The 53872-nt window shown below is 63.5% G+C and carries 57 protein-coding genes and 4 pseudogenes (2 of these 61 only partly in view); 35 read left to right on the forward strand and 26 right to left on the reverse strand.

The window, feature by feature from the left end:
* Positions 1–1097 (forward strand): annotated as a pseudogene (locus CKW40_RS25815) (putative bifunctional diguanylate cyclase/phosphodiesterase) (it extends 980 nt beyond the left edge of the window).
* Between the two features lie 157 nt (positions 1098–1254).
* Positions 1255–1896: a LysE family translocator gene (locus tag CKW40_RS25820; protein WP_010912379.1), complete on the forward strand. Its 642-nt coding sequence runs from the start codon at positions 1255–1257 to the stop codon at positions 1894–1896.
* A gap of 54 nt (positions 1897–1950) precedes the next feature.
* Here CKW40_RS25820 and CKW40_RS25825 read toward each other — a convergent pair whose 3' ends face one another.
* From CKW40_RS25825 to rlmN, 3 genes are read right to left on the reverse strand one after another with little or no spacing between them, the layout of a single operon-like run.
* The gene (locus CKW40_RS25825; protein WP_095202658.1) at positions 1951–2409 is read right to left on the reverse strand and encodes a hypothetical protein; all 459 of its coding nucleotides are present in this window, start codon (positions 2407–2409) and stop codon (positions 1951–1953) included.
* On the reverse strand, positions 2406–2855 hold the full coding sequence (locus tag CKW40_RS25830) for a hypothetical protein (RefSeq protein WP_095202659.1): 450 nt from the start codon (positions 2853–2855) through the stop codon (positions 2406–2408). The genes CKW40_RS25825 and CKW40_RS25830 overlap by 4 nt, the downstream gene beginning before the upstream one ends.
* Positions 2852–4084, reverse strand: coding sequence for a dual-specificity RNA methyltransferase RlmN (rlmN, locus tag CKW40_RS25835; protein ID WP_095202660.1), 1233 nt, complete (start codon positions 4082–4084; stop codon positions 2852–2854). Before rlmN ends, CKW40_RS25830 begins: the two co-directional genes overlap by 4 nt.
* 362 nt (positions 4085–4446) lie before the next feature.
* Between rlmN and CKW40_RS25840 the strand changes: the two genes are divergently transcribed.
* Positions 4447–4746, forward strand: a complete 300-nt coding sequence (locus CKW40_RS25840; RefSeq protein ID WP_095202661.1) for a hypothetical protein — start codon at positions 4447–4449, stop codon at positions 4744–4746.
* Positions 4747–4833: 87 nt separating this feature from the next.
* Positions 4834–5067: pseudogene (locus CKW40_RS25845) on the forward strand (chloride channel protein); the annotation flags it as partial.
* A 69-nt stretch (positions 5068–5136) separates the two neighbouring features.
* On the opposite strand, the gene CKW40_RS25850 reads toward CKW40_RS25845, so the two are convergent.
* From CKW40_RS25850 to CKW40_RS25860, 3 genes are all read right to left on the reverse strand, one after another.
* The gene (locus tag CKW40_RS25850; protein WP_095202662.1) at positions 5137–5640 is read right to left on the reverse strand and encodes an invasion associated locus B family protein; all 504 of its coding nucleotides are present in this window, start codon (positions 5638–5640) and stop codon (positions 5137–5139) included.
* Between the two features lie 274 nt (positions 5641–5914).
* Positions 5915–6277, reverse strand: coding sequence for a YkvA family protein (locus CKW40_RS25855; RefSeq protein ID WP_095202663.1), 363 nt, complete (start codon positions 6275–6277; stop codon positions 5915–5917).
* A 121-nt stretch (positions 6278–6398) separates the two neighbouring features.
* The gene (locus CKW40_RS25860) at positions 6399–6695 is read right to left on the reverse strand and encodes a 4a-hydroxytetrahydrobiopterin dehydratase (RefSeq protein ID WP_095202803.1); all 297 of its coding nucleotides are present in this window, start codon (positions 6693–6695) and stop codon (positions 6399–6401) included.
* 104 nt (positions 6696–6799) lie between these two features.
* On the opposite strand from CKW40_RS25860, the gene CKW40_RS25865 reads away from it, so the two are divergent.
* Positions 6800–7306: a low molecular weight protein-tyrosine-phosphatase gene (locus CKW40_RS25865; protein WP_095202664.1), complete on the forward strand. Its 507-nt coding sequence runs from the start codon at positions 6800–6802 to the stop codon at positions 7304–7306.
* Here the strand turns inward: CKW40_RS25865 and thpR are convergent.
* Positions 7210–7806: an RNA 2',3'-cyclic phosphodiesterase gene (thpR, locus tag CKW40_RS25870; protein ID WP_095202665.1), complete on the reverse strand. Its 597-nt coding sequence runs from the start codon at positions 7804–7806 to the stop codon at positions 7210–7212. The genes CKW40_RS25865 and thpR overlap by 97 nt on opposite strands.
* A gap of 127 nt (positions 7807–7933) precedes the next feature.
* Positions 7934–8578, reverse strand: coding sequence for an arylesterase (locus CKW40_RS25875; RefSeq protein WP_095202666.1), 645 nt, complete (start codon positions 8576–8578; stop codon positions 7934–7936).
* Between the two features lie 88 nt (positions 8579–8666).
* Between CKW40_RS25875 and CKW40_RS25880 the strand changes: the two genes are divergently transcribed.
* The 4 genes from CKW40_RS25880 (at position 8667) to CKW40_RS25895 (ending at position 13717) form a co-directional block, all read left to right on the forward strand.
* The gene (locus CKW40_RS25880) at positions 8667–9362 is read left to right on the forward strand and encodes an ABC transporter ATP-binding protein (protein WP_095202667.1); all 696 of its coding nucleotides are present in this window, start codon (positions 8667–8669) and stop codon (positions 9360–9362) included.
* Entirely contained in the window at positions 9362–11911 is a 2550-nt protein-coding gene (locus tag CKW40_RS25885; RefSeq protein ID WP_095202668.1) for an ABC transporter permease, read from the forward strand. Before CKW40_RS25880 ends, CKW40_RS25885 begins: the two co-directional genes overlap by 1 nt.
* A 242-nt stretch (positions 11912–12153) precedes the next feature.
* Positions 12154–12927 (forward strand): Bax inhibitor-1/YccA family protein, encoded by a 774-nt coding sequence (locus CKW40_RS25890; RefSeq protein WP_095202669.1) that lies wholly within the window; start codon positions 12154–12156, stop codon positions 12925–12927.
* A gap of 220 nt (positions 12928–13147) precedes the next feature.
* Positions 13148–13717 (forward strand): GNAT family N-acetyltransferase, encoded by a 570-nt coding sequence (locus tag CKW40_RS25895; RefSeq protein WP_095202670.1) that lies wholly within the window; start codon positions 13148–13150, stop codon positions 13715–13717.
* A 199-nt stretch (positions 13718–13916) separates the two neighbouring features.
* On the opposite strand, the gene CKW40_RS25900 is transcribed toward CKW40_RS25895, so the two are convergent.
* The 3 genes from CKW40_RS25900 to CKW40_RS25910 form a co-directional block, all read right to left on the reverse strand.
* The gene (locus tag CKW40_RS25900; RefSeq protein WP_095202671.1) at positions 13917–14303 is read right to left on the reverse strand and encodes a DUF2794 domain-containing protein; all 387 of its coding nucleotides are present in this window, start codon (positions 14301–14303) and stop codon (positions 13917–13919) included.
* Between the two features lie 457 nt (positions 14304–14760).
* Positions 14761–15315, reverse strand: coding sequence for a GNAT family N-acetyltransferase (locus CKW40_RS25905; protein WP_095202672.1), 555 nt, complete (start codon positions 15313–15315; stop codon positions 14761–14763).
* Between the two features lie 75 nt (positions 15316–15390).
* A complete protein-coding gene (locus tag CKW40_RS25910) occupies positions 15391–16176 on the reverse strand; it encodes a DUF1223 domain-containing protein (protein WP_095202673.1) in 786 nt (261 codons plus the stop codon).
* 178 nt (positions 16177–16354) lie between these two features.
* On the opposite strand from CKW40_RS25910, the gene CKW40_RS25915 reads away from it, so the two are divergent.
* Positions 16355–17026, forward strand: a complete 672-nt coding sequence (locus tag CKW40_RS25915) for a ceramidase domain-containing protein (protein ID WP_095202674.1) — start codon at positions 16355–16357, stop codon at positions 17024–17026.
* Between the two features lie 59 nt (positions 17027–17085).
* Here CKW40_RS25915 and acnA read toward each other — a convergent pair whose 3' ends face one another.
* A complete protein-coding gene (acnA, locus tag CKW40_RS25920) occupies positions 17086–19776 on the reverse strand; it encodes an aconitate hydratase AcnA (RefSeq protein ID WP_095202675.1) in 2691 nt (896 codons plus the stop codon).
* Positions 19777–20061: 285 nt separating this feature from the next.
* Between acnA and ccmA the strand changes: the two genes are divergently transcribed.
* The 4 genes from ccmA to CKW40_RS25945 all read left to right on the forward strand — a co-directional run bounded on the left by ccmA (position 20062) and on the right by CKW40_RS25945 (position 22401).
* Positions 20062–20667: a heme ABC exporter ATP-binding protein CcmA gene (gene ccmA / locus CKW40_RS25925; protein ID WP_095202676.1), complete on the forward strand. Its 606-nt coding sequence runs from the start codon at positions 20062–20064 to the stop codon at positions 20665–20667.
* 208 nt (positions 20668–20875) lie between these two features.
* Entirely contained in the window at positions 20876–21541 is a 666-nt protein-coding gene (gene ccmB / locus CKW40_RS25935; protein WP_095202678.1) for a heme exporter protein CcmB, read from the forward strand.
* 117 nt (positions 21542–21658) lie between these two features.
* Positions 21659–21826, forward strand: a complete 168-nt coding sequence (ccmD, locus tag CKW40_RS25940; protein ID WP_095202679.1) for a heme exporter protein CcmD — start codon at positions 21659–21661, stop codon at positions 21824–21826.
* Positions 21823–22401, forward strand: a complete 579-nt coding sequence (locus CKW40_RS25945; RefSeq protein WP_095202680.1) for a DsbE family thiol:disulfide interchange protein — start codon at positions 21823–21825, stop codon at positions 22399–22401. The genes ccmD and CKW40_RS25945 overlap by 4 nt, the downstream gene beginning before the upstream one ends.
* 189 nt (positions 22402–22590) lie before the next feature.
* Here CKW40_RS25945 and CKW40_RS25950 read toward each other — a convergent pair whose 3' ends face one another.
* Positions 22591–22758: a hypothetical protein gene (locus tag CKW40_RS25950; RefSeq protein ID WP_095202681.1), complete on the reverse strand. Its 168-nt coding sequence runs from the start codon at positions 22756–22758 to the stop codon at positions 22591–22593.
* A 284-nt stretch (positions 22759–23042) separates the two neighbouring features.
* On the opposite strand from CKW40_RS25950, the gene CKW40_RS25955 reads away from it, so the two are divergent.
* Both CKW40_RS25955 and CKW40_RS25960 read left to right on the forward strand, forming a co-directional pair.
* Positions 23043–23963, forward strand: coding sequence for an SMP-30/gluconolactonase/LRE family protein (locus tag CKW40_RS25955; RefSeq protein WP_095202682.1), 921 nt, complete (start codon positions 23043–23045; stop codon positions 23961–23963).
* Positions 23964–24168: 205 nt separating this feature from the next.
* Positions 24169–24375 carry a tautomerase family protein gene (locus tag CKW40_RS25960; protein WP_013528835.1) on the forward strand — a complete coding sequence of 69 codons (207 nt, stop codon included), beginning with the start codon at positions 24169–24171 and terminating at the stop codon, positions 24373–24375.
* A gap of 239 nt (positions 24376–24614) precedes the next feature.
* Here the strand turns inward: CKW40_RS25960 and CKW40_RS25965 are convergent, their stop codons facing one another.
* The 9 genes from CKW40_RS25965 to CKW40_RS26005 form a co-directional block, all read right to left on the reverse strand.
* The gene (locus CKW40_RS25965; RefSeq protein ID WP_095202683.1) at positions 24615–25145 is read right to left on the reverse strand and encodes an NADPH-dependent FMN reductase; all 531 of its coding nucleotides are present in this window, start codon (positions 25143–25145) and stop codon (positions 24615–24617) included.
* 41 nt (positions 25146–25186) lie between these two features.
* On the reverse strand, positions 25187–25807 hold the full coding sequence (locus CKW40_RS25970; RefSeq protein WP_095202804.1) for a pyridoxamine 5'-phosphate oxidase family protein: 621 nt from the start codon (positions 25805–25807) through the stop codon (positions 25187–25189).
* A gap of 64 nt (positions 25808–25871) precedes the next feature.
* Complete coding sequence (locus tag CKW40_RS25975) at positions 25872–26528, reverse strand: septation protein A (protein WP_095202684.1); 657 nt, start codon at positions 26526–26528, stop codon at positions 25872–25874.
* 63 nt (positions 26529–26591) lie between these two features.
* On the reverse strand, positions 26592–28088 hold the full coding sequence (gene ftsY, locus CKW40_RS25980) for a signal recognition particle-docking protein FtsY (RefSeq protein WP_179298116.1): 1497 nt from the start codon (positions 28086–28088) through the stop codon (positions 26592–26594).
* A gap of 513 nt (positions 28089–28601) precedes the next feature.
* Positions 28602–29942 carry a tRNA (N(6)-L-threonylcarbamoyladenosine(37)-C(2))-methylthiotransferase MtaB gene (gene mtaB, locus CKW40_RS25985; protein ID WP_179298112.1) on the reverse strand — a complete coding sequence of 447 codons (1341 nt, stop codon included), beginning with the start codon at positions 29940–29942 and terminating at the stop codon, positions 28602–28604.
* Positions 29942–30826 carry a diaminopimelate epimerase gene (gene dapF, locus CKW40_RS25990; RefSeq protein ID WP_095202686.1) on the reverse strand — a complete coding sequence of 295 codons (885 nt, stop codon included), beginning with the start codon at positions 30824–30826 and terminating at the stop codon, positions 29942–29944. The genes mtaB and dapF overlap by 1 nt, the downstream gene beginning before the upstream one ends.
* A gap of 134 nt (positions 30827–30960) precedes the next feature.
* Positions 30961–31122 carry a DUF1328 family protein gene (locus tag CKW40_RS25995; protein WP_010912345.1) on the reverse strand — a complete coding sequence of 54 codons (162 nt, stop codon included), beginning with the start codon at positions 31120–31122 and terminating at the stop codon, positions 30961–30963.
* A 94-nt stretch (positions 31123–31216) separates the two neighbouring features.
* Entirely contained in the window at positions 31217–31783 is a 567-nt protein-coding gene (locus CKW40_RS26000; RefSeq protein ID WP_095202687.1) for a hypothetical protein, read from the reverse strand.
* Positions 31784–31853: 70 nt separating this feature from the next.
* Entirely contained in the window at positions 31854–32873 is a 1020-nt protein-coding gene (locus CKW40_RS26005; RefSeq protein ID WP_095202688.1) for an MBL fold metallo-hydrolase, read from the reverse strand.
* A gap of 166 nt (positions 32874–33039) precedes the next feature.
* On the opposite strand from CKW40_RS26005, the gene CKW40_RS26010 reads away from it, so the two are divergent.
* The 5 genes from CKW40_RS26010 (at position 33040) to zapE (ending at position 36474) form a co-directional block, all read left to right on the forward strand.
* On the forward strand, positions 33040–33237 hold the full coding sequence (locus CKW40_RS26010) for a hypothetical protein (protein ID WP_095202689.1): 198 nt from the start codon (positions 33040–33042) through the stop codon (positions 33235–33237).
* A 53-nt stretch (positions 33238–33290) separates the two neighbouring features.
* Entirely contained in the window at positions 33291–34451 is a 1161-nt protein-coding gene (locus CKW40_RS26015; protein WP_095202690.1) for a hypothetical protein, read from the forward strand.
* An 11-nt stretch (positions 34452–34462) separates the two neighbouring features.
* Complete coding sequence (locus CKW40_RS45390; RefSeq protein ID WP_280175396.1) at positions 34463–34585, forward strand: hypothetical protein; 123 nt, start codon at positions 34463–34465, stop codon at positions 34583–34585.
* Positions 34586–34631: 46 nt separating this feature from the next.
* On the forward strand, positions 34632–35171 hold the full coding sequence (locus CKW40_RS26020) for a protease inhibitor Inh/omp19 family protein (RefSeq protein ID WP_095202691.1): 540 nt from the start codon (positions 34632–34634) through the stop codon (positions 35169–35171).
* A gap of 79 nt (positions 35172–35250) precedes the next feature.
* Positions 35251–36474, forward strand: coding sequence for a cell division protein ZapE (gene zapE / locus CKW40_RS26025; protein WP_095202692.1), 1224 nt, complete (start codon positions 35251–35253; stop codon positions 36472–36474).
* A 5-nt stretch (positions 36475–36479) separates the two neighbouring features.
* Here zapE and CKW40_RS26030 read toward each other — a convergent pair whose 3' ends face one another.
* Both CKW40_RS26030 and CKW40_RS26035 read right to left on the reverse strand, forming a co-directional pair.
* Complete coding sequence (locus CKW40_RS26030) at positions 36480–36818, reverse strand: hypothetical protein (RefSeq protein WP_198421165.1); 339 nt, start codon at positions 36816–36818, stop codon at positions 36480–36482.
* 47 nt (positions 36819–36865) lie between these two features.
* Positions 36866–37213, reverse strand: coding sequence for a GNAT family N-acetyltransferase (locus CKW40_RS26035; protein WP_244571292.1), 348 nt, complete (start codon positions 37211–37213; stop codon positions 36866–36868).
* A gap of 298 nt (positions 37214–37511) precedes the next feature.
* Here CKW40_RS26035 and mdh point away from each other — a divergent pair, with 298 nt between their 5' ends.
* The 12 genes and pseudogenes from mdh to CKW40_RS26100 all read left to right on the forward strand — a co-directional run bounded on the left by mdh (position 37512) and on the right by CKW40_RS26100 (position 50784).
* Positions 37512–38480 carry a malate dehydrogenase gene (gene mdh, locus CKW40_RS26040; protein ID WP_095202693.1) on the forward strand — a complete coding sequence of 323 codons (969 nt, stop codon included), beginning with the start codon at positions 37512–37514 and terminating at the stop codon, positions 38478–38480.
* Positions 38481–38530: 50 nt separating this feature from the next.
* Positions 38531–39724: an ADP-forming succinate--CoA ligase subunit beta gene (gene sucC / locus CKW40_RS26045; RefSeq protein ID WP_095202694.1), complete on the forward strand. Its 1194-nt coding sequence runs from the start codon at positions 38531–38533 to the stop codon at positions 39722–39724.
* Positions 39725–39728: 4 nt separating this feature from the next.
* The gene (locus CKW40_RS26050) at positions 39729–40100 is read left to right on the forward strand and encodes a cupin domain-containing protein (RefSeq protein ID WP_064981484.1); all 372 of its coding nucleotides are present in this window, start codon (positions 39729–39731) and stop codon (positions 40098–40100) included.
* A gap of 3 nt (positions 40101–40103) precedes the next feature.
* Positions 40104–40601, forward strand: a complete 498-nt coding sequence (locus tag CKW40_RS26055; RefSeq protein WP_095202695.1) for a DUF1579 family protein — start codon at positions 40104–40106, stop codon at positions 40599–40601.
* Positions 40602–40613: 12 nt separating this feature from the next.
* A complete protein-coding gene (gene sucD, locus CKW40_RS26060; RefSeq protein ID WP_027042853.1) occupies positions 40614–41516 on the forward strand; it encodes a succinate--CoA ligase subunit alpha in 903 nt (300 codons plus the stop codon).
* 140 nt (positions 41517–41656) lie between these two features.
* Positions 41657–44644 (forward strand): 2-oxoglutarate dehydrogenase E1 component, encoded by a 2988-nt coding sequence (locus CKW40_RS26065; protein ID WP_095202696.1) that lies wholly within the window; start codon positions 41657–41659, stop codon positions 44642–44644.
* 31 nt (positions 44645–44675) lie between these two features.
* Positions 44676–45959, forward strand: a complete 1284-nt coding sequence (gene odhB, locus CKW40_RS26070) for a 2-oxoglutarate dehydrogenase complex dihydrolipoyllysine-residue succinyltransferase (protein WP_095202697.1) — start codon at positions 44676–44678, stop codon at positions 45957–45959.
* A gap of 16 nt (positions 45960–45975) precedes the next feature.
* Positions 45976–46704 (forward strand): DUF4241 domain-containing protein, encoded by a 729-nt coding sequence (locus tag CKW40_RS26075; protein ID WP_095202698.1) that lies wholly within the window; start codon positions 45976–45978, stop codon positions 46702–46704.
* Positions 46704–47204 (forward strand): hypothetical protein, encoded by a 501-nt coding sequence (locus CKW40_RS26080; protein WP_095202699.1) that lies wholly within the window; start codon positions 46704–46706, stop codon positions 47202–47204. Before CKW40_RS26075 ends, CKW40_RS26080 begins: the two co-directional genes overlap by 1 nt.
* Positions 47201–47956 (forward strand): SDR family oxidoreductase, encoded by a 756-nt coding sequence (locus CKW40_RS26085; RefSeq protein WP_095202700.1) that lies wholly within the window; start codon positions 47201–47203, stop codon positions 47954–47956. The genes CKW40_RS26080 and CKW40_RS26085 overlap by 4 nt, the downstream gene beginning before the upstream one ends.
* A gap of 76 nt (positions 47957–48032) precedes the next feature.
* Positions 48033–49448 (forward strand): annotated as a pseudogene (gene lpdA, locus CKW40_RS26090) (dihydrolipoyl dehydrogenase); the annotation flags it as partial.
* A gap of 858 nt (positions 49449–50306) precedes the next feature.
* Positions 50307–50784: pseudogene (locus CKW40_RS26100) on the forward strand (DUF2867 domain-containing protein).
* 3 nt (positions 50785–50787) lie between these two features.
* Here the strand turns inward: CKW40_RS26100 and CKW40_RS26105 are convergent.
* Together CKW40_RS26105 and CKW40_RS26110 are read right to left on the reverse strand one after the other, a co-directional pair.
* The gene (locus CKW40_RS26105; RefSeq protein WP_095202703.1) at positions 50788–51858 is read right to left on the reverse strand and encodes a TraB/GumN family protein; all 1071 of its coding nucleotides are present in this window, start codon (positions 51856–51858) and stop codon (positions 50788–50790) included.
* A gap of 62 nt (positions 51859–51920) precedes the next feature.
* Positions 51921–52859, reverse strand: a complete 939-nt coding sequence (locus CKW40_RS26110; RefSeq protein WP_095202704.1) for a tyrosine recombinase XerC — start codon at positions 52857–52859, stop codon at positions 51921–51923.
* Between the two features lie 119 nt (positions 52860–52978).
* Here CKW40_RS26110 and rimM point away from each other — a divergent pair, with 119 nt between their 5' ends.
* Entirely contained in the window at positions 52979–53578 is a 600-nt protein-coding gene (rimM, locus tag CKW40_RS26115) for a ribosome maturation factor RimM (protein WP_095202705.1), read from the forward strand.
* Positions 53575–53872 carry the 5' end (the start) of a tRNA (guanosine(37)-N1)-methyltransferase TrmD gene (gene trmD / locus CKW40_RS26120; protein ID WP_095202706.1) on the forward strand. Its footprint extends 401 nt past the window's final position, so 298 of the gene's 699 nt are visible here — the first part of the coding sequence; it begins with the start codon at positions 53575–53577; its stop codon lies beyond the right edge, outside the window. The genes rimM and trmD overlap by 4 nt, the downstream gene beginning before the upstream one ends.

Here is a 53872-nt window from a genome sequence, read left to right on the forward strand (position 1 = left end):
CGTCGCCCGGCTCGGCGGCGACGAATTTGCCGCCATCAAGCGCTTCAGGGACCAGAACGACCTGCTCGGCCTGGTGTCGCGGCTGGAAAAATCGTTGTTCGAGCCGCTGCAGATCGACGATTTCGAGACGATCACCGGCGCCAGCATCGGCGTCGCCGTCTATCCGCGCGACGGGGCCGACCAAGAGAGGCTGGTCAGCAATGCGGATCTGGCCATGTACCGCGCCAAGAATGACGTGACGCGGGCCGTCTGCTTCTACGAATCGGCCATGGACGAGACGGCGCGGGCGCGCCGGGCGCTCGCCACCGACCTTCGCCTGGCGATCGAGCGCGGCGAGCTCGCTGCACTATCAGGTGCAGACCTCGGTTCAGACCGGCGCCACCTGCGGCTATGAGGCGTTGCTGCGCTGGACCCATCCAGTGCACGGCATGGTCCCGCCCGCCGAATTCATTCCGATCGCCGAGGAGAATGGCTCCATCCTGGCGATCGGCGAATGGGTGCTGCGCACTGCATGCCGCCAGGCGGCCTCCTGGGACAATGGCCACAAGATCGCGGTCAATCTATCGCCGGTGCAGTTCGCCCATGCCGATCTCGCCAAGCTCGTCCATCAGATCCTGGTCGAGACCGGCCTGTCGCCGAAGCGTCTCGAGCTCGAGCTGACCGAATCGACGATCGTCGCCGACAAGGTGCGCACGCTGCACGTGCTGCGCCAGATCAAGGCGCTCGGCGTGACGATCGCGATCGACGATTTCGGCACCGGTTATTCCTCGCTCGACACGCTGCGCTCGTTCCCGTTCGACAAGATCAAGCTCGACCGCTCCTTCATGGCCGATGTCGAACGCAGCCCGCAGGCCAAGGCAATCATCCGCGCCGTGCTGACACTGGGGCGCAGCCTCGACATTCCCGTGCTCGCCGAAGGCGTCGAGACCCATGTCCAGCTCACCATCCTGCAGGTCGAAGGCTGCAACGAGGCGCAAGGCTATTTCCTTGGCCGCCCCAAGCCGATCGATCAGATCCTGCTCATCGGGGGTCCTGTTCCCCAGGACGCCCCGCCCACCTTCGAGGAACCTGTCAGGGTGCTGGCTGCCGCCGGCTGACGCTCTCGTCTCGCCCTTTCCGAACGCCTTCGACATTGTGGTCTCCGCAACAAGCTGGAAACTGTAGTGCCGAAGCGATTGCCATGCTGGACCACCGCTTCATCTGGCGCCGGCACAGCGCACCCTGTATAGGCTCGCGCGTTCCCCGGAGCCGCCCATGTCCTTTATTCCCGACACCGCCACGCTGATCCAATTCGCCATCGCCACGGTCATCCTGGCGATCACGCCTGGGCCGGACATGACCTTGTTCGTCTCGCGCACGCTGAGCCAGGGCCGCGCCACCGGGTTTGCCTCGATGGCCGGCGCGCTGTGCGGCACGCTGATCCACACCACGCTGGTGGTGGTCGGCGTCTCGGCGTTGATCGTCGCCTCGCCGATGGCCTTCTTCGTGCTGAAGATTTTTGGCGCCGGTTATCTCGTCTTCCTGGCCTGGCAGGCGATCGCCAAGGGCTCGGCGTTTTCGCCGGAGAAGAAGACAGGCCCGCAAATCTCGCTGTTGCGCAGCTGGGCGGCGGGGCTTGGCGTGAATTTGCTCAACCCGAAGATCATCCTGTTCTTCATGACCTTCCTACCGCAGTTCGTCTCCGCGCATGATCCGCACGCGCCGGGCAAGCTGTTCTTCCTCGGGCTTATGTTCATCGTGCTGTCGATCCCGGTGACGGCGCCGATGGTGCTGGCGGCGGAGAAATTTTCCGCGGCGATGAAGGCCAGCCCGCGCGTGACGCGGGTGGTCGACTATCTCTTCGCCGGCGTGTTCTCGGCCTTCGCGCTCAAGATCCTGACGGCCCAGGCGAAGTAGGGTCTTTTCGTTTGACCATGATCTTTTCCGAAAACCGGCTTCCACTTTTCGGGATCATGGTCTGGCCTCGTCTTTCCACCAGCTTCCGGCCCAGCGGCCGGCGCTCAGCCAGTAGAAGACGCCGCCGACCATGCCGCCGCCGATCACCGCCATGATGGCGCTGGTGTCGGTGACCGCGAAGGTGGACTCTTGGGCGTGGTCGACCAGGCCGAGGAAGACGGCTGCCACCACCGCGCCCGCCAGCGCATAGTACAGCCAGTCGCGCCGGCCGAGGATTTCGGCAAGCAGGATGACGATCACCGCCGGCAAGAAGGCGAAATAGGCGACGAACAAAGCGACGAAGGGTATCGAGAAATACAGCGAAGCCGTGGCCGTCGGGTGCGTGTGATCAGGCGTGTAGCCGAGCGAGGCCAGGAACAGGATGTTGAGGAAAGCGCTCGCCGCCAGCGAGGCGACGGCATAGCCGAACAGGATCATGGCAAAGCGGACGAGATAGGAAACGATGCGGGTCATCGGGGATTTCGCTTGGCAAGATGGCCTGACCTGCGCCCAGCCAGGAGCCAGTAGACCGAACCGGCGACGGTGCCGGCCGTGGCCAGGAATCCGAGAAAGCCCGGATTGAAAACAAAGCCTCCGGCCGAGCCCGGGACAAGAACGCCAAAGGCGATGGAGGTGACCGCCCCCATGACGGCGAAATAGAACCATCCCCGCAGCGCAAGCCATTCGGCGACCAGGATCGCCGGACCGACGATCAGCAGCGCGCAGACCGCCACGGTCAACACGGCGAGCGGGAAGGAACCCAGCCAGTCGAAGGTGTATACCATGGACCAGTTGCCGTATTCGATCCCTTCCAGAAGTGTGATCAGCAGCACAGGCACCAGGATAGAGGTCAGCACGCCGGCGATATAACCGACGGCTATGATGGCGATGCGTTTGAGCCCGGCGACGAGACGGCTCACGCCTCGCCGTGCCCCGCGATCATCATGGCTTCCAGCGCCAGCCGGTCGACTTTTCGCATGCGCTCGGATTCCGACTTCAGCTGGCCGCAGGCGGCGAGGATGTCGCGGCCGCGCGGCGTGCGGATCGGCGAGGCATAGCCGGCATTGTTGATGTAATCGGCGAATTTCTCGATCGTCTCCCAGTCCGAGCACTGGTAGTTGGTGCCGGGCCACGGGTTGAACGGGATCAGATTGATCTTGGCCGGAATGCCCTTGAGCAGCTTGATCAGGCCCTTGGCGTCCTCGATGGAATCGTTGACGTCCTTCAGCATCACATACTCGAAGGTGATGCGCTTGGCGTTCGACAGGCCGGGATAGGCGCGGCAGGCGGCGATCAGCTCTTTCAGCGGATACTTCTTGTTGATCGGCACCAGCAAGTCGCGCAGATCGTCATTGGTGGCATGCAGCGAGATCGCCAGCATGACGCCGATCTCCTCGCCGGTGCGGAAAATCTCGGGCACGACGCCGGAGGTCGACAGCGTGATGCGTCTTTTCGACAAGGAAAGCCCGTCGCCGTCGGAAGCGATCAGCAGCGCCTTCTTCACCGCCTCGAAATTGTAGAGCGGCTCGCCCATGCCCATCATGACGATGTTGGAGACCTTGCGGCCCTCGGCCGGCACGATGGCGCCGTCCGGCGTGTCGCGGTCGGGGAAGTCGCCAAGCCGGTCGCGAGCGGTGAGCAATTGCGCCAGGATTTCCTCGGCGGTGAGGTTGCGCACCAGCTTCTGCGTGCCGGTGTGGCAGAACGAGCAGGTCAGCGTGCAGCCAACCTGCGAGGAGATGCAGAGTGTGCCGCGGCCTTCCTCGGGAATGTAGACGGTCTCGATCTCGACGGGCCGGCCGGCGCCGCGCGGCGGAAAGCGGAACAGCCATTTGCGCGTGCCGTCGGAAGAAATCTGTTCCTCGACGATTTCGGGCCGGGCGACGGTAAAATGCTTGTCGAGCTCGGCGCGTAGATCCTTGGAGATGTTGAACATACCGGCAAAGTCGGAGACGCCGCGCACATACATCCAGTGCCAGAGCTGCTGGGCGCGCATCTTTGCCTGGCGCTCCGGAACGATGCCGGACGCGACCAGCGCCTCGCCGAGCTCGGCGCGGGTCAGGCCGATCAGCGACGGCTTCTCGGGCGTGGCGCGGGCGCGCAACGCGTCGCGGGCACCCTCAGTGGTGAGGTCGAAGGAAAGGGTCATGGTCGCACTGATATAAGCTGTTTGCGGCCGATTTCATCCATCGTGCCGGGAACTGAAGCGCGGCGCATAGCACAGGTTGAGGGCGGAGTCATGCGGTGGCGAACACAACCCCGAGTGGGCCGGCAGTGTTTCGATCGCGAATGTTCTGATCGACAGACGGTCTTTGCCGTTTAAACCGAGAGTTCATCGGACCAACCAGTTTGTCACACGATAACAGCCCGCTACGACCGGCTGGCAGCCTTGCACCCAATCTTCCCGCCACGCGCGAGCCGATCACATAGTCGTGTTGACGTAACGATTCCCTTGCCGCCTTCGAAGGCTGAAGGGGGCAACCACGCCCTTGCAAAATGGGAGTATGCAGAATGAACTCGATCAAGCTCGCTGTCATTGCCGGCCTCGTCGGCTTGTCCACCCCGCAGGCTTTTGCCGAAGACGCAATGGGCACAATGACCATGATGAAAGGCGGGGAGGTGATGGCAATCATGCCCGATGGACACATGGGAACCATGATGCCGGACGCAAAGATGGGCGCCGAGATGATGAAGATGGCAAAGCCGATCAAGCACTGCATGATGATGATCACCGACGCCAAGGGCAAAGCCTACATGATCGATACGTCGACCAAGAAAGCCCAGGCCGAATGTGAAAAAATGGCCATGTGAAACCTGAATCTGTAGAGGCCGCTCCCGCCTGCAGGAGCCGGCGGGAGCATCCTGCGCGCAGATCACTGCCGCGGGCGCCAGGCCGGCGCGCTGCTCGGCATGGCCGGCTATTTCGCCGGCGTCGTGCAGGCGCCGATGACGGCCTTCGTCATCATCCTGGAGATGACCGGCAATCACGACAATGTCATCGCGCTGATGCTGGCCTCGATGCTGGGCTACGGCACCGCACGCATGATCTCGCACGAGCCGCTCTATCACGCGCTGTCGCGGGTGTTCATCGCGGAGGCGATCCGGCGGCGGCGAGCGGAGGCAGCGCCGTAACCAGTCCAGACCTGACAACAAAAAGGCCGGGCTTGTGGCCCGGCCTTCGGGTTCAAATGCGGCTTGTGCCTACTTGCACTTGGCGATCGATGTCAGCGCAGCCGAAATGCCCTTCAGCGAGAAGACATAGGAGGTGGGATTGCCGCGGCCAGACTTCGCCGTCACCTTCATGTCGGTGCCGGTCTTCATGGCGGCGATCAGCACCGGTTCCTCGGCGGCGTTCTCGACCCAGGCCGACTTGCCTTTCGTGAACATCGAGAAGGACTTCTTGTCGATGGTGACGGTGGCCTTGGAGCCTTCCTGGAAATTGTAGCCGGCGATGAATTGCGGCTCGTAGGACACCTGCTGGCCGGGCCGCTGGCTGACGAAGAAGAACATGTCGCCATGGTCGAGCGTCGGCGGCTGCTTGTCGGTCGGCACGGTGAGCACGTAGCAGACCTTGCCGCCCGATGCCTGGTAGCTGTAGGTGCCCCAGGCATTGTGCTGGCCGATCTTGGTCGCCTGCTGCGCCAGTGCCGGCGCCGCCGAGGCCGCCAGGATCAGGCTCGAAACGAGTGCTATCAATCCGCGCATTGTCTTTCCCGTATTCCAAATGGTGCGGAGGCGGGCCGCATGGCGTCCTGCCGTCGCTTCATTTTGATTTAATCTGGGTTACCAAACGGTGAATTTCCCTCAACAAAAGGACGCTCACCCCAGGAAACCGCCGCCATTCCCGCGCCGCCGCCTTGTCAGCGGCCGGCGCGACGTCCCTTCGGCGACTTGGAGGCCACGAAAGCGGCAAGAGTTTGACTTTTCAGCCGGGCCTCCAAGCGCCTCTGTCCACAGGGCGCGCGCCACGTGAAGACGCTCAGCCCTTGTCGGCGATGGCGTCCTTGGCGGCCTGGCGATGCGCCGGCGTAATGTGGGCGCTGACGGCGGTGATCGCGGCGGTCAGCACGGCGATGTCGTCGGTGAAGCCGAGCCCGAAAATGAAGTCCGGGATGAGGTCAAAGGGCAGGACGAAATAGCCGAGCGCGGCCACCAATATGCCCTTAGCGCGCATCGGGGTGTTCTTGTCCATGGCGCAGTAGTAAGCGGCGACGACGTCTTCCATGAACGGGATCTGCCGTGCGGCCTTCTTGGCGGTGCGCCAGAATTTTTCGCGTACTTCGCTTTCGCCACCGAGCTTGTCGCCAAAGCCGAAGAAATCAAAACCGGGTTGTTGCGCCATCAATCACTCCTTGCATGCGCATCCTGGCGCATGCCTCGCGAGGCAAAATGTGGTGAAAGCCGAACCCGGCTGCAAGATGCCGATGCCGATTTGGGGGCGCCGCTCACGGCCAAGCGTACACTCAGCCGCCGAAATAGCGATTCATCTTCGTCGCCAGCGCGATGTCCAGCGCCGTGACGCCGCCGGCGTCATGGGTGTTCAGCGTCACGTCCACGGTCTTGTAGACGTTTGACCAGTCGGGGTGATGGTCCATCTTTTCGGCCGCCAGCGCGACGCGGGTCATGAAGGCGAAGGCTTCGGAAAAATTCTTGAAGACGAAGCTGCGCTTGATCGAGGTGCCGTCCGTGGCCAGCGACCAGCCGCCGAGTTCGGCAAGGGCAGCAGTTATGGCGTCCTTGCTGAGTTTTTCTCTCGTCATGATGATTTCCCGTGCTATTTCGAATTTGACCCTCACCATACTGCAAGTCGTCCAAAAGTGCTTTGCGGTTTTGGGGTTCCAAATGCACAAACGGCGCATATCGAATGAGCATAAAGCCGATAAATTCCATACTCTTCGTCTGCCTCGGCAACATCTGCCGCTCGCCATTGGCCGAAGGCGTGTTTCGCACCGCATTGGCGGAACGCGGGCGCGACATGCTGCTGGACTCTGCCGCCACCAGCGGCTGGGAGGTCGGCTCGGCCCCCGACCCTCGCTCGATCGCGATTGCCTTGCGTCACGGCATCGACATTTCCGGACAGAGGGCGCGCAAGGTCAGGCCGGAGGATTTTTCGCGTTTCGACCTGATCCTCGGCATGGACCGCTCGAACGTCGCCGATCTCAAGGCGCTGGCGCCCGCGCGGGACCGAGTGCACCTGTTTTTAGAATTTGCGCATGGACAGGCGCGCGACGTGCCCGATCCCTATTATGACGGGCCGGAGGCCTTTGCCGAAGTCTACCGCATGATCCGCGAAGCGTCGGAGGCGCTGGCGACACGGCTGGCGGCGCGAGCGTCGGTACCCGACAGCGGCCAGGCTTCCTCGACGATATAAGGGCCGCCGCCGACCGAATCGCGCGACGACATCAGGACGAATCGGCCGATGCGGAAGGGCAGCGTCGAGAAATTGCCGCGCGCCGACAGATACTGGGCGACGTCCAGCGGGGTCGAATTGCGCAGCCGCGCAAGGGTGACATGCGGCATGAACTTGCGCGGATCGGCGGGAATGCCGAGCCGCTGGCAGATGCGCTCGATCTCGCCCTGAAGCGCTGCCAGATCGGGCGAAGGGGCAGCGCCGGCCCAGACCGCGTGCGGCTTCTTCTGGCCGAAAGCGCCGACACCGGACAAGGTCAGCGAGAAGGAGGGGCGGTGGACGCGGTCGAGCGCGTTGGCGATCTCATCGGCTACGTGACCGGGGACATCGCCGATGAAGCGCAGCGTCAGATGGTAGTTTTCGACATCGATCCAACGGGCCCCGGGCAGGCCGCCCCGGAGCAGGGACAGCGAAAGGGCGGCGTCACGCGGAATTTCGAGGGCGGTGAAAAGACGCGGCATGAAGAGCCTCCCTTCCTCGAATCGAACTGTCATCCCTAGCGAATCATCGATAGTCGAATGGAGCAAGAGGTTTATTGGTCACACGCTTTGTTAAAAGTTTCCGCCAGGGAAGGCATTTTATCCGGCCTCACGAACCTCCAGGCACCGCCGCGATGGCCTTCTCGACCGTCGGCAGGATGCGCTCGACCATCTGGTCGACCCCCTTGGCGTTCGGATGCAGGCCATCCTCGAGCCGCAGGCCGGGCTGGCCGGCGACGCCGTCGAGGAAGAACGGATAGAGCGGAACGTCGTATGTCTTCGCCAGGTCGGGAAAGATGGCGTCGAAGGCGTTTTGATAGTCGGCCCCGAGATTGGGCGCGGCGCGCATGCCTGCGAGCAGCACGGCGATCTTGCGCTGTTTGAGCTTGCCCAGCATCTCGTCGAGGTTCTTCCTGGTGATATCGGGCGCGACGCCGCGCAGCATGTCGTTGGCGCCGAGTTCGAGGATGACCAGCTGGGTGCCGTCCGGCACCGACCAGTCGAGCCGCGCCAGGCCGCCGCTGGTGGTGTCGCCGGAAACGCCGGCATTGGCGACGGTCACGTCATGGCCCTTGGCCCGAAGCGCGGCCTGCAATTTGTCGGTGAAACCCTCGCCGGGCCCGAGGCCATAGCCCGCCATCAGGCTGTCACCGAACCCGACGATCTTGAAAGGCTCGGCCTGTGCCGACGAAATGGCGCCGCAAAGGGCGAGGAAAAGGATGAGCCCTGCGGCTATCTGGCGTTTGAAAGACATGCGGCAGGCCCCATATGACAAAAACATTCTTCCGGGCGACGGCTTCCGGCAAGCAGAGCCTTCATCCCTGATATAGGACGCTTTCATTTTGACAGAAGCCGTCATCGCGCTGAAAGACGTATCGCTGACGCTTGGCGAAGGCGCTTCGTCCGTCCACGTGCTGAAGGGCGTCAGCCTCGAGGTGGCGCGCGGCGAGGCCACCGGCATCGTCGGTCCCTCAGGGTCCGGCAAGTCGACCTTGCTGATGGTGCTGGCAGGCCTGGAACGGGTCGATTCGGGTACGGTACGAATCGCCGGCGAGTTGCTCAACGGCAAAAGCGAGGACCAGATTGCTTCGTTTCGTGGCCGAAACATTGGCATCGTGTTCCAGTCCTTCCACCTCATCCCCAACATGACGGCGCTCGAAAATGTCGCCGTGCCGCTGGAGCTGGCCGGCCATGCCGATCCGTTTTCGGTGGCGGCGCGGGAGCTGGCGGCGGTCGGCCTGTCCGACCGCGTCACCCACTACCCCGGCGAACTTTCCGGCGGTGAACAGCAGCGCGTGGCGATCGCCCGGGCGCTGGCGCCGTCGCCGCGCATTTTGATCGCCGACGAGCCGACCGGCAATCTCGATCAGGTGACGGGGCGGCAGGTCGCCGACCTTTTGTTCGCCAAGGCGGCCGAGCGCGGCATGACGCTGGTGCTGGTCACCCATGATCCGGCGCTCGCGGCGCGCTGCTCGCGCCAGGTGTCGATGCGCTCCGGCCGGATCGAGGCGCCGGCGCCCTTGAAGGTCACCGCCTGATGCCGCTGGCGCAGACGCTGAAGCTCGCGGTTCGCTTCTCGCTGCGCGAAATGCGCGGCGGCCTGTCCGGCTTCCTGATCTTCCTTGCCTGCATCGCGCTCGGCGTCGCGGCGATCGGCGGCGTCAATTCGGTTGCCCGTTCGATCAGTGCCGGCGTTGCCGACCAGGGCCAGACGCTGCTCGGCGGCGACCTCCGCTTCCAGATCAACCAGCGCGACGCCAGCCAGGCCGAGCGTGGCTTCCTCGACGGGCTGGGCACGGTTTCGCGCACCGCCAGCATGCGCTCGATGGCGCGCCTGGCCGACGGCTCGGACCAGGCGCTGGTCGAGGCCAAGGCGGTCGACGACGCCTATCCGCTCTACGGCGCGCTGGAAACCGAACCGAAGCTGTCGAAGCAGGAGCTGTTCGGCGAAGAGTTTGGCGTTTTCGGCGCGGCGGCGCCCGATCTGTTGTTCGAACGGCTGCATCTCACGCTCGGCGACCGGCTGAAGCTCGGCACCGCGACCTTCGAACTGCGCGCCAGGCTGGTCACCGAGCCGGATGCCGTGTCCGACGGTTTCGGCTTCGCGCCAAGGCTGATGATCTCGACCGAGGCACTGGCGGCGACCGGACTGGTGCAGCCGGGCAGCCTGGTCGAAAATGCCTACAAGATCCTGCTGCCCGCCAACGCCGACGAGGCGCGGCTCAAGGCCATCCAGGATCAGGCGGCGAAGGATTTTCCCGAGGCCGGCTGGTCGATCCGCACGCGCAGCAATGCCGCACCCGCGCTGTCGTCCAACATCGAACGCTTCTCGCAATTCCTGACGCTGGTCGGGCTGACGGCGCTGGTGGTCGGCGGCGTCGGCGTCGCCAATGCGGTGCGCGCCTATCTCGACGGCAAACGCGGCGTCATCGCCACCTTCAAGAGCCTGGGCGCTTCCGGCGGCTTCGTCTTTGCCGTCTATCTGGTGCAGATCATGATCATCGCCGCGCTTGGCATCGTTCTCGGTCTCTTGCTCGGCGCGCTGATGCCCTTTGTAGCGAGTGCTGCGCTCCAATCCGTCATTCCGGTGCCGGCGGAGGGCGGCTTCTATCCCGGCGCGCTCGCCATGGCGGCGCTGTTCGGCCTGCTGGTGACGCTGGCCTTCGCGCTGTTGCCGCTTGGCCGCGCCCGCGATGTGCCGGCGACGGCGCTGTTCCGCGAGATGGGGCTGGAAGGCCGTGGCCTGCCGCGCCCGGTCTATATTGCATCGGCCATCGGCATCGCGCTGCTCTTGGCGGCGCTGGCCATCCTGTTTTCCGGCGACCAGCGCATCGCCTCGATCTTCGTCGGTGCCACTATCTTCGCCTTCCTGGTGCTGCGCCTGGTCGGTGCGCTGGTGCAGTGGGCGGCAAGGAAAAGCCCGCGCGTGCGCTTCGTGGCACTCAGGCTCGCCGTCGGCAACATCCACCGGCCGGGCGCCCTGACGCCATCGGTGGTGCTGTCGCTCGGGCTCGGGCTGACGCTGCTGGTGACGCTGGCGCTGATCGACGGGAATCTCAGGCAGCAGATCTCCAGCAGTCTGCCGGAGCGGGCGCCGAACTTCTTCTTCGTCGACATCCAGGGCAGCGATGTCGATGCGTTCTCCGCACTGATCGGCAAGGAGGCGCCAAAGGGGACGCTGGCCAAGGTGCCGATGCTGCGCGGCCGGGTGATGGCGCTCAATGGCGTCGATGTCGACAAGGTCAAGGTGCCGGCCGAAGGCGCCTGGGTGCTGAAAGGCGATCGCGGCCTGACCTATGATGCCAGGCAGCCGGAAAACGCGACGCTGACCGAGGGCAAATGGTGGCCGGACAATTATACCGGCGAGCCGCTGGTCTCGTTCTCGGCGCAAGAAGGCAAGGAAATCGGGCTGAAGCTCGGCGACACCGTCACCGTCAATGTGCTCGGCCGCAACGTGACGGCCAGGATCGCCAATTTCCGCCAGGTCCAATGGGAAACGATGGGCATCAATTTCGTCATGGTGTTCTCGCCCACCACATTCACCGGGGCGCCGCATGGCTGGATGGCGACGCTGACCGAAAAGAATGCCACCACGGCCGACGACGCGCGCATCCTCAATGCCGTCACCCGCGCCTTTCCGGCGGTGACGACGGTGCGGGTCAAGGACGCGCTCGATGTCGTCAACCGGCTGGTCGGCCAGCTCGGCACGGCGATCCGGGCGGCGGCCGGCGTGGCGCTGATCGCTTCGGTGCTGGTGCTGGCCGGCGCGCTCGCCGCCGGCAACCGGGCGCGCATCCACGATGCCGTGGTGCTGAAGACGCTTGGTGCCACCAGGAGAACGCTGATCACGGCATTCTCTCTCGAATACATGCTGATCGGACTGGCCACCGCCATCTTTGCGCTGGCCGCCGGCGGCATCGCGGCCTGGTACATTGTCGCCCGCATCATGACCCTGCCGTCGCATTTCATGCCGCAGGTGGCGGTGGCGACCATCGTCTTTGCGCTGGTGATCACCGTCGGCATCGGCCTCGCCGGCACCTGGCGGGTGCTCGGCCACAAGGCCGCACCGGTGCTGCGCGAGCTGTAATTCCAGGGCCGAAGCCACCATCGCGGATTAAATCTTGGTAAGGATGCCGGTCGGAAAGCCCGGGAATCGGCCTTTCGGCCTCTCACGAACCGTTACATCCGGTTACGGTCTTGTTCTTGACGCGAATAACCATCATATTTCGCCACAGGCATGCTGGAGCCCCGCCAGCGGCGCCTGGGTCCAGTGGATTTGTACCCAACAGGGTCCGACACCGGACGGGGCAGAAGCAATAGAGGACTACAATGGCTGATCCCATTCGCAACTTCCAGACGCGCGCCGTGCCCGGCGCCGCCGTCGATATCGACCAGGGCCTGCGCGCCTATATGGTCAAGGTTTACAATCTGATGGGGCTTGGCCTCCTCATCACAGGCCTTGCCGCTGTCGGCACGATCATGCTGGCCACCACCACCGATCCGGCCTCGGCTGTCGCAACGCTGCCGAGCGGCGAAATGCTGACCTCCTTCGGCTACGCGATCTTCGGGTCGCCGTTGCGCTGGGTGGTGATGCTGGCGCCGCTGGCCGCCGTGATGTTCCTGTCGTTCCGCGTCCAGTCGATGAGCGTTTCGGCGGCGCAGACGACGTTCTGGGTCTATGCCGGCCTCGTCGGCCTGTCGCTGTCGTCGATCTTCCTGGTCTACACCACAGCCAGCATTTCGCAGACCTTCTTCGCCACCGCCGCCGGCTTCGGCGCGCTGTCGCTCTATGGCTACACGACCAAGCGCGACCTGACGGCGATGGGTTCGTTCCTGATCATGGGTCTGTTCGGCTTGATCATCGCAATGGTGATCAACATCTTCCTGCAGTCGTCGGCGCTGTCCTTCGCGGTATCGGCGATCGGCGTGCTGATCTTCGCCGGCCTCACCGCCTATGACACGCAGAAGATCAAGGAGATGTATTTCGAGGGAGACGCTTCGGATGTCGCAGGCCGCAAGGCCATCATGGGCGCGCTGAGGCTCTATCTCGACTTCATCAACCTGTTCATGTTCCTGCTGCAGTTCATGGGCGACCGCCGCTAGAGCGTTTCACCGTTTCATGGAAACGGCGAACCGCTCTAACTCTTTGTTTTGACGCAATTCCAGACGGAAAACCGCTCACACTTTTCCTGGAATTGCTCTAAGGCTTCGCATCATGGTCTGACTGGACCATCGGGTTTGGAAGGGGCGGCCCAACGGCCGCCCTTTTCTTTTGCGCCGGTCTTTGCTGTTATCGCAGGCACATGGAAGGCTTGCATAAAGAATGAGCAATATCGTGATTCGGGCGGCCAATGCCGCCGACCTCGACGCCATCACCGAAATCTACGCCGACGCGGTGACACATGGCACGGCGAGCTACGAGCTGGAACCGCCGAGTCGCGCCGAGATGGGCACGCGATTCGACACGCTCACGGCCGGGGGCTTTCCGTATCTGGTGGCGGAAAAGAATGGTGCCGTGCTCGGCTATGCCTATGCCGGCGCCTTCCGGCCGCGCCCGGCCTATCGCTTCATCGTCGAGGATTCGGTTTATGTCGCGCCTGAAGCCAAGGGCCAGGGCGTCGGCCTCATGCTGATGCAGAGCCTGATCGCGGCGGCCGAGGCGGCGGGTTTCCGCCAGATCATCGCGGTGATCGGCGACGGCCATCCCGACAGCGCATCGGTCAAGCTGCACGAAAAGCTCGGCTTTCGCCCTTCAGGCCGGCTCGAAGGCTCCGGCTACAAGCACGGGCGCTGGCTGGACACGGTGTTCATGCAGCTGTCGCTGAATGGCGGTGCGTCACTGCCGCCGGATGCGGCTTCTTTGCCGGAGCGGAAGTTTCGAGGGATGAAATAAAGAGGAATTGAAGAACTGAGGAATTGAAGAAGAGGAGAGGAACTGAGGAATTGAAGAACTGAAGAAAAATAAAAATGAACTAATATCAGCCGCTTAGCACCTCTTTCCTCAGTTCCTCAGTTCCTCAGTTCCTCAGTTCCTCAGTTCCTCAGTTCTCCAGTTCCTCAATTCTCCAGTTCCTCAATTCTCCAGTTCCCCTTCACGCCTCGACCACTTTCAGTTTGCTGTCGAAGATGCCAAGCACGCGGCCAAGTTCTTGCCCGCGCTTGAGGATGCGCCCGCCAGCGGCAATGACGGCGAAGGCGCCCTGCTTGCGCGCCAGTTTCGGATCCTTGACGATCTGGAACAGCGGCACTTCGCTGGCGCGGCGGAAGACGGAAAACACGGCCCTGTCGGTCAGATGATCGATGGCGTAGTCGCGCCATTCATTGGCGGCGACCATGCGTCCGTAGAGTCTGAGGATCTGGTCCAGTTCACGCCGGTCGAAGCGCACCGGCTGGTCGAGGCGTGCGTTGCGCGCCTCGTGCAGCGGGATCAATATTGCGGATGCGTCACCATCCCCCGTCCCGCCGCTGTCGTCAGTCATGCCTCGATCCTTCAAACTGAATCTTTGCCAACCAAAATTGGCCCCTTCGCGCGGCAATTGCAAGAGCCGGCGAAGCGGTGGCGGCGGCGCGCCATTTCTGTCACGTCCAGTCACTTTTGTAATGCGCACTGTTGGAATTGGTGATGCTTCGCCACATTTCTGCCTTTTTTTATCCGCGCTCATGCCCCAATGTCCGACGAATTTACCGGCGTTGCCTGAGACGGTTCGGTCCGGCACCGGCTCGTAAACCCCAAGCCCCCCGCCCACGGGTCTGCGTCGGATCGAACCAACCTCGGTTTTTCCTTGGAAAAATCGGGTGCGACGATCCCAAAACCTAAATGACCGGCGTCAGAAGCAAGCTGACGTCGGTTTTTTCATGCCTGTGGTTCTGGGGCGCCCGGATGCTGTCTCCGGAGTTGGGAGACAAAGCTCATCAGCTGGCGATGCAAAATCAGCTTCAGCTGGGGCGGTTAGCCCCGAGGAGCGCATACACAATTTCATCACGCCAAATGTCTCCGACACGCAGATGGTCACGCAGCAGGCCTTCGCGGCCAAATCCGAGTTTCTCGACCAGCTTGCGCGACGGGGTGTTGTCGGGATCGATGAAGGCCTGGACACGGTGCAGGCCGAGCTCGTCGAAGCAGAAGTCGAGCATCGCCGAGACGGCCTCGGTGGCCATGCCGCGTCGCTGGCATGAGGGATTGATGAAGTAGCCGATGGCCACGCGCTTGTTGCGGATATGGCCATCGTGATAGCTGACGAGGCCGAGGCAGCGGTCAGTCTCGATGTCGGCCACCGCCCAGTGCCGATAGTAGGATGGGGTGCAGTCGACATATCTGAGCACGGCGCGCTCGGTCTCGATCCGCTTCGTGTGGACTGGTGCGTTCCAGAAGCGCATCGCCTTCGGGTCGGCAAAGCATTCGTGCATCGCATCCGTATCTTCGCCCCTGAACTGGCGCAGGCGCAGGCGCGCCGTCAGGAGGATCGGGTGCGGCTCGGGTCGCTTCGCCATGGATGCTCGCCTACTTTCGTGGCCGGCCGGCTTTCATCAGCGATCGGTTCCCTGAAGCCGGTCTATCGATGGAGATCAGGGCTTGTGGATGAAGGCGGCGCCGAGGATGGGGCCTGGCATGCCGTCCTTGCCGACCGACTGCAAAAGCACGGCGCAGCCGCCTTTCTTGGTGATCTCGCTCAACGGCAATTCATAGCGCTGCGCCTTGCCGTGCCACATGCCGGCGGTCTGGATGCCGGTGACGGCGTTCCAATAGGTCATCTTACGGCCGGAGTTCTCGCCCTGGGCGATCTTGACCGTCTGTGGCGCATCGAAATAGACGATGACGACATGGGCATCGTTGGGGCCGGCGCCGGCATCGCCGGCATCGATGATCACGCGGTCGCTGGTGCGGCTGACCTTGACGGGGACCCGAATGCCTTCGCCGCCCCTGGCCATGCGGGCAAGCGCGCCGTCGACCTCACCGCGATTGGCGCCGTTGACGTGCACGCGGCCATTGAGGACCGCCTGCGGCGTATAGACGGAGCGACTGCCGAAGGCGCGCATATAATCATATTGCCGCTCGGTGTTTTCCTTGCGGCTCAGCGTGTCCTTCCAGCCGAGATAGTCCCAATAGTCGACGTGATAGGAGAGCGCGACGATGTCTTCCTTGGTGGCGAGTTCGGCGAAGAAGGCATCGGCCGGCGGACAGGAACTGCAGCCCTGGCTGGTGAACAGTTCGACCACGCCGAGCGGCTTGTCGGGCTGGGGTTTCTCGGCCTGGATTCTTTCGGCCTCGCCGGCATGGCCGGCACCGGCAACCGCCGAGAAGGCCAGCGCAAAGGCTGCCAGCCAAAGTGATCTTCGCCAGGCCATGACCATTCCAATTCCCGCCGGTGGCGCCGGCTTTGTTCTGATTGTCTGAAATATGTGGCAGAAGCGGAAGTCAACGGGAAGTCACGTTGCGGTGAAATTTTGCCATTGCAGCCGCAGGTAAGGCCGCAATAGGTGAGACACTGCATTTCACGACGTGGTTCGATTCGGGAGTGGCATCATCACCATGTGGCAAACTCTCCTGACCCCGGTCGATCTCTATTGCGAGCGGACCGGACCTGGACTTTGGGCCGAACCGACGAATGCTTTGACCAACCTCGCTTTCATTGCCGCGGGATTATGGGGTGTGCGGGAAGTACGTCGATGCAAGGCCGGCACCTTCGCCGAGGTGCTGGCCTGGTGGGTGGTGGCGATCGGCATCGGCTCGACGATCTTCCATACCTTTGCCACCAAGGGCACGATCTGGGCCGATATCCTGCCGATCGCCGGCTTCACGCTCGCCTATACGCTGTTCAATCTGCGCCGCTTCCTTGGCATGAAATGGGGCCAGGCGATTGCGGTCTTCGTCGTCTTCTATGCGGTGGCAGGGGCGATTACCTTCGCCGTGCCGGACTGGCTGCGCCAGGCATCGAACGGCACGACAAGCTATCTGCCCCCATTCCTGGCGCTCGCCTTCTTCGGTGTCTGGATAACAGTCAGCGGCAACCGGGCCGGCTGGTACAATCTGGCTGGGTCGGCGATCTTCGTGGTGTCGGTCATCTGCCGGATGATCGACCCGATGGTCTGCGCCAGCTTTCCGCTCGGCACGCATTTCCTGTGGCACGTCTTCAACGGGCTGATGCTGGGGGTGCTGCTGGCGGCGACGGCGCGGTTTGGAGCGCCGAAGGTAAGTGAGTAGTGAGTAGTGAGTAGTGAGTAGGCTCTTTCCCTACGTCCTACTCACTACTCACTGTTTTTCTAAGCTGCCAGATCGCGCAGCACGTACTGCAAAATGCCGCCGTTCTTGAAGTAGTCGAGCTCGTCCAGCGTATCGATGCGGCAGATGATCGGCACGTTCTTCACCGTGCCGTCGCCATAGGTGACCTTGGCGGTCATCGTCTGGCGCGGCTTGATGGCGCTCAATCCGTCGATCTCGACCAGCTCGTCGCCCTTGAGATTGAGCGAGGCCCATGACGTGCCTTCCTCGAAGACGAAGGGGATGACGCCCATGCCGACCAGGTTCGAGCGGTGGATGCGCTCGAAGGACTGGGCGATGACCGCGCGGACGCCAAGCAGGTTCGTTCCCTTGGCCGCCCAGTCGCGCGACGAGCCGTTGCCGTATTCGACGCCGGCGAAGATGACCAGCGGCACGCCTCCCTTCTTGTACTCCATCGCCGCGTCGTAGATCGATTCCTCTTCCTTCGACGGGTAGTGGATGGTGTAGCCGCCCTCGCGGCCGTTCTCGCCCAGCATGTGGTTGCGGATGCGGATGTTGGCGAAGGTGCCGCGCATCATCACCTCATGATTGCCGCGCCGCGTGCCGTACTGGTTGAAGTCGGCGACGCCGACGCCGTGGTCGGTGAGGTACTTGCCGGCCGGCGAGGCGGCCTTGATCGAACCCGCCGGCGAGATGTGGTCGGTGGTGATCTTGTCGCCGAACAGGCCGAGCACGCGAGCGCCCTTGATGTCGCCGATCTTGCCGAAACCAGCGGTCATCCCGGCGAAATAGGGCGGGTTCTGCACATAGGTCGAATTGTCGTCCCAGGCATAGGTCTGGCCTTCCGGCGCCTTGACGTTCTGCCAGTACTCGTCGCCTTTGAAGACGTCGGCATATTTGCGGGCGAACAGCTCTCGCGTAACGTTCTTCTCGATGAACTCCTGGATCTCGGCCGAGCTCGGCCAGATATCCTTGAGGTAGACCGGATTGCCGTTCTTGTCCTCGCCGAGCGGCTCAGTGGTGAGGTCCTTAGTCACGGTGCCGGCCAGCGCATGCGCCACGACCAGCGGCGGTGACGCCAGATAGTTGGCCTGCACGTCGGGCGAGACGCGGCCTTCGAAATTGCGGTTGCCGGAAAGCACCGCGGCAGCAATCAAGCCCTTGTCGTTGATGGTCTTGGAGATCGGCGCCGGCAGCGGGCCGGAATTGCCGATGCAGGTGGTGCAGCCGAAGCCGACCAGATTGAAGCCGATCTGGTCGAGCTCCTTCTGCAGGCCGGATTTTTCGAGATATTCGGCCACGACCTGGCTGCCGGGGGCGAGCGAAGTCTTCACCCACGGCTTCTGCTTGAGGCCAAGGCGGTTGGCGTTGCGGGCGAGCAAGCCCGCGCCGATCAGCACGCTCGGGTTCGAGGTGTTGGTGCAGGAGGTGATGGCGGCGATGACGACGTCGCCATGGCCGAGGTCATGGTCGGTGCCTTCGACGGCGTAGCGCTTGGAGATTTCGGCGGCTTTCTTGTATTCGGTCTCCATCGCCTTGGCGAAGCCGGCTGGAATGCCTTCCAGCGCGACGCGGCCTTCGGGCCGCTTGGGGCCGGCCATCGACGGCACGACGCTGCTCAGCTCGAGTTCGAGCAGGTCGGTGAAGACCGGATCGGCGGAGCCGGCCTCGCGCCACATGCCTTGCGCCTTGGCATAGGCTTCGACCAGCGCGATGCGGCTTTCCTCGCGGCCGGACATTGTCAGGTAGCGGATGGTTTCCGAATCGACCGGGAAGAAGCCGCAGGTGGCGCCATATTCGGGCGCCATGTTGCCGATGGTGGCACGGTCGGCGAGCGTCATGTTGGACAGGCCCGGGCCGAAGAACTCGACGAACTTGCCGACGACACCCTTCTTGCGCAGCATCTGAGTGACGGTGAGCACCAGGTCCGTGGCGGTGACGCCTTCCTTGAGCTTGCCGGTGAGGCGGAAGCCGATGACTTCGGGCAGGAGCATGGAGACGGGCTGGCCGAGCATGGCCGCCTCGGCCTCGATGCCGCCGACGCCCCAGCCGAGCACGCCAAGGCCGTTGATCATGGTGGTGTGCGAATCGGTGCCGACGCAGGTGTCGGGATAGGCAGTGGTTTCGCCGTCTTCGGTATTGGTCCACACGACCTGGCCGAGATATTCGAGGTTGACCTGGTGGCAGATGCCGGTGCCGGGCGGCACGACGCGGAAGTTGCGGAACGCCTGCTGGCCCCATTTCAGGAACTTGTAGCGTTCCTCGTTGCGCTCATATTCGAGCTCGACATTGCGGGCAAAGGCCATCGGCGTGCCGAACTCGTCGACGATGACGGAATGGTCGATGACGAGGTCGACCGGCACCAGCGGGTTGATCTTCTGCGGATCACCGCCGAGCGAAGCCATGGCGTCACGCATGGCGGCCAGATCGACGACGGCCGGAACGCCGGTGAAATCCTGCATCAGCACGCGGGCCGGGCGATAGGCGATCTCGACGCCGGCGGTTCCCTTGTCGGTCAGCCAGCCGGCGACCGCCTGGATCGATTCCTTGGTGACGGAGCGGCCGTCCTCGTTGCGCAAGAGGTTCTCCAGCAGCACCTTCATCGAATAGGGCAGCTGGGCAATGCCGGTGAGGCCGTTCTTCTCGGCCTCGATGAGATCGAAATAGGTATACTCGGTGCCGCCCGCGGTCAGCGTGCGACGGCAATTGAAACTATCGAGGGATTTTGACACGTGCGATCCGTCCTTGTCTGTTCAGCCTGAAAGGGAACGGACGCCGATGGCATGCAATCACGCGCAAAGGTGCGGGTACGGCCATTTCCGCTGTCCGTTCCCAAGCAACCCGAGCCGTTCAAGGCGGCGCGTGCGCTGGTTCGGCGCAAATTCTGTTCCCGCGCCGACCGCTGGCACGGATGCACCGCATATAGAGAATTTTCTGGAATAGTTCTAGACAGTTGGAGAGCAAATTTGTGCGATGCGGCAGCGCTCGCGAAACATTGTTTTCAGGGCAGGCGAGGGATGCGGCTTATCGCCGAAAATCTGGGCGGCGAACGCGGCGGCGAGAGCGTGTTTTCCGGCATTGGTTTTGCGCTCGAGGATGGCCAGGCGCTGGTCGTCACCGGGCCGAACGGATCGGGCAAATCGACCTTGCTCAGGATCATCGCCGGGCTGCTGCCGAAGGCGGAAGGCCGGTTGCTGCTCGAAGGCGGCGGCGATGACTTTCCGTCGATCGCTTCGGCCTGTCACTATCTCGGCCACCAGAATGCGATGAAGACGGCGCTGAGTGTCACGGAAAACCTGCGCTTCTGGCGCGACTTCAATGGCGGTGGCGATTCGAGCGTCGAAGAGGCGCTGGAGACTGTCGGGCTGGGTGGTATCGGACATCTGCCGTTCGGCTATCTCTCGACCGGGCAAAGGCGGCGCGCGGCGATCGCGAAGCTTTTGGTCAGCCGCCGGCCGCTGTGGCTGCTCGATGAGCCAACGGCGGGACTGGACAAGGCTTCGGAGGAGCGGTTTGCGGGGCTGATGGCGGAGCACTGTGCCGGGGGTGGGATGATTGTCGCGGCGACGCATCTGCCGCTGGGGATCGAGGCGGCGGAGTTGAGGATGGGGGAAGCCGGTTGATGACGGTGCGAGGCACCCCCCTCTGTCCTGCCGGACATCTCCCCCACAAGGGGGGAGATCGGCTGTCTCCTGCGATTTCGCCAATCACCAGCGTCGCAAAGACGAGCGGAGCGCCGAAGCGGCCAATCTCCCCCCTTGTGGGGGAGATGTCCGGCAGGACAGAGGGGGGCGCCACAGAACGTCGTCCTCAACAGGGGACCACATCGTAATGTGGTCCCTCCTGCTGCGCGACATCCGTCTCAACATCCGCGCCGGCGGCGGGGCGTTGACCGGCGTCATTTTCTTCCTCGCCGTCATCGCCACCATCCCCTTCGGCGTCGGGCCGGACCTGAAGCTGCTTGCCCGCATCGGTCCGGCGATCCTGTGGATCGGCGCGCTGCTCGCCTGCCTGCTCGGGCTCGACCGGCTGTTCCAGGCCGACCGCGAGGACGGCTCGCTCGATCTGCTAGTACTCGGCAACGATAGGCACATGCTGGCGCTGACGGTGCTGGTGAAATGCCTGGCGCATTGGGCAGGAAGTGTGCTGCCGTTGGTCGTCGCCGCGCCCCTGCTCGGCCTGTTCATGAACATGGAGCCGCTCGCCATCGGCGCGACCGCACTGACCCTGCTGGTCGGCACGCCGGCGATCACCTTCATCGGCGCGGCGGGTGCGGCGGTGGCGGTGGCGCTGCCGCGCGGCGGGCTGTTGATCTCGGTGCTGGTGCTGCCTCTGACTATACCGGTGCTGATCTTCGGCGTTTCGGCGAGCTATGGCGCAACGGCCGATCCCGATCCCTTCCTGCAACCCTTCCTCATTCTTGCCGCGCTGACGTTGTTCCTTGCCGTGCTGGGGCCGGTCTCGGCGGCGCTGGCCTTGCGACATGGAACGGATTGATGTGGGGCTGAAGGCCGCGACGCGGCGTCCGATTGCGAAGCCGAGGGCGCAAAGCTATGGGAAGGCCATGATCGAGCACGGTGAAGCAATAGCGGAAGGTTATGGGGAGTGCGTCGCATGAGTGCGCATGCGCTCTACGTCACCGCTGCCTATGGCATCACCGCCATCGTGCTGGCCGGGCTGATCGGCTGGATCCTGTTCGACCAGCGGGCGCGCAAGCGCGAGCTTGCTGAGCTCGAAGCGGCCGGCGTGCGGCGGCGTTCCGACAAGACGGGGAAGCCATGAGCAGCGAAACCGAAACGCCGCCACCCAGCCGCCGCCTGTTCGTGCTGTTGCCGCTGCTGGTCTTCCTCGGCCTCGCCGGCCTGTTCCTGTCGCAGCTTTTGTCCGGGCGCGATGTCTCGGAAGTGCCTTCGGCGCTGATCGGCCTGCCGGCGCCGCAGACCAATTTGCCGGCACTGGAGGGGGCAAACCTGCCGGGGCTCGATTCCAGGGCGTTCGCCGGCAAGGTCACGCTGGTCAATGTCTTCGCATCATGGTGCGCGCCGTGCCGCGAAGAGCATCCGGTGCTCTTGGCGCTGGCGCAGGACAAGCGGTTCGTGATGGCGGCGCTGAACTATAAGGACCAGCGGGAAAACGCCCGCCGGTTCCTCGGTGACCTCGGCAATCCGTTCCAGGCCATCGGCGTCGACGAAGCCGGCCGCACCGCGATCGACTGGGGCGTCTATGGCGTGCCGGAAACCTTCGTCATCGGCAAGGATGGCAAGATCGCCTACAAGCATGTCGGCCCGCTGACGCCGGAGTCGGCGCGGGATCTGCTGCTGCCGCAGATCAACAAGGCGCTGGCGGTTCCGGGTTAGGCGCTGGCGGTTCCGGGTTAGGCGCTGGCGCCAGGCCCCCTCATCCGGCCGCTACGCGGCCACCTTCTCCCCGTGGGGGAGAAGAGGAAGGCGTCGGCGCAAGACAGCTCCTCTCCCCTAGGGGAGAGGTCGGATTGCCCCGAATTGCCTTTGCAATTCGGTTTGGCAATCCGGGTGAGGGGGATTCCCTCAGCCGTAGATCTGCTTGTGGATCTGGTAGAGCATTTCCGAGCGGTCGGCGCGCATGTCGGCCAGATCGCGGCTGGTGAAGCTGTCGATTTCGGCGACGAGGCGGTTGTAGTGCTTGCGCTTGGCAATGCTGCTGCGAGCGCGGGTCATGAGATCGTTGAAGATCATAGCAAGGGTCCTTTCGTGCCGCATTCTGGCGGCGGGTTCTTCCTCCCTTGGTCAATACGGAACATGACATAGGAATGGTGCATTGCAAAAAGAAGATGTTGCAATGCACCATTGCGCGCAGCGCATAGCCGGTTAATCGAGTCCTAAGGCGCGTGGCCACGGGCCGGACCTGGGCCGCACGGCCGTTCCTCTCCGTTTTGTCATACAAATTGCGGCGACTCCGTCTTGCCAGATCGATCGCGGGCTGGCTTGATCTGGCATCACCTGATGCCGGGAGGAAATGCATGGCGGCCGCAGACTATTACGAAATTCTCGATCCGCGCTTCGCGCGGCTGTTCAACGGCAACGCGCAGGTGGACAAGCTGTTCACCGGATGCCGCTGGGCGGAAGGGCCGGCCTGGTTCGCTGCCGGCCGCTACGTCGTCTGGTCCGATATCCCGAACAACCGCATGCTGCGCTACGACGAGACGGACGGCAGCGTCAGCGTCTTCCGCCAACCGTCGGGCAATTCCAACGGCAACACCGTCGACCGGCAGGGCCGGCTGGTCACCTGCGAGCATTCGGGTCGCCGCGTCAGCCGCACCGAATATGATGGCTCGGTCACCACGATTGCCGCCAAATGGAAGGGCAAGCGGCTGAATTCGCCCAACGACGTGGTGGTGAAGTCCGACGGCTCGATCTGGTTCACCGACCCGACCTATGGCATCGACACCGACTATGAGGGCGACAAGGCCGAGAGCGAGATCGGCGCCTGCTACGTCTACCGGGTCGATCCCGATACGGGCGAAGTCGAGGCCGTCATCACTGACATGGTGAGGCCCAACGGGCTTGCCTTCTCGGTCGATGAAAGCCTGCTCTATGTCGTCGACACCGGCCGCACGCATGGCGCTGAGAACCCGGCGCATATGCGGGTGTTCAATGTCGGCAAGCACGGCAAGAAGGTGTCGGGCGGTAAGGTCTTCGCCGACTGCACCGCCGGCCTGTTCGACGGTTTCCGACTCGACGCGGACGGGCGCATCTGGACGAGCGCCGCCGACGGCATCCATTGCTACGATCCGGACGGGACGCTGATCGGCAAGGTCAAGGTGCCGGAGGTGACCGCCAATTGCGTGTTCGGCGGCGCCAAGCTGAATTGCCTCTACATTGCCGGCACCACCTCGCTCTATTCGGTGCGGCTGATGGTGAACGGGGCCAAGACTTTTTGAGTGAGACCGTTTGGAAATTCTACTCTGGCGGCCATCTGATGGCGTTTTCTGCGCTTCCGCGTTCTACTGCGTTCGCAGTAGAACTGAGCTCACGGACCCAAATGTCCGCTGCGCTCCGGTTCTCGAAACCACCATCATATGACTCGCCAGAGCGAATTTCGAAACGGTCTCTCGCCGGCGTTAGCTATTTGAAGGGGAGGACGTCATGCCATTCGTCAACATCCGCATCGTCAAGGAAGTGATCGCCGCGGATCCGGCAGGCAAGAAGGCTGACATCGCCAAGAAAGTCACGGCGGCCATCATGGACGCCACCGGGCTTAGCAATGACGATGTCTGGGTGGTCTTCGAAGAGGTCAACGCCCGCGACTGGTATGTCGGCAAGACCGATGTCGAGACGCTGCGGAAGGGGTAGTCGGTTGCAGCCGTAGTGTGAACGTTATGAGAGGCAGGCGGGACAGCGCCCCCCTCTGTCCTGCCGGACATCTCCCCCACTTGGGGGGAGATCGGCCGTCATCCTGTGTTTTCGCCAATCGTCAACGTCGAAAAGTGAGCTGAGCGACGGGGCTGCCGATCTCCCCCCAAGTGGGGGAGATGCCCGGCAGGGCAGAGGGGGGGCGCTGTCCCGCCAGCCATCGCATGGTGGCCGCGGGCTCAACGCCCGCGTATGAAATCTGCGAAACCCTGCAGCGCATCGCGCATCGCCAGTACATTTCCCGGCTCATCCAAAATAACCTCCACCTCCGCCGGCTTCTTCCCCAGCAGGGCGATCTCCAGCCCGCCCTCATACATCGCAAATGACATCGTCCGCATGATCTCGGCCAGTGCCGACCGCGCGAACAGCGAGCGCGGCGAGGCGTGGGTCAGCATGGCGGGTTTGGCGACGGCGGCGTCGCGCGAGACCAGCCAGTCGAGCGCATTCTTCAGCCCGCCCGGCACGCCGTGAGCATATTCGGGACAGGAGACGATAACGCCGTCGGCGCCGGTAACGGCGTCGATCAGGAAGGCGGCTTCGCGCGGTGTCCGCTCGCCTTCGTCGTCGGGGTTGAAGATCGGCAAACGGCCGAGCCCGTCATAGACGGTGACGCGGCAGCCTGCCGGCGCGTTGCGCGCCAATGCCGCGACCAAGGCTGAATTGGTGGAGGCGGCACGGAGGCTGCCGGAGATGGCGAGGATGTTCAGCACAGTGGGTGAAGCCAGTTCGGACGAATCGCGTCCGCAAAAGCCTACCACATGGTCTGCTTGTAATCGTCGGCGAGCCAGCGGTCGGTCGCCTCGACGGAATCGGCGAGTGCCAGCTGGTCGCGCAGGATCTGGCCGAGCGTTGGCAGCGTCGCGCGGTCATACCAGGTGTCCGGCTTCCACAGATCGGAGCGCATGAAGGCCTTGGCGCAATGCATGTAGGCGGCCTTGACGGCGACGACGATGACGCTTTGCGGCTCCTTGCCGTCGACGGCCAGGCGCTCGCGCAGACCGGCGTCGACGGTGATGCGGGCATCGCCATTGACGCGCAGCGTCTCGTTCATGCCGGGGATGAGGAAAAGCAGCCCGACCGAGGGATTGCGCAAGATGTTCTCCAACGTATCCAGCCGGTTGTTGCCGGGCCGGTCGGGGATGGCGATGGTCCTGTCGTCGAGAATGGTGGCGAAACCGGGCTTGTCGCCCTTGGGCGTCACATCGGCATTGCCTTCGCCGTCTGACGAGCCGATCAGCACGAACGGGCTCTTGCCGATGAAGGAACGGCAATGGCCGTCGAGCGCCTTCAGTTCCTTGCGGATCGAGCCGTCGGTCGGGCGCGGCGTCTTGTAGATCGTCCGCAGCTCTTCGCGCGTGGTGATGAAGTCCATCTCGCCCCTCTTCATCTGACGCAATCCCAGACGGAAACCGCTGGCTACTTTTTCTGGAATTGCTCTATTCGCCGGCCTGCTCTTCCTTGGGCTTTTCCTCAAGCGAGTGACGCATAATCAGCGGCATCTGGCTGAAGGTGAACAGCAAGGTGATAGGAACTGTGCCCCAGAACTTGAAATAAACCCAGGTCTCTTCCGAAAAATTGCGCCACACCACCTCGTTGAGCACGGCCAGGAACAGGAAGAACAGCCCCCACCGAAAACTCAGCTTGCGCCAGCCATCGGCATCAAGCTGAAAGGCGGAATCAAGGACATAGCCGAGCAGCGACCTGCCGAAGGCGAGCCCCCCGAGCAGCGTGACGCCGAACAACGTGTTGATGATAGTCGGCTTCATGAAGGCGAAGGTCTTATCTTGCAGGTAGAGCGCCAGCGCGCCGAACCCGAAAACGACGATCGCCGACACCAGTGGCATGAGCGGCAGGCTGCGCGTCAGCGCCCAGGACGCGCTGAGCGACAGTGCCGTCGCGACCATGAAAAATGCGGTGGCGATCAGGATTGGCTCGCCGAGATGGGTCAGGATCGGGAACTTTTCGGCCAGCCATTCACCGCGGATCGTGGTGAAGAAGAACACCAGGCCGGGCCCAAGCTCAAGCAGCAGCTTCAAGCCGGGGTTGATCGGCTTACGGCGTGGGTCTGACGGGTCACGTTCGAGGATGTTCATAAAAGTCCTTCTTACGCATGATCTGGCCCAAAACCAGGCCGTTTCAACAGATCATGCCTTGTTTCACGCCACTCCAGCGATCGCCCTGGCGAATTCGCTTGCGGAGAAAGGTTCGAGGTCGTCGACCTGTTCGCCGACGCCGATGAAATAGACAGGCAATTTGTGCTTTGCCGCGATCGCCACCAGAATACCGCCGCGCGCAGTGCCGTCCAGCTTGGTCATCACCAGGCCGTTGACGCCGGCGATGTTGCGGAAGATTTCGACCTGGTTGAGCGCGTTCTGGCCGGTGGTGGCGTCGACCGTCTGCAGCACGGTGTGCGGCGCTTCCGGGTCGAGCTTGCCGAGCACGCGGACGATCTTTTCGAGTTCCGCCATCAGTTCGGTCTTGTTCTGCAGCCGGCCGGCTGTGTCGATGATCAGCACGTCGGAGCCGGCTTCTTTTGCCCGTTCGAAGGCGTCATAGGCGAGGCCGGCGGCATCGGCGCCGATCTTGGAGGCGATGACAGGCGATTTCGTCCGTTCGCCCCAGATCTTCAATTGCTCGATCGCGGCGGCGCGGAACGTGTCGCCGGCGGCGAGCATCACCGACAGGCCGCCATCGGTCAGTTTTGCCGCGAGCTTGCCGATGGTCGTGGTCTTGCCGGTGCCGTTGACGCCGACCACCAGGATGACATGCGGCTTATGCGAGAGATCGAGCTCCAACGGCCGGGCGACGGGGGTCAGCACCTTCTCCACCTCGGCCGCCATGACGGTTCGGACATCCGTATCGGAGACGTCCTTGCCGTAGCGGCTGGCGGCCAGCGCGTCGGTGATACGAAGCGCGGTTTCCATGCCGAGATCGGCGCGGATCAGCACGTCTTCCAGATCCTGCAGCGTCTCCTCGTCGAGCTTGCGCTTGGTGAAGACGCCGGCAATGTTGCCGGTCAGTTCGCGCGAGGAACGGGCAAGCCCGTCCCGCATGCGCTGGAACCAGGAGCGCCGCGGCGCCGGCTCCGGCGCCTTCACCGGCTCGGCCTTCTGCTCGACTTTCTTGGTGACGGTCACCTTGCCGGGAGCGGGTTTCGGCTCCGGCTTCGGCTGTGGGGCGGGCTGCGGCTCGGGCGCGATCTCGGCAATGACGGGCTGCGTCTCGACCGGCGCCGGCTTTACCTCCCCCTCGATGGGGGAGGTCCTGAGCGAAGCTCGGGGGTGACTGGCGCCAGCGTCGGCGCCATCACCCCTCCCCGCCACTTCGTGGCGACCCTCCCCATCGAGGGGAGGGTGGGAAGCTTCTTCCTTCTCCCCGTCCCTATACGGGGAGAAGGTGCCGGCAGGCGGATGAGGGGCGGCGCTAACCTTCGGAGTCGGCTGCGCTACAGGCGCGGCCGGTGGCGGCACCTCGACCGGTGTTGGCTGTTCGACCGGAACCTCGGCAGGCGGAGCCGGCACCTCGATCGGCGCCGGTTCGGGCTGCCGTTCCGGGCGCGGCGGCGCAATCTCCGGCTCGGCTGGCGCCGGAGCAGGGACTTCTTGCGGCTGCGGTTCGGGGGCGGGCTCCGGAGCGGCAGGGGGAAGCGGAATTTCCTCGGGCGCCGGCGGTTCCGGAAGCTCTGGCGCGGGTGCCGGTTCCTCTTGCGGCACGGGCTCCGGCAGCGGTTCCGGTTCGGCGGGAATCGTCGGCTCCGGTATGGGCGGAATGGTTGGAGCGGGCTCGGGTGCTGGCTCTTCGGGCGCGCCCTTTACCTCCCCCTCGATGGGGGAGGTCCCAAGCGTAGCTTGGGGGTGGGGGTGACTGGCGCCAGCGTCGGCGCTGTCACCCCTCCCCGCCACTTCGTGGCGACCCTCCCCATCGAGGGGAGGGTAGGGTGCTGGTTCTGGCTCGGTTGGCGCTATCGGCGCAAGTTCCGCCTCAGGCTGCGCCTCGTCGCGCTTCAAAAACTCCGGAACGACCTGTTCGGCGGCCGGCTTCAGCGCATCGAGCTGGTCCCATTTGATCGGCGGCAGCGGGGCGGTCTCGTCGACGCGCTCCTCGACAACCTCTTTCTTGCCGAACGAAAATATCTTCTTGAAAAAACCAGCCATGCTTTGCGTTTCTCAGGCGGCGCGTGCGGCAAGCGGGGCTGCGGTCAGCCTGATACCATCGTGGCCAGTAATTGTCGCTTCGACGATCTCGCCCGGCGCGCCGGTGCCAAGCGCGGCAAGCGTGAAGCCTTCGGTGCGGCCGAGCCCGTCGCGCTCGATCAGGATCGACTGGCGCGTTCCAGGCAGCGAGGACAGATGGCGCCGATAGGCGGCCTCACCAGCGGCGCGCAGCCGCGCGGCGCGCTGCTTGACCAGTTCGCGGCGTAGCTGCGGCATGCGCGCGGCGGGCGTGCCCTCGCGCGGACTGAACGGGAAGACGTGGAGATGGGTCAGCCCGCATTCCTCGACGATTTTTATCGAGTTCTCGAACATGGCGTCGGTCTCGGTCGGGAAACCGGCGATGATGTCGGCGCCGAAGACGATTGCGGGGCGCAATTTGCGGACATCCTCGCAGAAGCGGATCGACTGGTCGCGCAGATGGCGGCGCTTCATGCGCTTCAGGATCATGTCGTCGCCCGACTGCAGCGACAGATGCAGATGCGGCATCAGCCGGGGTTCGGTGGCGATGGCATCGAGCAAATCGTCGTCGGCCTCGATGGAATCGATCGAGGATAGCCGCAGACGCTTCACATCGGGCACCTGCTTCAAAATGGTCTTCACCAGCTTGCCGAGTTTCGGCGCGCCGGGCAGATCGGCGCCGAAGCTGGTCATGTCGACGCCGGTCAGCACGACCTCGGCATAGCCGTTGCCAGCGAGCCGCTTGACCTGTTCGACCACGGCGCCCATCGGCACCGAGCGGGAATTGCCGCGGCCATATGGAATGATGCAGAAGGTGCAGCGGTGGTCGCAACCATTCTGCACCTGCACGAAGGCGCGCGCCCGGCCCTCTATGGCGTCGACCATATGGCCGGCGGTCTCGCGCACCGAGAAGATGTCGTTGACGCGGGCCTTCTCGGTGTCGTTGACGCCGAAATCCGGCAGCGCGCGGTAGGAGTGCGCCTTCAGTTTCTCTTCATTTCCAAGCACGAGATCGACCTCGTCCATGGCGGCGAATTTTTCCGGCTCGGTCTGCGCGGCGCAGCCGGTGACGATGATGCGCGCCTGCGGGTTGTCGCGGCGCGCCTTGCGGATCGCCTGCCTGGCCTGGCGCACCGCCTCGCCGGTGACGGCGCAGGTGTTGAAGATGACGGCGCCGCCTTGCAGCGCGCCGAGCCCGGCGCTTTCGGCCTCGCGCCGCATCACTTCGGATTCGTAGGTGTTCAGCCGGCAGCCGAAGGTCACCACATCAATGCGGCTGGAGGCATCGGAAAGGGAGCCGTCGACATCCAGGCTCTTGGACAGAGCAACCGACATCAGGCCGCGCTTTCGGTGTCGCGAGCCCAGGTGCCGGTCGAGGGATCGAAGCTGCCGGAAAATTCCCATTCGGCGGCACCGGTCAGGATGACGTGGTCATCGTCGCGCCATTCGACATGCAGCGTGCCGCCGCCGGGGGTCAGCAGGTTGACGCTGCGGCCGGTCCGCCTGGTGCGGGCCGCGGCCACCACCGATGCGCAGGCCGCGGAGCCGCAGGCCTTGGTCAGGCCGGCGCCGCGCTCCCAGGTGCGGATGATCATGCTCTCGGGCGACGTTACTTGCGCGATGGTGATGTTCGCGCGTTCAGGGAAGATCGGGTGGTTTTCGAGCAGCGGGCCGAAGCGCTCTAGCTCATAGGACCAGACATCGCGATCGACCCAGAAGATGGCGTGCGGGTTGCCCATCGAAACGGCGGAGGGCGAATGCAGCACCGGTGCGTCGATCGGGCCGATCTGGAGTTCGATCATACGGGTGTCGCGGAACTCCTCGGCGAGCGGAATCTCCTGCCAGCCGAAATGCGGGATGCCCATGTCGACCGAGATCGTGCCGTCGGCATGTTCCCTTGCATTGAGGATGCCGGCGCGGGTCTCGAAGGTGAAGGTCTTCTGGCCGGTCTCGGCGGCGAGCGCCTGGACGACGCAGCGCATGCCGTTGCCGCAGGCCTGCGCACTGGTGCCGTCCGAATTCAGGATGTCGACATAGTAGGCGGTGCCCGGCGTCTTCGCATCATGGATCGCCATGATCTGGTCAAAACGGGTCGCGGCATCTGCGTTCAGCGCAAGGGCGGCGGCCGCCGTCACCCGATCGGCACGGCCGCGCATATCGGCAACGATGATCTCGTTGCCGATGCCGTTCATCTTAGCGAAAGGGGCAGTGCTTGCCATTGCTCTTGCCATTGCTCCGCGAAATTCCGTGTCTGTTTGGCGCTATATGGCGGAAACGGGCGGCAATTACCAGTGCGCAGGCATGTTCAGTCACGGCGAAGGTGCCGGACCCAGTCACGGCGGAGATGCCGGACTTAGGTCACGGCAAAGATGCCTAGCACCACCAGCAGGAAGATGACGAGAACGATGCCGATGAGGATGCGCGCGCCGGTGGCCGCGGCTCCGGCCAGCGCCGGCATGCCGAGCAGGCTCGCCGCGGCGGCGACGATGAGCAGAATGATGATCCATTTGATCATGGGAATGCCTCGCAAGCCGACAGATTTGAAACCGAAGAACGCTTCTGCCGTGCCTGGGTTCCCGCGGTTTGCGAGGCGATGTCAGCGGAAAAACCTAGCCGGCGATCTCGATATCGGTGCTGAACGGCGCCGTCTTGGTCGAGTTCTGGTCATGCATGAGGAAGTTGCACTTGTATTTCCCCGCCGGCAGGCCATCGAGGGACAGGTCGAGTTTGAAGAACAGTTCTCGGTTGTGCGAGCGGGAAGCGACCTGAACGCTGCCGATCTTCTCGAAGGTGCCCAGAGCTTCGCCCGTGTCGGAAAGCACGGTGAGGTCGACGGAAAGCGCGATCTGGCTGTTGCCGAGGCCGTCCGAGCCATAGCCATAGCCGACCGGCTCCATGTAGAGCACGACCTTCTCGCCGGGCTTGTAGATGTGATTGGCGCGCTCGCTGTAGATGCCGAAGCCGCCGGCCGAATCGACCTGTTTGACGTTCTCCACGGCAAGCGGCATCGCCTGCCACAACGCCTCTTCGGCGCTGCGGAATTTCTCCAGCGCGCCGGCGCCATCGCCGGCTTGCAGCGCCTTTTCGGCTTCGGCGGCATGATCGGCGATTTCACCCGCGAAAGCCGCCGGCGCCGAGATTGCCAGTGCCATCAGTGCTGCAACGATCGATTTCATCTGAGGTCCCCTTTTTTGCTGGCCGGACCATCGGCGAAAATGATGGTGCCGTAAATGGCCAATGCGCACTTCAGCCGTGCTCGATCTCCGGTACGTCCCAGATTTCGCCGGGCCGCAAGGCGCGAAAGCGCTCCTGTGGCAGACCCTCTGCCTCGAGCGCCTCTGCCAGTTTGCGGGCCGGCTCGTCCATCGGTTCGTCGGTGAGCTGGAAACTGCCCCAGTGGCAGCCGGCGGCGAAGGCGGCCTTGCACAGCTTCATGCCTTGTACCGCTTCCTCGGGATTCTGGTGCTGCGGCGCCATGAACCAGCGCGGCTCATAGGCGCCGATCGGCAGGATGGCGAAGCGGAAGCCGCCATGTTTGTCCGCCATCAGCCGGTAGTTGATGCCGTCGTGGAAGCCGGTATCGCCGGCGAAATAGAGTTTGCCGCCCGGCGTCTCGATGACGAAGCCGGCCCACAGCGCCATGCGGCGGTCGCGGGCGCCGCGCGCCGACCAGTGATGCGTTGGCTCGATGTGGACGAAAACGCCATGGCCGATGTCGACCCTGTCGCCCCAGTCATACGCCGACAGCCGCATATCAGGAACCGCCTCACCGATCAGCACATCGTTGCCGAGCGGCGTCACCACCCGCGGATCGTGCTTTTCCTTCAACCGCTTCAACGTGACGAGGTCGAGATGGTCGTAATGGTTGTGGCTGACCAGGACGAGATCGATCGGCGGCAGATCGGCAAAGGCGATGCCTGGCGGATTGACGCGCTTTGGCCCGGCGAAGGAAAACGGCGAGGTGCGTTGCGACCAGACCGGGTCGGTAAGGATGTTCAGTCCGGCGGTCTGGATCAGCAGGGTGGAGTGACCGACCATGGTCACGGTTAGATCGGAGCCGTCTACCCGCGCGGCTGGCCTCGCCTGCGGAAAGGGGCTCGGATTGGTCGCCGGCCATTTCGCGCGCTGGCCGTTGAATTGCCATTTCAGCAGGTCGGCGAAGCGGCCGGGCATCCGGCCGCCGGGATTGAAGAACAAGGTGCCATCGAAATGGTCGCTGGGCGGACCGCTGTAATAGCGGTTGGCGGCTTTCTTTCTCGCGGCCAAGCTCGGTGCTCCAGCGGGTTTCGGTTTCTTGACATAGGTTCTGCGCCCGTTGGCGCAAGCATTCGGCTGAACGATTGCAGGGGCTGCGGCACTTGGGTAACAGGCTGCGCGGTGTGACGGCTGCAACTTTCGGTGTACCATCGCTAGGCGCAAGGAGGGTCTCGCCATGCGGCGGCTGGCAATTCTGGTGGTCATTGCAACCGCATCGATGGCATCGATGGTTGCGGCGCAGACACGGCAAGACAAGCCCGGCGCCTGCAGCCATGCGCCAACCATCATGGCGGCGGCCGATTTTCTGCTCGCCGAACCGGCGATCTTCCCGAATTTCTGGCGCGATCGTTTCGCGACGACGCCGCCTATCTGAAGATACGCTATGGCGATCTCAGCCATGCCGAGGGCTCGGCGCTTCTGGTGGGCTTGGAAAAACGCAGCCATCCGCCGCTGCGCATTGCCGAGCTCAGGCTTGCCTACGCAACGAAGCCGGAGCGGGCGGCGATGTTGGCCGGCATGCAGCCGCAGCCCAATGCGAAGTCGATTTTGCCTCAGCTTGGGCTACCTGCCTTGCGCGTGCTTGTCATCGAGGATGGCGGCGATTGGCTGCTGGGCGAACTGGGTCACTTGCAGACGTTGGATCTTTACCAGGCGTTAGACGCCGCCAAAGCAATTGCGGGCGCGTTGTCCGTTCTCGATGACGAGGCAAAGTCTCAGTTCGCCCAAAGGGCCGAAAATGCAGGCGTTTGGCCGCTGGCTCTCGAGATGCGGGCGGTCAAGGACGACCTTTCCGACTACGTCGCGTACCTCGACAAGCTTCCACCCCACAAGGGCAATCGCACGGGGTTTATCCGCAATGCTCTTTACTCAGCCGATCTTCGCCCTTCGTTCGATATCTCCAAACAGCCAGCCGAAGTGCAGGCGCTCGACCGTCAAAACGGTATGGGGCCGGCTATCCGACAGATCGGGCGGCTGATTGCCTATGCTCCTCAGGCCGCGATCTTGCTGCCTCTCGTCAACCAGACCGGCGACCTGCGCCTCGGCACCACGGTGGCAGCGGCGCTCAACGCGCAGATTGCCGAAAAGCAGCTCGACCCGGTCAACGATCCCGATGCTGTTACGACAACCATGCTCGACGGGATCGATTATGTTCTTGGTCACCGCGACCGGGAGGATAACCTGCGTCACGCTCTAATCTTTGAAATGGGCGAAACGGCAGAGTCGTTCATCGACAGGGCGTTGGCCCGGTCGACGTTGGCCTCCTTCATGCAAGGCAGTGGGGCCAAACCGCCACCTCGCCCGAAACTGCTCACAGCGGCCTTCCCTTGGGAACAGTGGGTCGGATTGGCCGGCAGACTGAAGGCCGGCGAAGCCATCGCGCCGGAAGATCGCATCGTTGCGGCCGATCTCATGATCGCAGCCGACCGTCCTGCGGATGCGTTGGCCTTGCTGAAAACGACCGGCGATTGGAAGACGGCAGTGCGGCGCTCTCATGAGCTGGCGCTTAGGCTGGACCGCCGATGCGCCGACCTGCTGCGGCCCCCAATGCCGATTTCGCAGCCGCTCTACCGGTTCGAGCCGCATTAGGGGCGCCTCCGATGACCGACGAGCGCGCCTTTGGCCGGATGATTGCGATAAATTTGCAACAATCTTGGCGCAAACCCTATTTTAACCATATCGGGTTGAAATTTCGCCACCTTCTCCATCTTGGTGGAGGGTGATATTGCGCGGACGGCATCCCCCCAGCCGGATCCGACGGAGGTTGTAATGAATTTTTCGAAAAGCGGTCTTATGGCCGTATCGCTGGCTGCGCTCGTTGCGAGTGGCTGCTCGACCACACGCTTCTCGTCGATGGACGACCAGCAGCCGGCGCCACTGCAGCCGGCGCCTGCTGGCCAGGTGACCTCCAACCAGCTACCGCCGCCGGCCGCGCCCGGAACCACCGACCCGTCGAAATTCCCGACCGCACCGGCAAACACACAGGTTGCGTCCCTGCCGCCGGACGGCACGGCACCCGCCGGTGCCTCGGATCTCAACGCGGCAGCCGTCGCCGGCGTCTGGAACGCCAGCGTTTCCGGCCAGAGCTGCAAGATCGCGACGCCGCAGACCAAGTTCGGCGCCGGCTTCCGCGCCGGGCCGCTGCACTGCCCCGCACCCATCGACGGCATCAAGTCGTGGAATGTCGCCGGCAAGCAGCTGACGCTTTACGATGAGAATGGCGGCTCGCTGGCGCGGCTCTATTCCTCGGGCGGCTCGAAATTCGACGGCCAGACTTCCAACGGCCAGCCGATCTCGCTTACAAGATAGGCCCGACCTCCCCAGTGCATGTCGCACAAACGGCCCCGGTTTCGGGACCGCGACACGCATAGAACAAACGACGTGACCGATGCATCTGCGTGACGGCCTCCAGACCCATGCGACCGTCAGGCAGCGCTACGACCATCTGGTGGAAACCGGCGCGGTCGAGCGCGATCCGGCGCAGGAACGCATCGCCGCCGCGCTCGACCGGCTGACCGATCAAATCTCCGCCAAGCGGCTGGCGCACAAATCGAGTGCGCTGGGCTGGCTGTTCGCCCGCAAGCGCGAGACGCGGGACATCGTCAGGGGTCTCTACATCCATGGCGGCGTCGGTCGCGGCAAGACCATGCTGATGGACATGTTCTTCGAGCTGCTGCCGGTCCGGCGCAAGCGCCGCGTCCATTTCAACGACTTCATGGCCGATGTGCAGGACCGCATCCAGAAACACCGGCAGGCGCGCAAGAATGGCGACGCCAAGGAAGATGACCCGATCCCGCCGGTGGCCAAGGCACTGGCCGAGCAGGCCTGGGTGCTGTGCTTCGACGAATTCTCGGTCACCGACATCGCCGACGCGATGATCCTGTCCAGGCTGTTTTCGGCGCTGTTCACCAATGGCGTGGTACTGGTCGCCACCTCGAACGTGGCGCCGGAAAATCTCTACCGCGACGGGCTCAATCGCCAGCTGTTCCTGCCGTTCATAGGCATCCTGGAACGGCACACCCACATTCTGTCGCTCGACAGCGACAAGGACTATCGGCTGGAAAAGCTCGCCCGCACGCCGGTCTATGTCACGCCGGCCGATGAAGCGGCCGACCGGACACTCGATGAGGCCTGGCGGACGATGACGCGCGGCGCGCCGACGGCCGCGACCTCGCTGACCCTGAAGGGCCGGCAAGTGGTGGTGCCGGCTGCCGCCGGCGACGCGGCGCGGTTTTCCTTCGCCGATCTTTGCGAAAAACCGCTCGGCGCACGCGATTTCCTGGCCATCGCCGGGCGCTTCTCGACCGTCTTCATCGACCACATCCCAGTGCTGGGCGAAGGCAAGCGCAACGAGGCCAAGCGCTTCATCCTGTTGATCGACACGCTCTACGACCACCATGTGCGGCTGGTCGTGAGCGCCGAGGCCGCGCCGCAGGAGCTGTATGTCGCCAAGCGCGGCGTCGAGGTGTTCGAGTTCGAACGCACCGCGTCACGATTGATAGAGATGCAGAGCCGCGACTGGCTGGAGGACTGGGCGGACCGGCGGAAGGCGAAGGATCCGGCGAACAGGTTCGAAGGTCTGCACGGTGAGCCCCCTTCCGCTATCGGCTGAGCCCTTCAGGCCGGTGGCAAGGTTCCGGCTACAACTGTGTAGTGATCGACGAATTCGGATTTCTCCAGGAGATAGCGATCATCTTCCGGGTAGTAGCGGGCCAGTTCCGGCGCGTCGCCGGCAAAGCCTCGGACGGCGTCCATTGATGACCACCAGCTCAACGTGACGATCTTCGTCGTGCCGTCGCCACGATCACGCATAAGCATCTGGAAGCCGCGATTGCCTGCCGTGGCCGCGTAATCGAGCCCCCCGGTCCTCCCGACATAGGCGGCATAGGCAGCGCGATCCCGTGTGCGGATGATGGATGACCAGCGACGCAGAATGAGAGGTTCTGTTTCGGTCATGGCTAACTCCTTGTTGTCGTGGCCGCGAAGCGACCCATCTGCATGGTCTAGAGCCTGTAAACGTACATCACGAACGGCTCGGCCACCGAATCGCGAGACTCATAAAGCGCGCGAGCGGCGAGATTGTCTGGCTCGGTGCCGACCCAGGCCTCTTCGCAGCCATGCTCCCTGCCGATCGCGAACATTGCGTCGAGCATCTTGCGCGCAATGCCCTGGCGCTGGAATGCGGGTGATACGCCGACCTCGTCGATGTAAAGTTCGCTGACCTTGTCGGCGATGGATGACCGCGGCGCACTGGCCGACGACCACGCCGTCGGCGAGGGCAACGACCATGAAATGGACTGGCTGGCTAAGATAGGCTGCCAATCGATCGGCCTGACCGACTCGTCGAGCATCCCCGACAACCCGCATCACAAGGGCGTCATCGCCTCTTCAAGCCTTCTGATTGTCACCCTAATTGTGTAATCTGAGGCAAGTCGGCTTACAAACTTTGACGTTTACGTAAGTCCCAATCCATCTAACCGATTGAAAATGCTCACTCCAAAATAATCGTTTGAATTTATCTTGCACCGGGGCTATTGGGTGCGGCGAAATCTCACGGGTTTCCGCAGCATTCCGGCCTCTTCCTCGATGCCGTCATCAAGTCGCTAAAGACTTGAGGCACCGTAACAGACAAAGGGAAAATATCCTCACATGGCACGCAACAAGATAGCGCTTATCGGCTCGGGCATGATCGGCGGCACGCTGGCTCACATGATCGGCCTCAAGGACCTCGGTGACGTGGTTCTGTTCGATATCGCCGAGGGTATTCCGCAAGGCAAGGGGCTCGATATCGCGCAGTCGTCGCCGGTCGATGGTTTCGACTCCCGGCTGACCGGCGTCAACGACTATGCCGGCATCGAGGGTGCCGATGTCTGCATCGTCACCGCCGGCGTGCCGCGCAAGCCGGGCATGAGCCGCGATGACCTTTTGGGCATCAACCTGAAGGTCATGGAACAGGTCGGCGCCGGTTTGAAGAAGTATGCGCCAAAGGCTTTCGTCATCTGCATCACCAACCCGCTCGATGCCATGGTGTGGGCGCTGCAGAAGTTTTCCGGCCTGCCCAAGACCCATGTCGTCGGCATGGCCGGCGTGCTCGACAGCGCGCGCTTCCGTTATTTCCTGGCCGAGGAATTCAAGGTTTCGGTCGAGGACGTCACCGCCTTCGTGCTTGGCGGCCACGGCGATTCCATGGTGCCGATGATCCGCTATTCCACGGTCTCGGGCATTCCGCTGCCCGACCTCGTCAAGATGGGCTGGACCTCGAAGGAAAAGCTCGACCAGATCGTCCAGCGCACCCGTGATGGCGGCGCCGAGATCGTCGGCCTGCTCAAGACCGGCTCCGCCTACTATGCGCCGGCCGCCTCGGCGATCCAGATGGCCGAAGCCTATCTCAAGGACAAGAAGCGCGTGCTGCCTTGCGCTGCCCACCTCTCCGGCCATTATGGCGTCAAGGGCACCTATGTCGGCGTGCCCGTGGTGATCGGCGCCGGCGGCGTCGAGCGCATCATCGAGATCGACCTCAACAAGAGCGAACAGAAGATGTTCGATTCTTCGGTGGCGACCGTGCAGGGCCTGACCGAGGCCTGCGTCAAGATCGCGCCTCAGCTCGCCTCGAAGTAAACCTTAGCCAAAAAACAACCCCGGCAAAAAAGACCTGGAGATCGTTCCCAATGAACATCCATGAATATCAGGGCAAGGCGCTGCTGAAGAGCTTTGGCGCGCCGGTGGCCGAAGGCGTGCCGGTGTTCAAGGCAAGCGAGGCGGAAGCCGCCGCCAAGGCGCTGCCCGGCCCGCTCTATGTGGTGAAGAGCCAGATCCATGCCGGCGGCCGCGGCAAGGGCAAGTTCAAGGAACTGTCGCCCGATGCCAAGGGCGGCGTGCGGCTGGCCAAATCGGTCGCCGACGTCGTCGCCAACGCCAACGAGATGCTTGGCCACACGCTGGTGACCAAGCAGACCGGCCCGGCCGGCAAGCAGGTCAACCGCCTCTACATCGAGGACGGCGCCGACATCGAGCGCGAGCTCTATCTGTCGATCCTGGTCGACCGTTCGGTCGGCCGCATCGCCTTCGTCGTCTCGACCGAAGGCGGCATGGACATCGAGGCGGTGGCGCATGACACGCCGGACAAGATCATCACCGTCGCCATCGATCCGGAAAAGGGCGTGACATCAGCCGATCTGAAGGCGCTCAACGGCGCTCTCAAGCTCGACGGCGACGCGGCCAAGGATGGCGATACGCTGTTCCCGATCCTCTACAAGGCTTTTGTCGAGAAGGACATGAGCCTGCTCGAAGTCAATCCGCTGATCGTCATGAAGAATGGCCGGCTGCGCGTGCTCGACGCCAAGGTGTCGTTCGACAACAACGCGCTGTTCCGCCATCCGGACGTGCTCGAACTGCGCGACACCACCGAAGAGGACGAGAAGGAAATCGAGGCGTCGAAATACGACCTCGCCTATGTCGCGCTCGACGGCAATATCGGCTGCATGGTCAACGGCGCCGGCCTTGCCATGGCGACGATGGACATCATCAAGCTCTATGGCGCCGAACCGGCCAACTTCCTCGATGTCGGCGGCGGCGCGTCGAAGGAGAAGGTGACGGCGGCGTTCAAGATCATCACCAAGGATCCGGCGGTCAAAGGCATACTGATCAACATCTTCGGCGGCATCATGAAGTGCGATATCATCGCCGAGGGCGTCATCGCCGCGGTCAAGGAAGTCGGGCTCGAGGTGCCGCTGGTGGTGCGCCTGGAAGGCACCAATGCCGAACTCGGCAAGAAGATCATCAACGACAGCGGCCTCAATGTCGTGTCGGCGGACGATCTGGACGACGCAGCCAAGAAGATCGTGGCGGCGGTGAAGGGCTGAGCCTGTGCCTCCGCGCAAGATAAACCTCGTCGAGGCGGCGGATCAGAAGATCAGCAAGGTCTTCGATCCGCACATCGCCGGCGACGTCAATGACAGCCAGGCAAAGGTCGCCAAATTCGGCGCGACCTTCGACTGGCACGCGCATGACAATGAGGACGAGGCGTTCCTCGTGCTTCGCGGGCGCATTGCCATCGATTTCCGCGACGGCCCTGTCGAACTCGGCGAGGGCGATTTCATCGTCGTGCCGCGTGGTGTCGAGCACCGGCCGCGCTCGCTCACCGCCGAGCCCGTGGTGCTGATGTTCGAGCCGGCGACGACGCTCAACACCGGCAACGCCAAGAGCGATCTCACCGTCACCGACCTGAAGCGGCTCTGACCGATGAACGCGGCTTCCTTCTCATCGCTTTCCGCCGATCACCAGCGCCTGCAGGCGCTGCTCGGCGCGTGGCGCGGCGAGGAAGAGGTGGCGGACACGCAATGGGCCGATGGCGGCACGGCGACTTCCGAAGTGCTGGCAGAGGCACAGTTCGGCGGACTGTTCGTGGTGCAGCGCTATCGCCAGCGCCGTGACGGCACGATTTCCTTCGGTTCGCACAATGTGTTCGGCTTCGACCAGCAGAACAGCGTGGTCACCATGCACCAGTTCGATTCGATGGGCTTTGTGCCGGCCTCGCCGGCCACAGGCACGTGGAGCGGCAATGAACTGGTTCTGGAGCGGTCGTCGCCGCGCGGCGCGGCACGCGTGACGTATATTTTCGACGATGCCGACACCTACCGCATGCGACTGCATTTCAAACCCGCCGGCAGCAATGGCTGGCAAGACATGGTGAGCGGCGTCTACCGGCGCGTCTCGCCTTCCTCGATCAACGGTTTTTAGAAAAGGGCTCCGATGTCCATTCTCGTCGACAAGAACACCAAAGTGCTGGTGCAGGGCCTGACCGGCAAGACCGGCACGTTCCACACCGAACAGGCGCTGGCCTATCACGGCACCAAGATGGTGGGCGGCATCCATCCCAAGAAGGGCGGCGAGACCTGGACCGGGTCGAAGGGCGAGAGCCTGCCGATCTTCGCCACCGTCGCCGAGGGCAAAGAAAAGACCGGCGCCAATGCGTCCGTCGTCTATGTGCCGCCGGCGGGTGCGGCCGAAGCGATCCTGGAAGCGATCGAGGCGGAGATACCGCTGATCATCTGCATCACCGAAGGCATTCCGGTGATGGACATGATCAAGGTCAAGGCGCGGCTCGACCGCTCGACCTCGCGGCTGATTGGCCCGAATTGCCCGGGCGTACTCACCCCCAACGAGTGCAAGATCGGCATCATGCCCGGAAACATCTTCCGCAAGGGCTCGGTCGGCGTTGTTTCGCGCTCGGGAACCCTTACCTATGAGGCCGTGTTCCAGACCACCAATGTCGGCCTCGGCCAGACCACCGCCGTCGGCATTGGCGGCGACCCGGTCAAGGGCACCGAGTTCATCGACGTGCTCGAGATGTTCCTGGCCGATGACGAGACCAAGTCGATCATCATGATCGGCGAGATCGGCGGTTCGGCCGAGGAAGACGCCGCGCAGTTCCTCAAGGACGAAGCCAAGCGTGGCCGCAAGAAGCCGATGGCCGGCTTCATCGCCGGGCGCACGGCACCGGCCGGCCGCACCATGGGCCATGCGGGCGCGGTCATCTCCGGCGGCAAGGGCGGCGCCGAGGACAAGATCGCGGCAATGGAATCGGCCGGGATCAAAGTATCGCCCTCGCCGGCACGGCTGGGCACGACCTTGGTCGAGGCGATCAAGGGTTAAAGTGAGTAGTCATTAGTGAGTAGTGAAAAGGGAAGAACGTGTGAGTGGCTGCTGAGCGGGAAATTTCTATTTTCTACTCACTACTGACTACTCACTATTCCCCTTGAAGAAGGAGACGGAGCCAGGCTCCGCGGACAAAAATGGCAAGACAAGATCAGGCCAACGACCAATTTTCGCTCACCTCATTCCTTTATGGCGGCAACGCCGATTACATCGACGCGCTCTATGCCGCCTATGAGGACGACCCGGAATCAGTCAATCCGGAGTGGCAGGAGTTCTTCGCCGGGCTGAAGGACGACGCCGGCGATGTGCGCAAGAACGCCAAGGGCGCTTCCTGGGCAAGGCCGTCCTGGCCGCTGCAGGCCAATGGCGAATTGGTGTCGGCGCTCGACGGCAATTGGGGCATCGTCGAGAAGCACCTGGAGAAGAAGGTCAAGGACAAGGCGGTCACCAACGGCGTCGTGCTCTCCGATGCCGACGTGCACCAGGCGACACGCGATTCCGTGCGCGCCATCATGATGATCCGTGCCTACCGCATGCGCGGCCATCTGCACGCCAATCTCGACCCACTCGGCATCGCCAAACCGCTCGAGGACTACAACGAACTGTCGCCGGAAAACTACGGCTTCACCGCCGCAGACTATGACCGGCAGATCTTCCTCGACAATGTTCTGGGTCTCGAATTCGGCAGCATCCGGCAGATGCTGGAGATCCTGACCCGCACCTATTGCTCGACGCTCGGCGTCGAATTCATGCACATCTCCGATCCCGAAGAAAAGGCCTGGATCCAGGCGCGCATCGAGGGCGCCGACAAGGAGATCTCCTTCACCGCCACCGGCAAGAAGGCGATCCTGCAGAAGCTGGTCGAAGCGGAAGGTTTTGAGCAGTTCATCGACGTCAAATACAAGGGCACCAAGCGCTTCGGCCTCGATGGCAGCGAAGGGCTGATCCCGGCGCTGGAGCAGATCATCAAGCGCGGCGGCCAGCTCGGCATGAAGGAGATCGTGCTCGGCATGGCGCATCGCGGCCGGCTGAACGTGCTTTCCCAGGTAATGGCGAAGCCCCACCGCGCCATCTTCCACGAGTTCAAGGGCGGCTCGGCCGCCCCCGACGAGGTCGAAGGCTCGGGCGACGTGAAGTACCATCTCGGCGCCTCGTCGGACCGTGAGTTCGACGGCAACAAGGTGCATCTGTCGCTGACCGCCAACCCGTCGCACCTCGAAATCGTCGATCCCGTCGTGATGGGCAAGGCGCGCGCCAAGCAGGACTATCTGTTCGGCCGCGGACGCGAGGAGATCGTGCCGCTGGAAGAGCGCGCCAAGGTGCTGCCGCTGCTGCTGCATGGCGACGCCGCCTTCGCCGGCCAGGGCGTGATCGCCGAAATCCTCGGCCTGTCCGGCCTGCGCGGCCACCGCGTCGCCGGCACGCTGCATTTCATCATCAACAACCAGATCGGCTTCACCACCAATCCGCGCTTCTCGCGCTCGTCGCCCTATCCGTCCGACGTCGCCAAGATGATCGAGGCGCCGATCTTCCACGTCAATGGCGACGACCCGGAAGCCGTGGTCCATGCCACCAAGGTGGCGATCGAATTCCGCATGAAGTTCCACAAGCCGGTGGTCGTGGACATGTTCTGCTACCGCCGCTTCGGCCACAATGAGGGCGACGAGCCGGCCTTCACCCAGCCGATCATGTACCGCAACATCCGCACCCACAAGACGACGGTGCAGATCTATGGCGACCGGCTGATCGCCGAGGGCCACATCACCCAGGCCGAGCTCGACCAGATGAAAGCCGACTGGCGCGCGCATCTGGAATCTGAATGGGAAGTCGGCCAGCACTACAAGCCCAACAAGGCCGATTGGCTGGATGGCGCCTGGTCTGGCCTGCGCACGGCCGACAACCAGGACGAACAAAGGCGCGGCAAGACCGCCGTGCCGGTGAAGACGCTGAAGGAAATCGGCAAGAAGCTGACCGAGGTGCCGAAGGGTTTCGAGGCGCACAAGACGATCATCCGTTTCCTCGAAAACCGCCGCGAGGCGATCGAATCCGGCGAAGGCATCGACTGGTCGACGGCCGAGGCGCTGGCTTTCGGCGCCATCCTGCTCGACGGCAATCCGATCCGCCTGTCAGGGCAGGATTCCGAACGCGGCACCTTCTCGCAGCGCCATTCCGTGCTCTACGACCAGCGCGACGAGACCCGCTACATCCCGCTCAACAATCTGTCGGCGGCGCAGGCCGGCTACGAGGTCATCAACTCGATGCTGTCGGAAGAGGCGGTGCTGGGCTTCGAATATGGCTACAGCCTCGCCGAGCCGAAGGCGCTGACCTTGTGGGAAGCGCAGTTCGGCGACTTCGCCAACGGCGCCCAGGTGGTGTTCGACCAGTTCATCTCCTCTGGCGAGCGCAAGTGGCTCAGAATGTCGGGCCTCGTCTGCCTGTTGCCTCATGGCTATGAAGGCCAGGGTCCGGAACATTCCTCGGCCAGGCTCGAGCGCTTCCTGCAGCTTTGCGCCGAAGACAATATGCAAGTGGCCAACTGCACCACGCCGGCCAACTACTTCCACATCCTGCGGCGGCAGCTGAAGCGCGACTTCCGCAAGCCGCTGATCCTGATGACGCCGAAGTCGCTGCTGCGCCACAAGCGGGCGGTGTCGACGCTGCCGGAAATCTCGGGCGAAAGCTCGTTCCACCGGCTGTTGTGGGACGACGCCCAGCTGTTGCCCAACCAGGCGATCAAGCTCACCAAGGACAGCAAGATCCGCCGCGTCGTGCTGTGCTCGGGCAAGGTCTATTACGACCTCTATGAAGAGCGCGAGAAGCGCGGCATCAACGACATCTATCTGCTGCGCGTCGAACAGCTCTATCCGTTCCCGGCCAAGGCGCTGATCACCGAACTGTCACGTTTCCGCAACGCCGAGATGGTGTGGTGCCAGGAGGAGCCCAAGAACATGGGTGCCTGGTCGTTCATCGACCCGTATCTGGAATGGGTGCTGGCACATATCGACGCGAAGCATCAGCGGGTGCGCTACACCGGCCGGCCGGCGGCCGCGTCGCCGGCGACCGGCTTGATGTCCAAGCACCTTGCCCAGCTCGCCGCCTTGCTCGAAGACGCGCTCGGCGAATAAAGAACAGAACCGACAAGAACGGACAGGCACAATGGCTACCGAAATCCGCGTTCCCACTCTCGGCGAATCCGTCACCGAGGCGACCATCGGCAAATGGTTCAAGAAGGTCGGCGATGCCATTGCCGTCGACGAGCCGCTGGTCGAGCTCGAAACCGACAAGGTGACGGTGGAAGTTCCAGCCGCCGCCGCCGGCACGCTGGGCGAAATCACCGCCAAGGAAGGCGAGACGGTCGCTGTCGGCGCTTTGCTAGGTTCGATCTCGGCAGGCGGCGCTGCCGCCCCGGCGACCAAGCCACAGGCTGTGTCGCAGGCCTCGTCGCCGGATGCGGCGCAGACCACCAAGCAGGCCGCGGCCGAGACCGCCAAGATCGCCGGCGATGCCGGCGCGGTCGAGCCGCGCAGCATGCCGCCGGCGCCGGCCGCGGCAAAACTGATCGCCGAGAACAATTTGTCGGTCGACCAGCTTTCCGGCTCGGGCAAGCGCGGCCAGGTGCTCAAGGGCGACGTGCTTGATGCCATCTCCAAGGGCGCGCCGTCGCAGCCGGCCGAGACGCCGAAGGCGGCGCCGGCACCTGCACCGATTGCCGTTCGCGCGCCATCCTCGGGCGACGATGCCTCGCGCGAAGAACGCGTGCGCATGACCAAATTGCGCCAGACCATCGCGCGCCGGCTGAAGGAAGCGCAGTCGACCGCCGCCATGCTGACCACCTTCAACGAGGTCGACATGTCAGCGGTGATGGCGCTGCGGACCAAGTACAAGGACGTGTTCGAGAAGAAGCACGGCGTGAAGCTCGGCTTCATGGGCTTCTTCACCAAGGCCGTCACCCACGCGCTGAAGGAAATCCCGGCGGTCAATGCCGAGATCGACGGCACCGACATCATCTACAAGAATTTCGCCCATGTCGGCGTCGCCGTCGGCACCGAGAAGGGCCTTGTCGTGCCTGTCGTGCGCGATGCCGACCAGATGTCCATCGCCGAGATCGAGAAGGAGATCGGCCGGCTGGGCATCGCCGCGCGCGACGGCAAGCTGTCGGTCGCCGACATGCAGGGCGGTACCTTCACCATCTCCAATGGCGGCGTTTACGGCTCGCTGATGTCGACGCCGATCCTCAACGCGCCGCAATCGGGCATTCTGGGCATGCACAAGATCCAGGATCGGCCGGTCGTGGTCGGCGGCCAGGTCGTCATCCGGCCGATGATGTATCTGGCGCTGAGCTACGATCACCGCATCGTCGACGGCAAGGAAGCCGTGACCTTCCTGGTGCGCGTCAAGGAAAGCCTGGAGGATCCGGAACGGCTGGTGCTTGATCTCTAGTCGGAGCTGATCCGCAATGGGCGGCTGGGTGGAAAGGTTCGGGTTCAGGCTGGGTCGCCTGCTACGGGTTTTTCGGCCAGCTGCCTCGACTGCCGTCGCATCGCCGACGACATCGATTGAATGGGATTCGGCGCCGGCGAGTAGCAATCTCGGCGTCTTCGCTCTCAGCGATGCGGAGATGGCGAAACGGGAGATCACCGCCATCACAATCGGCGAGCTTGAGTTGCCGACCGGCGAAATCGTCGCCTGCGATCCGCTGATCACCGGGCTAGGGCGGCCTGCGTTTAGCCGCAAGGTGAGACCAGGACGCTATCCAGTCACGATGCTTCAGGCGCAGGGCCGCATTGCTGCGGCAGTCTTGCGGTTCAGTCCCGGCTTGCCCGTGCGCTGGGAATTAGCCACCTTCGTTCGTGATCGCCCACAGGCCTATAAGTCGCAATTTTTTGAATTCATCGTCGATGACGCTGTCGCGTCGTTCATGGACAAGTCGTTTCTGACGCTTATGACCAACCAAGAAGAACTCGACGACTATCTTGCCGACGTTGCGTGTTCTCTTGACCGATTTGGCATGGACAATCCGATTGATGGGAATCCACTCAATGTCGCCATGTTCGACACTGGCTTCGGTGACGGCGGGTACCGGTCATTCTGGGGACTGAACGCCATCGGCGAACCACTTCTCCTGATGACCGACTTCGAGGTGCTCGAAAACGCGGACGGCCGAGAAAGCAACCAGGCGAACTGATGACAAACGTCACTACGCCCATAGTCGGATTTTTGGCTGCTCTCACAGCGGCGAATTCCAGTGCCCATGCCGCGTGCCCGATCGAACTCGCGGCCTATGGCGATACCCAAAGCGGCGGCGAGATCGATTTTACGCCGACCGGCACATCGGCTGTTGTCACCAACACATTCCGCATGATCCTCGACAACAATGTGGTGCTGAACGGCATTGTCATGTGGAGCTCGGGTGAAGCGCGGCCGAACGGTTCCTTGATGTACAAGTGCCCCGAGGGCGACGTCACCGGCGGCGAACTTGCCGCCTGCACGCTGTGGAACGGTGTGATCTATACGTCGGATGAGAAGGGCGCGATCGGGCTGTTGCCGGCCGAAAGTGTCGATGCGCCGAAGACACTGATCCTTCCCGACCTCGGGCCGTCATTGCGGCATTCACTGGCCTATGGCGGTAGTGGATTTTCGAAGGTGCCGTCGGATGTGTTTACGCTGAAGGGATGCCAGGAATGAGCGAGGCGCAAAGAGTGCTGCTGGTCACCGGCGGCAGCCGCGGCATCGGCGCCGCCGTCTGCCGGCTCGGGGCGAAGGCCGGCTATCGCGTTGTGGTCAACTACACGGCGAACAAGGCTGCCGCCGACGCGCTGGTTGCCGAGATCAAGGCCGCCGGTGGCGACGCTTTTGCGGTCAAGGGCGATGTCGGCAGCGAGGCCGATATCCTGGCCATGTTCGAGTCGGTGGATCGCACCTATGGCCGGCTCGACGCTTTCGTCAACAATGCCGGTATTGTCGACGCCAAGGCGCGCGTCGACGAGATGAGTGTGGCACGGCTCGAGCGCATGATGCGCATCAATGTCGTCGGTTCCATCCTGTGCGCCCGCGAGGCGGTCAAGCGCATGTCGACGCGCCATGGCGGCAAGGGCGGAGCGATCGTCAACATCTCCTCGGCGGCGGCGGTGCTCGGCGCGCCGGACAATTATGTCGATTACGCCGCCTCCAAGGGCGCCATCGACACGTTCACCGTCGGGCTTGCGCGCGAAGTGGCCGCCGAAGGCGTGCGCGTCAATGCGGTGCGCCCCGGCATCATCGACACCGATATTCATGCCTCAGGCGGACAGCCGGACCGGGTGGCGCTGATCCAGGACACGCTGCCGATGAAAAGAGCCGGCACCGCGGATGAAGTCGCTGCTGCTGTTCTCTATCTTCTATCCGACGCCGCGTCCTATACGACGGGCGCGATCCTGAATGTCAGCGGCGGCCGCTGAGCGCTCTCAAGCAGTTCGAGCATGATGTTATCCGAAAACCGCGTCACACTTTTCGGCATCATGCTCAAAACAGAAGGACAGTATCATGGCTTATGACGTCGTTATCATCGGATCGGGACCGGGCGGCTATGTCTGCGCCATCAAGGCGGCACAGCTCGGGCTGAAGACGGCGGTGGTCGAGAAGAACGCCACCTTCGGCGGCACCTGCCTCAACATCGGCTGCATCCCGTCCAAGGCGCTGCTTCATGCCTCCGAAATGTTCGCCGAGGCCGGCCATTCCTTCGACACGCTCGGCGTCGAGATCCCGGCGCCGAAGCTCAATCTGAAGAAGATGATGGCGCACAAGGATGCGACGGTGTCGTCCAACGTCAACGGCGTCGCCTTCCTGTTCAAGAAGAACAAGATCGATAGCTTCCGTGGCACCGGCAAGGTGGTCGCGGCCGGCAAGGTCTCGGTCACCTCCGAGGACGGCAAGGTCGAGGAGATCGAGACGAAGAACATCGTCATCGCCACCGGTTCCGATGTCGCTGGCATTCCCGGCGTCAAGGTCGATTTCGACGAGAAGGTCATCGTGTCGTCGACTGGTGCGCTGGCGCTGGACAAGGTTCCCGGCCATCTGGTGGTGGTCGGCGGCGGCGTCATCGGGCTCGAGCTCGGCTCGGTCTGGGCGCGGCTCGGCGCCAAGGTCACCGTCGTCGAGTTCCTCGACATCATCCTCGGCGGCATGGACGGCGAGGTCTCCAAACAGTTCCAGCGGCTGCTCTCCAAGCAAGGCTTCGAGTTCAAGCTCGGCGCTAAGGTCACCGGCGTCACCAAGGCCAAGAAGGGTGCAACCGTCACCTTCGAGCCGGTGAAGGGCGGCGCTGCCGAGACCATCGCCGCCGATGTCGTGCTGATTGCCACCGGGCGCCGCGCCTTTTCCGACACTCTGGGGCTGAAGGAAGCGGGCGTCGAGGTCGATGAGCGCGGCCGGGTCAAGACCGACGGCCATCTCCAGACCAACGTCCCCGGCATCTACGCCATCGGCGATGTCATCGCCGGGCCGATGCTGGCGCACAAGGCCGAGGACGAGGGTGTCGCGGTGGCCGAAACCATTGCCGGCCAGGTTGGCCATGTGAATTACGAGGTCATTCCGAGCGTCGTCTACACCAGCCCGGAAATCGCCTCGGTCGGCAAGACCGAGGAAGAGCTGAAGAAGGCCGGCATCGACTACAAGGTCGGAAAATTCCCGTTCAGCGCCAATGGCCGCGCGCGCGCCATGCTGCACACGGACGGTTTCGTGAAGATCCTTGCCGACAAGCAAAGCGACCGCGTGCTCGGCGTGCACATTGTCGGCTTCGGCGCCGGCGAGATGATCCACGAGGCGGCGGTGCTGATGGAGTTCGGCGGCTCGTCGGAGGATCTCGCCCGCACCACCCACGCGCATCCGACGATGTCGGAAGCGGTGAAGGAAGCGGCGCTGGCAACTTTCTTCAAGCCGATCCACATCTAAAGGCTCATTATAAACTCTACTCCGGAGGCCATCTGGCGCGACTTTCTGCGCTTCTCACAGCGCCGCGCGCCCTCTTGGACGCGCAAAGGACGCTGTGACACTTTTGACTGGCGCATGATCCTTTCCGAAAATCGGACCGATTTTCGGGGTCATGCGCTGCTCACGGACTCGAATGTCCGCTCCGCTCCGGTTCTTGAAAGCCACGCCAGCTGACTCACCGGAGCGAGTTTCTAAAGGCCTTTCGGGCGCTATCGCCCCAAAAACAAAACGGCCCGCTTTTCAGCGGGCCGTTCGTATCTGATATCGAGCCGATCAGTTGGCCGGCGCAGGCGCCGGAGCGGGAGCAGGCGCTGGTGCTGGTGCAGGCGCGGGTGCTGGCGCAGGGGCCGGAGCTGGCGCAGGAGCCGGTGCTGGCTCGGGTGCCGGAGCGGGCGCGGGCGCAGGGGCCGGCGTGCTGGCCGCTGGCGGTTCGGCGGGTGCCGGATGTTGGCCGCTTCTGCCGAAAACGTAATACGCGACAATCGCCAGGATAACGACGACCAGCGCAATCAGCCAAGGGCTGCCGCCACCGCCGCTTGGCCTGGGAGTGTCGTTCGATGGATTCGCCATAAAAGTGTCCTCCGTGGATGAAAATGATCAATCAACAGCCATCAACGTGCAACCGTTGAATGGGTTTCACGCTAGAGAAGGAAAACGCCGAAAACGCGGCGTTTGGGCCCCCCACTGCCGTCCGACTCAATTGACGGCGGTGACAGTATAGCCGGCTTTACGAAAATCCTCGACCAGTCCTGGCGGCGTTTCGCCACGCAGTGTTCCAAACCAACCGATGCTATCGTTGGTTGCGAAGGATTTGCCGGTATGACGCCCACAGCACAGACCTTTCCCGATCCCGAAGGCGTTCTTGCCGGCGCTCAGTTCGCCGACCGCTACGTGCTGACAACCGATGGTCTTGCATTGACCGCCATTGGCGCGGCCGAGCGCGCCCCTGGGGCGAACCCCGCTGTGGGTCGGCCGGCTTACGGCGCTGCGCAACCTCGCCGTCAGGCCATTTGGGCTGAAAACGGGGGCTAGACCCGACGCACCGCCGGAAAGCAGGATCGGCATATTTCCGCTCATCAGCCAGGCGCCCGGCAGGGTCGTCCTTGGCCTGGACGACCGGCATCTCGATTTCCGCATCCTGGTGGAGGTGAACGACCTCGGCGCGGGCCGGCAGGAGGTGGCTGCGTCGACGATCGTGAAGACGCACAATCTGTTTGGGCGGACGTATCTCGCCATCATCATGCCGTTTCACCGCATCATCGTTCCGGCGATGCTGGCTCAGCTTTTGAACAAATAGGGGTTAAAGCCCCACTGCCGTGACAGTATAGCCAGCCTTGCGGAAATCCTCGACCAGTCCCTGCGGACCAGGAAGGTGCAGCGCGCCGACCGCCATGAAGGCGTTGCCCTTGGCCAGGATCGGCTCGGCGTGATCGACCATCACCTTGTTGCGGCTGGTGATCATGGTTTCCTCGAAGGCCGCATAGCCGGCGGGATCGTTCTGTTCGTCCGGCATGGCGGCGCGGAACAGCGGCCAGAACATGCCGGTGTCGCCGCGCTGGTAGAGGATGATCATCGTCTCGTTGATGTCGTTGACCTTGTCGCCCAGCTTCAGCGTGTCGACCAGGCCCTTCATGTGAAAGGCGAGCGGCAGCGAGGCCATGGCGCGCAACTGGCTCTCGGCCGTTTCCAATCCTTCCACCGGCTTGCCGGCGGCCTTGGCACTCTCGGCCAGCTTGACGTCGAGCACCGGCGCCCCGCCCGACTGGCGGGCGAGTTCGCAAGCCGGAAGCGCCATCATCGCGGACAGCATCCATGGCTTCATCTTGGCGACCGTTGCCGGCGGAATGCCGCGCGCGTCGAGTGCGGCATTCATCGCCGCCGCTTCGTCCGGAGTCAGCAAGGACGACAGCGTCGTGGAGTCGGTGAACATCATCAGGTCCGGCTCTTTCAGCATTGCCGTCATCATCTTCTGCTTGTCGAGCACGTCGGTGGTTTCGATGATGAGGGTGCCGGCGGCGTCAAACGCCTTCTGCGCTTGCGGTGGCAGCGTGGTGACGCGCGGGTCGGTCATGTGCATGGTGCCGAACAGATAGGATGGCTGTTCGCCCGATTTCTCCAGCTTCCACAGCAGGCCCTTGCCATTCAGTGTGGCGGCGGCTTCCGCCTCGATCTTGCTGTAGGTGGCAGGGTTGCTCTTCTGCAGGGCCGACAGCATGTCGGCGCCGCTGCAGGTCGGGAATTCCGCATGCGCCCTGCCGGCGGCGAACAGCAGGACGGCAAGGAAAGACAGGAAAAACAGCACGTTGAGCGCGACAAGCAGCTTCAGCGAGATGGAAGCTGCACGGTCGGCGATGGCAATGACGCGTTTCATGACATCTCTTCTAAGGATGAAAAGCGGCAAAACGGTTAATTGGTAGGTCGAAATTGAAGGGGTTACGCCCTCGGATGGGCCGATTCGTAGATTTCGAGCAGCCTTGCGGTGTCGACGCCGGTGTAGATTTGCGTCGTCGACAGGCTGGCGTGGCCAAGCAGTTCCTGGATGGTGCGCAGATCGCCGCCACGGCCGAGCAGATGGGTGGCGAAGGAATGGCGCAGCGCGTGCGGTGTCGCCGTGTCGGGCAGGTTGAGCGCCGAGCGCAGTTTCGCCATGTCGCGCTGGATGATGGCCGGATTGAGCGGGCCGCCGCGCGCGCCGCGAAACAACAGCTCTTTCGGATCGAGATGATAGGGGCAGAGGCGGCGGTATTCGGCGATTGCTCGCAGCGCAACCGGCAGCACCGGCACCAGCCGCGTCTTGCCGCCCTTGCCGGTGACGCGCAGTACGGTGTCGGCCTCCGAGGCCAGATCGGCGCCGGCGAGGCCGAGCGCCTCGGAAATGCGCAGGCCCGAGCCATAAAGCAGCGTCAGCACGGCGGCGTTGCGGGCGGCGATCCAGGGTTCTTCGGCCAGTTGGCCCTCCACCGACACGACCTGTTTGGCGTCGCTCGCCGTCAACGGTTTCGGCAGCGATTTGGGCTGGCGCGGCGCGCGAAGTGCTGCGGCACCAGCCGCATTGGCGAGACCTCGCCGTTCGAGAAAGCGCAGCAGCGAGCGGATGCCGGCGAGACCTCGGCCAAGTGTGCGCGCACCGGCGCCACCGTTGCGGCGCGCGGCGAGAAAGCCGCGCAGATCGGCAGGGCGCAGATTGGCGATGTCCGAAATACCGGGCGAGCCGCCGCAATGGCCGGTGAGGAAATGCAGGAACTGGCGCGTGTCGCGTTCATAGGCCTCGACGGTCTCTGGCGACAGCCGGCGCTCACGCGCCAGCATCTTCAACCAGCTTTCGCGCGCCGCCTGGAGATCGGGTTTCGCCGGGATGAGGAATTCCTGCATGGCGGCATTTTCGGGGATTCGGGTTAGGAAGCAGTGAAGAGCGCGTCATTGAAATGACAAGGGGTGATCATTGAAATGACGCCGGGCTGGGGCTAGAGCAGGCCAAAGGATATTTCGCCATGAGCAAGCCGCAAAACCCTGTCCAGATGGCCGTGATCGGCGCCGCCCATGGCATCAAGGGCGAACTCAGGGTGAAAACCTTCACCGGCGAGCCGATGGCGCTGGCCGATTATGGGCCGCTCTATGCCAGGGATGGCCGTGCCTTCCAGATCATCGACATCAGGCCCGCCAACACGGTCGTCGTGGTGCGTTTCAAGGGCATCAGTGATCGCAACACCGCCGAGGCGCTCGCCGGGACCGAGTTGTTCGTCGACCGTTCGATGCTGCCCGACGACGGCGAGGAGGATGAATTCTACCATGCCGACCTGGTCGGGCTGGAGGTTCGCGACGATACCGGTGCCGCGCTCGGCAAGGTCGTCGCCGTGCATAATTTCGGTGGCGGCGACATTCTCGACGTGACGCTTGGCGGCCGCAAGGGCGTGCTGATCCCGTTCACTCAGGCCGCCGTGCCACAAGTGTCGATCGCCGAGGGCTTTGTCCGCGTCGACCCGGCGGCGGCCGGACTGATCGAGGACGAGGATGGCGATGCGCCCGGCGAAGACGGTTTCGATCCGAAGGGCAGGCCGCGCGGACCGCGCGACGCCGGGGGTAACCGGTGAGTTTTGCCGCGTCGGTACTGACACTCTACCCCGAGATGTTTCCGGGCGCGCTCGGCCTGTCGCTGGCGGGCCGCGCGCTCGAGGCCGGCACATGGTCGCTTGAAGCGATCCAGATCCGCGATTTCGCCACCGACAAGCACCGCACCGTCGACGACACGCCGGCCGGCGGCGGCGCCGGCATGGTGATGCGCGCCGATGTGCTGGCCAGGGTCATCGATCACGCCTCGCCGCCGGGCGATACGCGTCCGCGCCTTTTGATGAGCCCGCGCGGCAAACCGCTGACCCAGGCGCGCG

This window comes from Mesorhizobium carmichaelinearum (assembly GCF_900199455.1).
Taxonomy (GTDB): Bacteria; Pseudomonadota; Alphaproteobacteria; order Rhizobiales; family Rhizobiaceae; genus Mesorhizobium; species Mesorhizobium carmichaelinearum.

What these genes read in the sequence shown, in the direction of transcription:
- CKW40_RS25860 (WP_095202803.1), bottom strand. Translation starts at nt 6,695, where the DNA reads ATGACGAGAGAAAAACTCAGCAAGGACGCCATAACTGCTGCCCTTGCC.
- CKW40_RS26010 (WP_095202689.1), top strand. Translation starts at nt 33,040, where the DNA reads ATGCGGCGGCTGGCAATTCTGGTGGTCATTGCAACCGCATCGATGGCA.
- CKW40_RS45390 (WP_280175396.1), top strand. Translation starts at nt 34,463, where the DNA reads ATGACCGACGAGCGCGCCTTTGGCCGGATGATTGCGATAAATTTGCAA.
- CKW40_RS25850 (WP_095202662.1), bottom strand. Translation starts at nt 5,640, where the DNA reads ATGCGCGGATTGATAGCACTCGTTTCGAGCCTGATCCTGGCGGCCTCG.
- rlmN (WP_095202660.1), bottom strand. Translation starts at nt 4,084, where the DNA reads ATGACCCTTTCCTTCGACCTCACCACTGAGGGTGCCCGCGACGCGTTG.
- odhB (WP_095202697.1), top strand. Translation starts at nt 44,676, where the DNA reads ATGGCTACCGAAATCCGCGTTCCCACTCTCGGCGAATCCGTCACCGAG.
- CKW40_RS25915 (WP_095202674.1), top strand. Translation starts at nt 16,355, where the DNA reads ATGTGGCAAACTCTCCTGACCCCGGTCGATCTCTATTGCGAGCGGACC.
- ccmD (WP_095202679.1), top strand. Translation starts at nt 21,659, where the DNA reads ATGAGTGCGCATGCGCTCTACGTCACCGCTGCCTATGGCATCACCGCC.
- CKW40_RS25885 (WP_095202668.1), top strand. Translation starts at nt 9,362, where the DNA reads ATGCCGCTGGCGCAGACGCTGAAGCTCGCGGTTCGCTTCTCGCTGCGC.
- sucC (WP_095202694.1), top strand. Translation starts at nt 38,531, where the DNA reads ATGAACATCCATGAATATCAGGGCAAGGCGCTGCTGAAGAGCTTTGGC.
- rimM (WP_095202705.1), top strand. Translation starts at nt 52,979, where the DNA reads ATGAGCAAGCCGCAAAACCCTGTCCAGATGGCCGTGATCGGCGCCGCC.
- CKW40_RS25970 (WP_095202804.1), bottom strand. Translation starts at nt 25,807, where the DNA reads ATGGACTTCATCACCACGCGCGAAGAGCTGCGGACGATCTACAAGACG.
- CKW40_RS26110 (WP_095202704.1), bottom strand. Translation starts at nt 52,859, where the DNA reads ATGCAGGAATTCCTCATCCCGGCGAAACCCGATCTCCAGGCGGCGCGC.
- CKW40_RS25995 (WP_010912345.1), bottom strand. Translation starts at nt 31,122, where the DNA reads ATGATCAAATGGATCATCATTCTGCTCATCGTCGCCGCCGCGGCGAGC.
- mdh (WP_095202693.1), top strand. Translation starts at nt 37,512, where the DNA reads ATGGCACGCAACAAGATAGCGCTTATCGGCTCGGGCATGATCGGCGGC.
- CKW40_RS26000 (WP_095202687.1), bottom strand. Translation starts at nt 31,783, where the DNA reads ATGAAATCGATCGTTGCAGCACTGATGGCACTGGCAATCTCGGCGCCG.
- mtaB (WP_179298112.1), bottom strand. Translation starts at nt 29,942, where the DNA reads ATGTCGGTTGCTCTGTCCAAGAGCCTGGATGTCGACGGCTCCCTTTCC.
- ccmB (WP_095202678.1), top strand. Translation starts at nt 20,876, where the DNA reads ATGTGGTCCCTCCTGCTGCGCGACATCCGTCTCAACATCCGCGCCGGC.
- ccmA (WP_095202676.1), top strand. Translation starts at nt 20,062, where the DNA reads ATGCGGCTTATCGCCGAAAATCTGGGCGGCGAACGCGGCGGCGAGAGC.
- CKW40_RS25960 (WP_013528835.1), top strand. Translation starts at nt 24,169, where the DNA reads ATGCCATTCGTCAACATCCGCATCGTCAAGGAAGTGATCGCCGCGGAT.
- CKW40_RS25865 (WP_095202664.1), top strand. Translation starts at nt 6,800, where the DNA reads ATGAGCATAAAGCCGATAAATTCCATACTCTTCGTCTGCCTCGGCAAC.
- CKW40_RS25875 (WP_095202666.1), bottom strand. Translation starts at nt 8,578, where the DNA reads ATGTCTTTCAAACGCCAGATAGCCGCAGGGCTCATCCTTTTCCTCGCC.
- CKW40_RS26065 (WP_095202696.1), top strand. Translation starts at nt 41,657, where the DNA reads ATGGCAAGACAAGATCAGGCCAACGACCAATTTTCGCTCACCTCATTC.
- CKW40_RS26080 (WP_095202699.1), top strand. Translation starts at nt 46,704, where the DNA reads ATGACAAACGTCACTACGCCCATAGTCGGATTTTTGGCTGCTCTCACA.
- zapE (WP_095202692.1), top strand. Translation starts at nt 35,251, where the DNA reads ATGCATCTGCGTGACGGCCTCCAGACCCATGCGACCGTCAGGCAGCGC.
- dapF (WP_095202686.1), bottom strand. Translation starts at nt 30,826, where the DNA reads ATGGCAAGCACTGCCCCTTTCGCTAAGATGAACGGCATCGGCAACGAG.
- sucD (WP_027042853.1), top strand. Translation starts at nt 40,614, where the DNA reads ATGTCCATTCTCGTCGACAAGAACACCAAAGTGCTGGTGCAGGGCCTG.
- CKW40_RS25890 (WP_095202669.1), top strand. Translation starts at nt 12,154, where the DNA reads ATGGCTGATCCCATTCGCAACTTCCAGACGCGCGCCGTGCCCGGCGCC.
- CKW40_RS25950 (WP_095202681.1), bottom strand. Translation starts at nt 22,758, where the DNA reads ATGATCTTCAACGATCTCATGACCCGCGCTCGCAGCAGCATTGCCAAG.
- CKW40_RS26055 (WP_095202695.1), top strand. Translation starts at nt 40,104, where the DNA reads ATGAACGCGGCTTCCTTCTCATCGCTTTCCGCCGATCACCAGCGCCTG.
- CKW40_RS26020 (WP_095202691.1), top strand. Translation starts at nt 34,632, where the DNA reads ATGAATTTTTCGAAAAGCGGTCTTATGGCCGTATCGCTGGCTGCGCTC.
- CKW40_RS25820 (WP_010912379.1), top strand. Translation starts at nt 1,255, where the DNA reads ATGTCCTTTATTCCCGACACCGCCACGCTGATCCAATTCGCCATCGCC.
- CKW40_RS25910 (WP_095202673.1), bottom strand. Translation starts at nt 16,176, where the DNA reads ATGGTCATGGCCTGGCGAAGATCACTTTGGCTGGCAGCCTTTGCGCTG.
- CKW40_RS26035 (WP_244571292.1), bottom strand. Translation starts at nt 37,213, where the DNA reads ATGCTCGACGAGTCGGTCAGGCCGATCGATTGGCAGCCTATCTTAGCC.
- CKW40_RS25900 (WP_095202671.1), bottom strand. Translation starts at nt 14,303, where the DNA reads ATGACTGACGACAGCGGCGGGACGGGGGATGGTGACGCATCCGCAATA.
- CKW40_RS26075 (WP_095202698.1), top strand. Translation starts at nt 45,976, where the DNA reads ATGGGCGGCTGGGTGGAAAGGTTCGGGTTCAGGCTGGGTCGCCTGCTA.
- CKW40_RS25955 (WP_095202682.1), top strand. Translation starts at nt 23,043, where the DNA reads ATGGCGGCCGCAGACTATTACGAAATTCTCGATCCGCGCTTCGCGCGG.
- CKW40_RS25895 (WP_095202670.1), top strand. Translation starts at nt 13,148, where the DNA reads ATGAGCAATATCGTGATTCGGGCGGCCAATGCCGCCGACCTCGACGCC.
- thpR (WP_095202665.1), bottom strand. Translation starts at nt 7,806, where the DNA reads ATGCCGCGTCTTTTCACCGCCCTCGAAATTCCGCGTGACGCCGCCCTT.
- CKW40_RS26085 (WP_095202700.1), top strand. Translation starts at nt 47,201, where the DNA reads ATGAGCGAGGCGCAAAGAGTGCTGCTGGTCACCGGCGGCAGCCGCGGC.
- CKW40_RS26030 (WP_198421165.1), bottom strand. Translation starts at nt 36,818, where the DNA reads ATGACCGAAACAGAACCTCTCATTCTGCGTCGCTGGTCATCCATCATC.
- CKW40_RS25855 (WP_095202663.1), bottom strand. Translation starts at nt 6,277, where the DNA reads ATGGCGCAACAACCCGGTTTTGATTTCTTCGGCTTTGGCGACAAGCTC.
- CKW40_RS26105 (WP_095202703.1), bottom strand. Translation starts at nt 51,858, where the DNA reads ATGAAACGCGTCATTGCCATCGCCGACCGTGCAGCTTCCATCTCGCTG.
- CKW40_RS25840 (WP_095202661.1), top strand. Translation starts at nt 4,447, where the DNA reads ATGAACTCGATCAAGCTCGCTGTCATTGCCGGCCTCGTCGGCTTGTCC.
- CKW40_RS25905 (WP_095202672.1), bottom strand. Translation starts at nt 15,315, where the DNA reads ATGGCGAAGCGACCCGAGCCGCACCCGATCCTCCTGACGGCGCGCCTG.
- CKW40_RS25945 (WP_095202680.1), top strand. Translation starts at nt 21,823, where the DNA reads ATGAGCAGCGAAACCGAAACGCCGCCACCCAGCCGCCGCCTGTTCGTG.
- CKW40_RS25975 (WP_095202684.1), bottom strand. Translation starts at nt 26,528, where the DNA reads ATGAACATCCTCGAACGTGACCCGTCAGACCCACGCCGTAAGCCGATC.
- CKW40_RS25825 (WP_095202658.1), bottom strand. Translation starts at nt 2,409, where the DNA reads ATGACCCGCATCGTTTCCTATCTCGTCCGCTTTGCCATGATCCTGTTC.